This window comes from Acinetobacter baretiae, from assembly GCF_015627105.1.
Taxonomy (GTDB): domain Bacteria; phylum Pseudomonadota; class Gammaproteobacteria; order Pseudomonadales; family Moraxellaceae; genus Acinetobacter; species Acinetobacter baretiae.
Map to the genome: position 1 here is coordinate 1 of NZ_VTDM01000022.1, position 46942 is coordinate 46942.

40 protein-coding genes and 1 pseudogene are annotated in these 46942 nt (G+C 37.2%); 30 read left to right on the forward strand and 11 right to left on the reverse strand.

Features of this window, described 5'->3' with window-relative positions:
• The 4 genes from I2F17_RS09400 to I2F17_RS09415 form a co-directional block, all read left to right on the forward strand.
• A partial coding sequence (locus I2F17_RS09400; protein WP_211139747.1) for an autotransporter domain-containing protein occupies window positions 1-2590 on the forward strand: 2590 nt, incomplete at its 5' end.
• A gap of 350 nt (window positions 2591-2940) precedes the next feature.
• Entirely contained in the window at window positions 2941-4068 is a 1128-nt protein-coding gene (locus I2F17_RS09405; RefSeq protein WP_211139748.1) for an NAD(P) transhydrogenase subunit alpha, read from the forward strand.
• A gap of 10 nt (window positions 4069-4078) precedes the next feature.
• Window positions 4079-4396: a proton-translocating transhydrogenase family protein gene (locus tag I2F17_RS09410; RefSeq protein ID WP_196423502.1), complete on the forward strand. Its 318-nt coding sequence runs from the start codon at window positions 4079-4081 to the stop codon at window positions 4394-4396.
• Window positions 4397-4407: 11 nt separating this feature from the next.
• Window positions 4408-5859 carry an NAD(P)(+) transhydrogenase (Re/Si-specific) subunit beta gene (locus I2F17_RS09415; RefSeq protein ID WP_196423503.1) on the forward strand — a complete coding sequence of 484 codons (1452 nt, stop codon included), beginning with the start codon at window positions 4408-4410 and terminating at the stop codon, window positions 5857-5859.
• A 93-nt stretch (window positions 5860-5952) separates the two neighbouring features.
• Here the strand turns inward: I2F17_RS09415 and rsfS are convergent, their stop codons facing one another.
• The 3 genes from rsfS to I2F17_RS09430 form a co-directional block, all read right to left on the reverse strand.
• Window positions 5953-6348, reverse strand: coding sequence for a ribosome silencing factor (gene rsfS, locus I2F17_RS09420; protein ID WP_196423504.1), 396 nt, complete (start codon window positions 6346-6348; stop codon window positions 5953-5955).
• Between the two features lie 140 nt (window positions 6349-6488).
• The gene (locus I2F17_RS09425; protein ID WP_196423505.1) at window positions 6489-6626 is read right to left on the reverse strand and encodes a hypothetical protein; all 138 of its coding nucleotides are present in this window, start codon (window positions 6624-6626) and stop codon (window positions 6489-6491) included.
• Between the two features lie 135 nt (window positions 6627-6761).
• Entirely contained in the window at window positions 6762-9566 is a 2805-nt protein-coding gene (locus I2F17_RS09430; RefSeq protein ID WP_196423506.1) for an ATP-binding protein, read from the reverse strand.
• Between the two features lie 146 nt (window positions 9567-9712).
• Between I2F17_RS09430 and cysM the strand changes: the two genes are divergently transcribed.
• The 17 genes from cysM to I2F17_RS09515 all read left to right on the forward strand — a co-directional run bounded on the left by cysM (window position 9713) and on the right by I2F17_RS09515 (window position 27719).
• The gene (gene cysM / locus I2F17_RS09435) at window positions 9713-10645 is read left to right on the forward strand and encodes a cysteine synthase CysM (protein WP_211139749.1); all 933 of its coding nucleotides are present in this window, start codon (window positions 9713-9715) and stop codon (window positions 10643-10645) included.
• 6 nt (window positions 10646-10651) lie between these two features.
• A complete protein-coding gene (locus tag I2F17_RS09440; RefSeq protein WP_196423508.1) occupies window positions 10652-11422 on the forward strand; it encodes a ribonuclease H-like domain-containing protein in 771 nt (256 codons plus the stop codon).
• A gap of 16 nt (window positions 11423-11438) precedes the next feature.
• Window positions 11439-12836 (forward strand): 23S rRNA (uracil(1939)-C(5))-methyltransferase RlmD, encoded by a 1398-nt coding sequence (gene rlmD, locus I2F17_RS09445; RefSeq protein WP_211139750.1) that lies wholly within the window; start codon window positions 11439-11441, stop codon window positions 12834-12836.
• A 21-nt stretch (window positions 12837-12857) separates the two neighbouring features.
• A complete protein-coding gene (locus tag I2F17_RS09450) occupies window positions 12858-15152 on the forward strand; it encodes a RelA/SpoT family protein (protein ID WP_196423510.1) in 2295 nt (764 codons plus the stop codon).
• 69 nt (window positions 15153-15221) lie between these two features.
• Window positions 15222-15989 (forward strand): nucleoside triphosphate pyrophosphohydrolase, encoded by a 768-nt coding sequence (gene mazG, locus I2F17_RS09455; protein ID WP_211139759.1) that lies wholly within the window; start codon window positions 15222-15224, stop codon window positions 15987-15989.
• A gap of 7 nt (window positions 15990-15996) precedes the next feature.
• Window positions 15997-16350 (forward strand): ComEA family DNA-binding protein, encoded by a 354-nt coding sequence (locus tag I2F17_RS09460; RefSeq protein WP_211139751.1) that lies wholly within the window; start codon window positions 15997-15999, stop codon window positions 16348-16350.
• A gap of 122 nt (window positions 16351-16472) precedes the next feature.
• Window positions 16473-17930: a polynucleotide adenylyltransferase PcnB gene (pcnB, locus tag I2F17_RS09465; protein WP_196423512.1), complete on the forward strand. Its 1458-nt coding sequence runs from the start codon at window positions 16473-16475 to the stop codon at window positions 17928-17930.
• Window positions 17930-18424 carry a 2-amino-4-hydroxy-6-hydroxymethyldihydropteridine diphosphokinase gene (gene folK / locus I2F17_RS09470; protein WP_213014465.1) on the forward strand — a complete coding sequence of 165 codons (495 nt, stop codon included), beginning with the start codon at window positions 17930-17932 and terminating at the stop codon, window positions 18422-18424. Before pcnB ends, folK begins: the two co-directional genes overlap by 1 nt.
• Before the next feature lie 25 nt (window positions 18425-18449).
• A complete protein-coding gene (gene panB, locus I2F17_RS09475) occupies window positions 18450-19262 on the forward strand; it encodes a 3-methyl-2-oxobutanoate hydroxymethyltransferase (protein WP_211139752.1) in 813 nt (270 codons plus the stop codon).
• Window positions 19262-20110 carry a pantoate--beta-alanine ligase gene (gene panC / locus I2F17_RS09480; protein ID WP_196423514.1) on the forward strand — a complete coding sequence of 283 codons (849 nt, stop codon included), beginning with the start codon at window positions 19262-19264 and terminating at the stop codon, window positions 20108-20110. The genes panB and panC overlap by 1 nt, the downstream gene beginning before the upstream one ends.
• Window positions 20111-20135: 25 nt before the next feature.
• Complete coding sequence (rapZ, locus tag I2F17_RS09485) at window positions 20136-20987, forward strand: RNase adapter RapZ (RefSeq protein ID WP_196423515.1); 852 nt, start codon at window positions 20136-20138, stop codon at window positions 20985-20987.
• Window positions 20984-21253 carry an HPr family phosphocarrier protein gene (locus I2F17_RS09490; RefSeq protein WP_196423516.1) on the forward strand — a complete coding sequence of 90 codons (270 nt, stop codon included), beginning with the start codon at window positions 20984-20986 and terminating at the stop codon, window positions 21251-21253. Before rapZ ends, I2F17_RS09490 begins: the two co-directional genes overlap by 4 nt.
• Before the next feature lie 2 nt (window positions 21254-21255).
• A complete protein-coding gene (gene yjgA, locus I2F17_RS09495) occupies window positions 21256-21807 on the forward strand; it encodes a ribosome biogenesis factor YjgA (RefSeq protein ID WP_196423517.1) in 552 nt (183 codons plus the stop codon).
• Window positions 21808-21965: 158 nt separating this feature from the next.
• Entirely contained in the window at window positions 21966-23888 is a 1923-nt protein-coding gene (gene thrS / locus I2F17_RS09500) for a threonine--tRNA ligase (protein WP_211139753.1), read from the forward strand.
• 5 nt (window positions 23889-23893) lie between these two features.
• Window positions 23894-24445: a translation initiation factor IF-3 gene (gene infC, locus I2F17_RS09505; RefSeq protein WP_196423538.1), complete on the forward strand. Its 552-nt coding sequence runs from the start codon at window positions 23894-23896 to the stop codon at window positions 24443-24445.
• A gap of 874 nt (window positions 24446-25319) precedes the next feature.
• The gene (locus tag I2F17_RS09510; RefSeq protein WP_196423519.1) at window positions 25320-26036 is read left to right on the forward strand and encodes a response regulator; all 717 of its coding nucleotides are present in this window, start codon (window positions 25320-25322) and stop codon (window positions 26034-26036) included.
• A gap of 36 nt (window positions 26037-26072) precedes the next feature.
• Complete coding sequence (locus I2F17_RS09515; RefSeq protein ID WP_196423520.1) at window positions 26073-27719, forward strand: ATP-binding protein; 1647 nt, start codon at window positions 26073-26075, stop codon at window positions 27717-27719.
• Window positions 27720-27729: 10 nt separating this feature from the next.
• Here I2F17_RS09515 and I2F17_RS09520 read toward each other — a convergent pair whose 3' ends face one another.
• On the reverse strand, window positions 27730-28086 hold the full coding sequence (locus tag I2F17_RS09520) for a hypothetical protein (RefSeq protein WP_196423521.1): 357 nt from the start codon (window positions 28084-28086) through the stop codon (window positions 27730-27732).
• Window positions 28087-28888: 802 nt separating this feature from the next.
• Between I2F17_RS09520 and I2F17_RS09525 the strand changes: the two genes are divergently transcribed.
• Together I2F17_RS09525 and upp are read left to right on the forward strand one after the other, a co-directional pair.
• Entirely contained in the window at window positions 28889-29161 is a 273-nt protein-coding gene (locus tag I2F17_RS09525) for a transposase (protein WP_196423522.1), read from the forward strand.
• Window positions 29162-29370: 209 nt separating this feature from the next.
• A complete protein-coding gene (gene upp / locus I2F17_RS09530; protein ID WP_196423523.1) occupies window positions 29371-30009 on the forward strand; it encodes a uracil phosphoribosyltransferase in 639 nt (212 codons plus the stop codon).
• A 43-nt stretch (window positions 30010-30052) separates the two neighbouring features.
• Here upp and gigC read toward each other — a convergent pair whose 3' ends face one another.
• Window positions 30053-30958 carry a LysR family transcriptional regulator GigC gene (gene gigC, locus I2F17_RS09535; protein WP_196423524.1) on the reverse strand — a complete coding sequence of 302 codons (906 nt, stop codon included), beginning with the start codon at window positions 30956-30958 and terminating at the stop codon, window positions 30053-30055.
• Between the two features lie 81 nt (window positions 30959-31039).
• Here gigC and I2F17_RS09540 point away from each other — a divergent pair, with 81 nt between their 5' ends.
• A complete protein-coding gene (locus I2F17_RS09540; RefSeq protein ID WP_196423525.1) occupies window positions 31040-31801 on the forward strand; it encodes a ferredoxin--NADP reductase in 762 nt (253 codons plus the stop codon).
• Between the two features lie 3 nt (window positions 31802-31804).
• Here I2F17_RS09540 and I2F17_RS09545 read toward each other — a convergent pair whose 3' ends face one another.
• Window positions 31805-32230: a hypothetical protein gene (locus tag I2F17_RS09545; RefSeq protein WP_196423526.1), complete on the reverse strand. Its 426-nt coding sequence runs from the start codon at window positions 32228-32230 to the stop codon at window positions 31805-31807.
• 296 nt (window positions 32231-32526) lie between these two features.
• Between I2F17_RS09545 and I2F17_RS09550 the strand changes: the two are divergent.
• Window positions 32527-34011 (forward strand): annotated as a pseudogene (locus tag I2F17_RS09550) (mechanosensitive ion channel); the annotation flags it as partial.
• A 151-nt stretch (window positions 34012-34162) separates the two neighbouring features.
• On the forward strand, window positions 34163-34396 hold the full coding sequence (locus tag I2F17_RS09555) for a hypothetical protein (protein ID WP_211139754.1): 234 nt from the start codon (window positions 34163-34165) through the stop codon (window positions 34394-34396).
• A gap of 3 nt (window positions 34397-34399) precedes the next feature.
• Here the strand turns inward: I2F17_RS09555 and I2F17_RS09560 are convergent, their stop codons facing one another.
• The 4 genes from I2F17_RS09560 to I2F17_RS09575 form a co-directional block, all read right to left on the reverse strand.
• A complete protein-coding gene (locus I2F17_RS09560) occupies window positions 34400-35596 on the reverse strand; it encodes a BaiN/RdsA family NAD(P)/FAD-dependent oxidoreductase (RefSeq protein WP_211139755.1) in 1197 nt (398 codons plus the stop codon).
• Window positions 35597-35660: 64 nt separating this feature from the next.
• Entirely contained in the window at window positions 35661-36527 is an 867-nt protein-coding gene (locus tag I2F17_RS09565) for a 1-aminocyclopropane-1-carboxylate deaminase/D-cysteine desulfhydrase (RefSeq protein ID WP_196423530.1), read from the reverse strand.
• An 8-nt stretch (window positions 36528-36535) separates the two neighbouring features.
• Complete coding sequence (locus I2F17_RS09570; RefSeq protein WP_211139756.1) at window positions 36536-37630, reverse strand: HlyD family secretion protein; 1095 nt, start codon at window positions 37628-37630, stop codon at window positions 36536-36538.
• 18 nt (window positions 37631-37648) lie between these two features.
• On the reverse strand, window positions 37649-39271 hold the full coding sequence (locus I2F17_RS09575) for an MFS transporter (protein WP_211139757.1): 1623 nt from the start codon (window positions 39269-39271) through the stop codon (window positions 37649-37651).
• Window positions 39272-40387: 1116 nt separating this feature from the next.
• On the opposite strand from I2F17_RS09575, the gene I2F17_RS09580 reads away from it, so the two are divergent.
• The gene (locus I2F17_RS09580) at window positions 40388-40537 is read left to right on the forward strand and encodes a hypothetical protein (RefSeq protein WP_196423539.1); all 150 of its coding nucleotides are present in this window, start codon (window positions 40388-40390) and stop codon (window positions 40535-40537) included.
• Window positions 40538-40812: 275 nt separating this feature from the next.
• Here the strand turns inward: I2F17_RS09580 and I2F17_RS09585 are convergent, their stop codons facing one another.
• A complete protein-coding gene (locus I2F17_RS09585) occupies window positions 40813-42225 on the reverse strand; it encodes an aminotransferase-like domain-containing protein (RefSeq protein WP_211139758.1) in 1413 nt (470 codons plus the stop codon).
• Window positions 42226-43087: 862 nt separating this feature from the next.
• Between I2F17_RS09585 and I2F17_RS09590 the strand changes: the two genes are divergently transcribed.
• From I2F17_RS09590 to I2F17_RS09600, 3 genes are all read left to right on the forward strand, one after another.
• The gene (locus I2F17_RS09590) at window positions 43088-43855 is read left to right on the forward strand and encodes a class I SAM-dependent methyltransferase (protein ID WP_196423534.1); all 768 of its coding nucleotides are present in this window, start codon (window positions 43088-43090) and stop codon (window positions 43853-43855) included.
• A gap of 57 nt (window positions 43856-43912) precedes the next feature.
• A complete protein-coding gene (locus tag I2F17_RS09595) occupies window positions 43913-44743 on the forward strand; it encodes an undecaprenyl-diphosphate phosphatase (protein WP_196423535.1) in 831 nt (276 codons plus the stop codon).
• A 452-nt stretch (window positions 44744-45195) separates the two neighbouring features.
• Window positions 45196-46942, forward strand: a 1747-nt coding sequence (locus I2F17_RS09600; protein WP_268920049.1) for an ESPR-type extended signal peptide-containing protein, incomplete at its 3' end; no start/stop codon positions are given.

The window sequence follows — 46942 nt, forward strand, 5'->3', positions numbered from 1 at the left end:
GAATAAAGTAATGTTGAAAGATGCGGTTATTAATGTTTCTAGATATGAACGCGACAATATAGGAAACATTGCAATCACAGATTTGACCAATGCTAATATTTATGAGCAAGATATTAGTGATATTGGTCATGGTAGCGTAGTCTCACAAGTTATTGCTGGTGATGCTGCTGAAGGAACAATGAGTGGTTTAGCTAAAAATAAATCACTTATTTATGCTGCTCAAACAACAAACGCAAAAGGTGAAAGTTTTGGATATGTAAACTTCTATGCCATGTTGGATTTAAATAAAAAATATGGTGTGAAACTGTTTAATGCATCTTGGGGCGGGAAAAGTGGAGAGAGGTTGTCAAGACTTTCTATTGAAAGCAGACAAGCGGAAGAAGTTGTTAAAACAGGTTCTTTGATGGTATTTGCAACAGGTAATGAATATCAGAAACAACCTAGCAATATGTCACTTATGCCAATTAATAATTTTATGTTAGAAAAAGGTATTCTAGCTGTTACGGGAGTAGATGCATCTAAAAAGAAACTCTATCAAGAAAAAGATCAAGTAAACGGTGGTGCAAATGCTTGTGGAGATGCGGCTCGTTGGTGTTTGGCTGCAGATTATGTTACTCAACCATATCGTTTAGACTCAAGTTTAGAAACATTTAACGTATATCATGGCACTTCATTTGCTACACCACAAGTTACATCAACAGCTGCTTTAGTATGGTATGAGTATCCATGGATGACAGCTGATCAAGTGCGCCAAACTATACTTACTACAGCAGAATATATAGATGATGGTTCAACTTTTGATAAAAATAGGCCTTATAATAAAACAACAGGTTGGGGCTACTACAGTCTAGAAGATGCGGTTAATGGTCCCGCTGGATTCTATAGTGTATTTGGAACTACATTCGATGCGAATGTAACCGTTGATAGTAGTTTTTTAAATGATATTAAAGGTGACTCTGGCCTTACTAAGCGTGGCCAAGCGACATTGTATGCGCTTGGGAATTACACTTATAAAGGCGATACAGATATTAAAGAGGGTCAATTCAACTACTACGGCGCCATGACAGGTATGATTTATATTTATCAAAATGCGACTGTTGCAAGTATGAGGGATTATTTATCGTCTGAAATACTAAAAGATCTAGCAGACTATAGTGGTATATCTGATACATCATTTAATTCGATGTATAATCGTGGCACATTATCTACCCAAACTGGTAATATTTCTGTGAGGAATTATATTCAAACCTCAACAGGTACTTTGTTGTATGATTTAGCACATATATTGAAGGTTAATACTGCGACTTTGTCAGGTAATCTTGATGTAACAACCACGAAACAACAGTTCACCTTGGGGAACTATACAGTTATCGATGCAAAAACTTCAATATTAGGAAAATTTGATAAATTTAAAAGCATTTCTCCTTTCCTACAAATTAACAAATTAACATATAATCTGAATTCAGTGGTTGCTAATATAGGCTTTTCTGATGCGAGAACATCAGGAGTGATTCAATCTGCTGTAAGTGCTCCTGCAGGTCAACTGATTAACCAAATTACAGAGCAGGCTGTATCTGATTACACTTCTGGAGATGTACAAAGTAGTGCAGTTCAATATGCAGCAGGATTACAAACAGTGAGTAATAGTGTAAAAGCACAAACAATTCTCAATAGTAATTCAGGTTCTATTTTTGCAGAAACCCCTTCTGTTTTATTACAAAATCAAGCAATGCTGGTTGATTCGATTGCACGTCGCACCAGTAATTTAACGGATGCTCGGTCAGGGGTATGGGCAAACACGCAATATTTAAACAATAAAAATGGCGCGACAGGCTGGGATACTGTGAATTCTAGTATTACAGCGATAACAGCTGGTGTAGATCAATTAATAAACCCAGATTTTGTACTGGGCGGTTATATCTCACAATATAAAGAATCTTCTAGCTTTAGCCTTAATGGTGATAAAAATAAAGTAGATATGATCTTTGGTGGTTTATATGGCAAGTATACTTTAGGTCAAAAATATATTTCCATGACTGCTCAGTATGGTGATGGTAATAGTAAATTTGATCGACGCATAGAAACTGGAACTACTGAGTTAAAATCTTCATCTTTAGGAAATATTAAAACTTATGGTATGTATTCGGAGTTTGGTTATCAATTTGATTTAAATCAGAAATTAATGATAAATCCATTTGTTGGATTAAGTTATGCGGCAATAAAACAGGGGGAAATTTATGAAAGCAATAGATATGGCCTTGCTGTAAATAAAATTGACTCAAATGAAACCCGAGCAAAATTAGGGCTACATAGTTTATTTACACTCACAGATCAATTTAAATTAGGCGGATTTACAGAGTATAGCCATGTTGTTGATCGATCATTAGGTAATGTGACTATTAAATCTAATATTGTACAATCATCTGTGAGTTATCAGGCCCCTGAATTCAAAAAAGGCTATATGACTTTAGGTTTAAATGGGCAGTACGAAACAATGAATAAAAAATGGAAATTCTTTGGTGATATTGCTTATCTAAATAGTAGTAAATCAAATTATCAAGGGCAAGTCGGTGTGAAATATAGCCATTAATTTTTTATAGTAATATAAAAAAGCCTTATGTATAAAATATTTAGAAGTTTTTTGTTCAAAAAATTAATTTTTCTATGATATGGCCTGAATCATTTTGAGTTAGAGCAATAATTCTAAGACAAAAGGCTAATTGTATTTGATGATAAAATTTAGCTAACCTAGAGGGTAAACCTTGCTATTATACCTTTTTTATAGTGTGTAATAAAATTTGATCTCAAAATACTGCCCATTTATAAAATAAATAATGGGCTATATTTTTGTGTAAAATGCGTAGAGTAGATGAGTCGCGGGCAAGTCGTAAATATGACAACCGCCATGTTTAAACAATTGCATTAGCTTGGGGAATACTCATGCAGATTGGAATACCAACCGAAGTTGTAACAGATGAAAAGCGTGTGGCAGCAACACCAGAAACTGTGAAAAAGTTAATTGGTGCTGGTCATGGCGTGGTGATTGAGCGTGGTGCAGGCACCAACTCAGCATATCTTGATACTGCCTATGAACAAGTAGGTGCGGTCATTGTAGATAATGCTTACCAAGGCAGTGATATTATTTTAAAAGTAAGAGCGCCATTTGGTGACGAAATTAAAGCCATAACATCTGGTACCATTGTGGTTGCGATGTTTGATCCATTTCGTAACACCGAGTTAGATGAATTTGCAAAACAAGGCATTTCAGCATTTTCACTTGAACTGTTGCCACGTACGTTATCACGTGCACAAAATATGGATGTACTTTCATCTCAAGCTAACCTTTCGGGTTACAAATCTGTGCTACTTGCAGCCACTGAATATCAGGGCTTATTTCCAATGTTAATGACTGCTGCAGGTACTGTGAAACCTGCACGTGTGGTTGTTATGGGAGTAGGTGTTGCGGGTTTACAAGCCATTGCAACAGCAAAACGTTTAGGTGCTGTGGTTGAAGCCACAGATTTACGCCCAACTGCCAAAGAGCAAGTCGAATCTTTAGGTGGTAAATGGTTAGATGTACCGATGTCACCAGAAGAACAACAGCGCGCAGATGATGCTTTGAAAAATGGTTATGGTTGGACACCGGGTGAACAATACATTAAAGATCAATCTGTCATTGTAGATAAAGCCGTGAGCAATGCAGATATTGTCATCACTACAGCTTTACTACCAGGTCGCAATGCGCCACGCCTTATTCATGCGGCAACCATTGAAAAAATGAAAGCGGGTTCAGTTATTTTAGATATGGCTGTAGAAACCGGTGGTAATGTTGAAGGTTCTGTAGTTAATCAAACAGTAGTGACTCAAAATGGCGTGAAAATTTTAGGTGTGCCAAATATTCCATCTACAGTTGCAAAAGAAGCATCTGCACTATATTCACGTAATGTATTTAATTTTGTCAGTACTTTATTTGATGAAAATCAGAAAGTTAAAATTAATTTAGATGATGAAATTCAAAAAGCATTATTAGTGGCACATGACGGCCAACTATTGCTAAAACGAGGTTAAGGGGATAGGTATGATTGAAACAATTACTATTTTTGTTTTGGCAATTTTTGTCGGCTATTATGTAGTTTGGGGGGTTACACCTGCATTGCATACACCACTTATGGCAGTGACCAATGCGCTGTCTTCAATTGTGATTGTGGGTGCAATGATTCAAACCACAGGATTACCTGTATTGGGCATCGATGCCAACGTTGCGTTTCAAAGCGTAAATACAGTCAGTATTTTGGGTGCGGTAGCAGTATTTTTGGCAAGTATTAATATTTTTGGTGGTTTTGCGGTAACCGCACGCATGCTAGAAATGTTTAAGCCAAAGCAAAAGAAAAACTAAGGGGCTAAATCATGGAGTTTATTCGAGAAAGTGCAGGTTGGCTTTATTTAGTTGGCGCAATACTGTTTATTTTAACTTTACGTGGTTTATCTAGCCCTAAAACAGCAATTCGTGGTAATACCTACGGCATGGTAGCCATGGCAATTGCAGTTGTTACCACCTTTTTTGTGGTTGATCACGTAGTCGTTTGGTTGATTTTAGCACCAATGGCGTTGGGTGCTGTCGTGGGTATTGCTCGTGCTCGTACTGTACCTATGACTCAAATGCCAGAAACAGTTGCTTTAATGCACTCATTGGTTGGTCTATCTGCAGTACTGATTGCAGTCGCTGCTATTTTGCACAATAACCATTTAGTGGCATTGTTTAGCGAAAATGCCGCAGCTTTACAGCAAGCGGGTGTTGAGCAAACTCACATGAGCAAAGTTCACTTTTTTGAACTATTTGTAGGCTGTTTTGTAGGCGCAATTACGTTTACAGCATCTTTATTTGCTTATGGTAAGTTGGCTGCGAAAAAATGGGCAAAAACAATTGCTGGTGGGTGGGTTAAACCACTACAAGCGGTTTTATTTATTGTTATGTTGGGTTGTGGGGCTTACTTCTTTACAAGTGGTAACATGACTGCATTTTGGCTCATGACCATTTTTGCACTTGCATTTGGTTGGGTTTGGATTGCACCTGTTGGTGGTGGTGACATGCCAGTTGTGGTTTCACTATTAAACTCATTTTCTGGTTGGGCAGCAGCGGGAATTGGATTTACTTTAGAAAATAATATGTTGATTGTGGCTGGATCTCTTGTCGGTTCATCAGGCGCAATTTTGTCTTATATTATGTGTAAAGCAATGAACCGTAGCATTATTAACGTACTCTTTGGCGGAGCAATGGCAGGTGGAGCTGCTGTAGCAACATCAGGTGCTCAAGTTGAAAGAAATCATCGCTCGGGTTCTGCAGACGATGCTGGTTTCTTAATGTCAAATGCAGATAGTGTCGTAATTGTGCCAGGTTATGGTATGGCTCAGGGACGTGCGCAAAATGCGGTGAAAGAATTATCGACTGTATTGAAAGAGCAAGGGGTTAAGGTTCGCTTTGCAATCCACCCTGTTGCGGGTCGTATGCCCGGTCATATGAACGTACTATTGGCTGAAGCTGATGTGCCTTATGATGATATTTTGGAAATGGATGAAATTAACTCAGACTTTCCTGCAACAGATGTTGTGCTAGTGATTGGTGCAAATGATGTTGTAAACCCAGGTGCAAAAGATAATCCAGGTTCACCAATTTATGGTATGCCAATTTTAGAAGCATACAAAGCACGCACCATTATGGTCATTAAGCGCTCTATGGCGACAGGTTATGCTGGATTAGATAACGACTTATTCTATAATGAAAAAACCATGATGATTTTTGGTGATGCGAAGAAAGTTGTAGAAGATATGACTAAATCAATTAATGGTTCAGGTCACTAAACAGATGAACCAAACCTTGTGAAGTTACAAGGTTTGGTGGTCTTGAAAATAAAAAAGCCACAATCATTGTGGCTTTTTTAGGTCTTGTCGCTTTTATTGCGTATTAGTTGTACGCCATAAGCTTTCTAGATCATAGAATTGTCGTGCTGTAGGTAGCATAATGTGTACAACAATATGGCCTAAATCAACAAGCACCCATTCTGCATCACGTTCGCCTTCAATACCAATTGGACGAAAACCTGCTTTACGAGCTTCGTCAGCGACATTATCTGCTAATGCTTTCACGTGTCTTGTTGATGTGCCACTTGCGATCACAATCGCATCTGCAACATTACTGATCGTGCTGATATCTAGCTCAAGAATATCTTTTGCTTTTACATCTGTAAGTGCTTCATGTATAACTTTTAAACAGTCTTGTACATCTTGAGATTGTATTTGACCTAAATTGTCGTGAGAATTAGAAGCGCTGGGCGATGGTTCTAAATTCATAAAACTTCATTTTTCCAAATATATGGTTGACCGAGTAATATATCTTTTTTAGTTGAAAAATTCAATTATTGTACAGATAAAAACCAGATAAATTGTGATTCATCATTACAAAATAATAGAAGTCGGTCTGTAATCAATCACTAAACCGTGGTTTTTTTATCTGTCACTGTTGTTGCTTTAACATATTTGTCTAAAGGAATGGTGCTTGAGTGATTCGATGTATGAAAACTCAAAGGCGTTGCGAATAATAAAGCAAAAACAATAAGCATTTTTTTCATAGTGCTCTTTATAAAAATCTTTTAAGTGGTTATATCGAAAACAAGTTATTTTATGTAAATGATAATACGTCAACTTTTTCAATGTGACAATAGTCACACTTTAAATTATTTTTGGGTATTTTATATTTTGATGATTTATATTTTATGAATTTGATGCTGTGCCGCTTTTCTCGTTTGTTCGATGACTTGTTTGAGTTCATTAAATCGTTCTAATGTTTCTTCAATAAAGCGTTGGTCTGCTTTTCGTTGTTGTTTACGTAATGTGGAAATAAATTGCTCAAAGTCTCCAGTGACTTCTTGTAAACGTATTGTTCCGACATAACGAGTGGCACCATATAAACGATGTAAAACATGTTCAAGCTGAGGAAAGTCTTCTAATTCAATCAAAGAATGCATTTCATTAATTTCGGTATCAAAGCTATCAATGAGCATTTTAATTAAATCAATAGCAAGTTCTTCTTTATTGGCTGCCAATTTGACACTTTGAGCCCAGTCTAAAATATTTATATCTATGTTTTGATCACGTTGCATATTGGTATGAGGATGTTTTTGCTCGAATCGATGGTTATTTGTCCATGTAGTGAGGATGTGTATCAGTTGCTCAATTTGAATTGGTTTTGTGACATAGTCATTCATACCAACAGTGAGTAGTTTTTCTTTTTCATCAGATAAGGCGTGCGCTGTAAGTGCAATAATTGGCAATATTGTGGTGTTTTCTGTGGTTGATTCTAAAGAGCGAATCGCACGTGTGGTATCAATTCCTGACATCACAGGCATTTGAATATCCATAAACACCAAATCGAAGGGTGTATTTTGTTGCCAATGCTGTTTAATTAAGTTAAGTGCATCTTGACCGCTCAATGCCTTTGTTGTTTTGACTTTAAGTTCGCCAAGCAATGCTTCAAGAACAATTAAATTGGGTAAATGATCATCTACTGCAAGAATGTGTAGTCCTTGACCGTCAAATGTTTGTTGTTTGTGGTTTGGGGTATTAATTTTTTGATTCTTGAGCGTTTGTAATAAAGCATGTCTGCTGAGTGGTTGATACAATGGTGTTGCATCGTAGTCAGCAAGAACATTCGGCTCAAGTGACATTTGATAACCATAAATGGCCAAATTTCCTTGATATCGAGAGCGAATTTCTTTTAATAAGGTATGTGTGTCTCCGCCATGATCTACAATAACCCATGTGTTTTTATGCTTTGGTAATTGGTTTAGGCGACTAAACAAATCTAAAATTGAGCTACTGGCTTGGTGATGAATATGATCATTGTTGAGATATTGATTTAAAATATAAGCAGTTTTAAGGTGGGAAATAAAAGAAACCACATGAATATTTGATAAATCTTCGGTATGTTGTGTGGCTTGTTCTATTTCAAACTGTGCTGTAAACCAAAAGGTTGATCCTTTTTCTGGTGTTGTTTTGCCTTGATTGTCTTCAAAGCCAATTTCACCGTGCATCATTTGTACTAATTGTTTTGAAATAGCCAGCCCAAGTCCTGTGCCACCAAATTGACGAGTGATAGAGGTATCGACTTGTGAAAACGAATCAAAAAGTTTCTTTTGATCGGTTTCATGTACACCAATCCCACTGTCTTGTACGCTAAAGTAGATATGACATTGTCGATGATCTGCACTTTGTAACTGACTATGGACAATAATTTCACCGCTGGCCGTAAATTTAATGGCATTTGAAATAAGATTGGTGAGAATTTGTTTAAATCGAAGTGGATCACCAACAACACGTTGTGGTAATTCTGGTGCAAAGAAAAAAGCCATATAAATGTTTTTTTCAGCTGCAAGGGGTGACAGCATGTCCATGACATCAAACATGGTTTCTTCTAAATCAAAAGATGCCATTTCTAATTCTAATTTTCCTGCATCAATCTTTGAAAAATCAAGAACATCATTGATTAATGCCAACAGATGTGCTGAAGATTTTCTGATGGTTTGAAGGTATAAGTTTTGATCATTAGTCAGATTGCTTTGTCTAAGCATAAGGTGAATAAAACCGTCAATGCTATTGAGCGGTGTGCGTAATTCATGACTGATATTGGCTAAAAATACAGATTTCGATTGGTTTGCAGACACTGCTTGATCACGTGCTTGGCGATAAGTGATGTTTTGCATTTCAAGTGTATCTAAAGTGCGTCTTAAATCATCTTCTGTTTGTTCGGTATGATCTCTAAGTTCTAAAAAGCTATAATGTAAACGCTCAAAGGTATGCTCTAAGTCTTTTTCAAGTAACTGTAGTTCACTACTACTTTGTGAGGTAATGGGTTCATTGAGGTTGTCTGCATGTACTCGTTGTAGTTGCATACGTATTTCGTATAAGGGGGCAACCCAACGCCGTGAGTAAAAATTCAGACACATCATGAGTAAGAGTAATGTAATGAATGTGGTGATCAAAATTGCGATTAAAATGTGATAATGCGCTAATTCTAAAGGTTTATTATCTAAAGAAATAACCAGCCAACCTTGCTGGCCTGTATGGTTTGATGTGAATTGTTGTGCATAAATGCTGTTGCCATGGTTGGGTATAGGGCCAACAAAACGAGAGCTACTCGATAAAGTTGGCCATGATAAGTTATTTCGATTACCAATACTTAAAATGACGTGATTCGATTGATTGACTAATGCAACCCGTTGTAACTGTGGGTCACTGAGCATGCGCTGTAAAATGCTTTGAGCTTGACTGTTGAGTGTTGGTTTTTTCTCGATTGTTTCAAAAAGTAACTGTGCACTGTGTTGGTAACGCGTTAGAATTGTAATTGCAGCATAGTGTTGTTGTTGTTGAGCAGATTGGCGAGTTTCTTTTAATATAAAATAAGTACCTACCATGGCTAAAATGGTAATAGGTATAAAAATAAGTAATACCAATTGGCCGTATGCATGGTTGAACGGGAGTTGCTGTAAAATATTTTTTTTGTATTTCGCCATGACTCAGTGTAAGAGGCTTATTTCGTATTTATTTTAGCATGTTTGTGGTTGATATGATGTAGCATGTTGCGAATAAAGCCTGTGAAATGAGTGCAGCAGCCTGCTTTTTTTCATACAATCATCGCACCGAGAAAAATGTAACGACTATGAGCCACAATCAGCCTAATTTTTTTGCAGAAGAACAGTTTTTTTTAGATCACTATGTGGGTCACACGCCATTGGTGCGTTTACAGCGATTATCTGCAACGACTCAGGCCACTATTTTAGCAAAGCTAGAGGGCAATAACCCCGCAGGTTCAGTGAAAGATCGCGCAGCTTATAATATGATTATACAGGCAGAAAAACGAGGGGATATACGACCTGGTGATACTCTGATTGAAGCTACAAGTGGAAATACAGGCATTGCATTAGCATTGGTTGCAGCCATGCGTGGATATCGCATGATCTTGATCATGCCAAACAATATGAGCCAAGAACGTAAAGATGCGATGCTTGCATATGGTGCTGAATTAATTGAGGTTACTCCCAAGCAAGGCATGGAAGGCGCTAGAGATTTAGCCTTGACAATGCAAAACAATCAACAAGGAATTGTGCTCAATCAGTTTGGTAATCCAGATAATGTTAATGCTCATTACTTGACGACAGGCCCTGAAATTTGGCAACAAACACAAGGGAAAATCACCCATTTTGTAAGTGCTATGGGAACAACAGGCACGATTATGGGAGTATCTAAATACTTAAAAGAACAAAATCCCAATATTCAAATTGTAGGTTTGCAACCAGACGAAGGCGCAAGTATTGCTGGGATTCGTCGTTGGCCTAAAGCCTATTTACCCACCATTTTTGATGCACAGCGTGTCGATCGTATTATTGATATTCCGCAACATGATGCGGAAAAAACGATGCGCACCCTTGCAAAGCAAGAAGGTATTTTCTCTGGTGCATCATCAGGTGGTGCAGTATGGGCATCGTTAAAGATTGCTCAAGAAGAACCAAATGCTGTCATTGTTTGCATTATTTGCGATCGGGGAGATCGTTATCTATCGACAGGTTTGTTTTCTATCCAAGATGAGGACTGAGGTTATATGCGTTTACCCATTTTGGTATTTAACATTGAAACCACTTTAGATTTAACCATGGGTGCACATTTACATGGTTTAAGCCATTTACCCAAAGAAGATGTTCAACAAGCATTGAATAAATTGCGTCGTCAAGAAACAGGTTCTGATTTTCAACGGTTACATTTACATGAGATTTCTTGTATTTCTGGCTTATGGGTGAGTGAAAAAGGTTTAAGGTTATTTTCATTTAGTCAAAATGAATATACAGAGTTGGAAATATTAGAAAAATTTCTATCTATTTTTGAAAAAAGACTGCCGATATTGGTCAGTTGGAATGGTGCACAATTTGATCTGCCTGTAATCTTACTCAGAGCAATGTATTATGGTTTGTCTGCTCCTCGTTTGTTTGACCAAGGCGAGATTGATCAACAAAAGCGTTTTAATAATTATCAAAATAGATATCATCAACAACATATCGATTTAATGGATAGTATGTCGATGTTCAATCGCCAAAACTTTCAAAAACTAGATGATATTGCAGCATTCTTAGACTTACCATTTCGTGATAAAATGGCGGTGTCAGTAGAGGTTAACTCTGAGCAAGCAGTGATTAAAACATGGTTAATTTATATACGTTGGATGCTATTGAAGGGTCAATTGACCCAGTCAGACCATGCAAAAGCGATACAAAATATGATTGTTTGTTTAAAAGAACAACATCAGCACCATGAATTTTTAACCCACTGGCAAGCGGTTGCTAAACATACGGCATTGAGTCGTACCTTTTTTTCATGATTAATCTTTGAGTACTATGTTGAAATATTCTCGCCAAGCCAAGCCCGCAGTTGTGATGCATACGTTTGCCATTGAAACCTTATCACATGAAGGGCGAGGCGTGAGCCATTATCATGAAAGTTTAGATCATCCGATTGATAAGCACGGTAAAAAGGTATTTGTTCAATTTGCATTACCGAATGAACGCGTTTTAGCAAAAATTACCCGTCAGAGTAAACGTTTTGAAGAAGCAGAGGCTGTATCTTTAGTGTCATCGCCTTCTGTTTATAGAACAACGCCAATATGTGAACATTTTACAGTTTGTGGTGGCTGTAGCTTGCAACATATGCAAACGGATGAACAAATTCGAGTCAAACAAAATACTTTAGCATCACATTTACAGCATTTTTCAGGCTTGGCACCTGAAGAATGGTTGGCTCCTGTACGTTCAACACGCCAAGACTACAGACGCCGTGCTCGCATAGGGGTGCGTTATGTCGAGCGATCAAAAAAATTAGTCATGGGGTTTCGTGAACGACAAAGCAATCATTTGGTTTCTATACAACACTGTCCTATTTTAGATGTTGAACTGAATCAGGCACTGCCAGATCTTTATCAGATGCTCAGTCATTTAAAAGGGTGTAAAGATATTGGTCACATTGAATTATCTATGGGTAGTCATGAGATTGCATTATTAGTGAGGCATACTGCGGCTTTGCAAACCTCAGATGTTCAACAATTAAAACAGTTTGCTCAGCATAAAACATGGCAATTGTATTTACAGCCAAAAGATTCAAGCAGTGTACACCGCATTGATCAAAAGGCACCTATGCGTTTAAGTTATCATTTGACAGATTTTAACTTGGAGCTTGGTTTTTCACCCACCGATTTTACCCAAGTCAATGATGGTGTGAATCAGCAAATGATTAAATTGGCATGTAAATTGCTTAATCTTCAGGCTGGGGAGCGTGTGTTGGATTTGTTTTGTGGTTTGGGTAATTTTTCACTTCCTCTTGCACAGCATGTAGGTGAGCATGGCTGTGTTGTGGCAGTAGAGGGGAGTGAAAATATGGTTGCGCGTGGGCAAGAAAATGCAAAGCGTAATCATATTAAAAATATTGAGTTTTATGCACAAGATTTAACGCAAGATTTTTCTAAACAACCGTGGGCAAAACAAGCCTTTGATGCATTACTCATTGATCCACCTCGTGCTGGTGCAGAGCAAGTGATGCAATATATTGCACATTTTTCAGCACAGCGAATTGTTTATGTGTCTTGTGACCCTGCAACCTTGGCTCGAGATGCTGGCATACTTGCGCAAAAAGGGTATGCACTTAAAAAAGCAGGGGTGATGGATATGTTTACACATACGAGCCATGTAGAGTCGATTACTTTGTTTGAAAAAGTACAATCGTGTAATAACAAAAGTGAATGACGTAATTAATAGGAGATAGGTATGGTCACGGTACGTGAACAGTTACCTGAACGATTGACACAGCTCACAGAAGAAACAGCCGTAGGTCACGCCCTACAGCAGCAAGATCTTGCAGAGTGGTTAGATCGAGTACGTCTTCAAACAGGCAATGAGCTCAAACAGCTTAAAGCTGTTGCGAAACATACATTAAAAAAAGAACAACAAGCCCTTGTTCCTAGTCGAAATAATACCTTTGTGACAGGTATTGGTGTTGCTGATATTTTGGCACATTTACGTGTCGATGAAGCAACTCTTGCAGCGGCTGTATTGTATCGGAGTGTTCGAGAGGGGTTGACCTCTTTAGACGAAGTGGCAGACAGTTATGGTCAAGAGGTGCTTGATTTGGTTCGTGGTACGCTTGCCATGGGTCGGCTTTCTGAACTGATCGAGCAAAATAAACGTTTAGAAGATCACTTTAATAACAATCAACGTGAGCACCTGACAGGCATTTATAAAATGCTGATTTCTGTCACAGAAGACGTGCGAGTGGTGTTGATTAAATTGGCCGAACGAACGTTCGAATTGCGTGAATTGGCAAAGTCACCTAAAGATCGTCAAGAACGAGTATCTCGTGAAATTTTAACCATTTACTCTCCATTGGCGCATCGTTTAGGAATTGCTCAATTAAAGTGGGAACTAGAAGATCTTGCTTTTCGTTATTTAGCCCCTGATCGTTATAAAGAAATTGCTAAGTTACTGAACGAAAAACGTTTAGAGCGCGAACAATATATTGATGATGTTGTGAATCGCTTAAAAGGTGAACTAAAAAAAATAAATATTGAAGCGGATATTAGCGGACGAGTAAAACACATTTACTCTATTTACCGTAAAATGAAAAGCAAAAATCTCAGTTTTGGCCAGCTTTACGACATTCGTGCCTTACGTGTGTTGGTTCACTCTGTTTCTGAGTGTTACCACGTTTTAGGGATCGTACATCAGATTTGGCGCCATATTCCCAATCAATTTGACGACTATATTACCAACCCAAAAGCCAATGGCTATCGCTCATTGCATTCAGCAGTGATTGCAGATCATCGTTCATTAGAAATACAAATTCGTACGCATGAAATGCATAATGAAGCTGAGTTAGGGGTGTGTTCACATTTTAATTATAAAGAAGGTGAAAAATCGACCGACTTTTCATTTAATCATCGGTTACATTCGTTACGTGCTGTACTTGAAAACTATCAAGAACGAAATGAAGCAAATGCACATGCCAAAGATGAAGAAGATTATGAGGCCATACAAGAATTTGAAGATTTTGAAAAAATTTATGTCTTTAGCCGAGATGGTGATATTAAAGAACTGCCACGAGGTTCTACCGTATTAGACTTTGCTTACCATGTTCATACAGAAGTCGGGAATCATTGTTATGCTGCACGAGTTAATCAACGTTATGTACCATTGACCTATGGGTTAAAAACAGGTGAGCAGGTCGAAATTTTGACCAAAAAAGACCGAGAGCCTAATCGAGATTGGCTGGTCAGTTCTTTGGGATATATTAAAACAGCACGTGCACGTGATAAATTACGCCATTGGTTTAGACAGCAAGATCGCAGTAAAAACCTTGAAGTTGGTCGTGATTTATTGACCAAAGAATTACAGCGTTTAGCAATACACCCTAAAAGTATTGATCTTAATGAATATTGTAATCACTTTAATGTAAAAACAGGTGATGATATTTTGGTGGCGCTGGTCAATGGTGATATTGGTTTACATGCACTGATGAACCAAGTCAATCGTCATATGAATATTGACCAAGACGAGCCAGAGCTGATTCTCAAGCCCACATTAAATCCAAGAGCAAGCCATACCTTGTCAGCTCATGGAATTTTAATTGATGGATTGGACAATGTTGAATTAAATATTGCGCAATGCTGTCAGCCTGTACATGGTGAAATTATTGGTGGTTATATTACGCTAAATCGTGGTGTCAGCATTCATAAAAAAGGCTGTCAGGATTATATTCGTATGATTACAAATGAACCTGAACGTGCAGTTGATGCCGATTGGGAATTGCAACCCACACGTGGTCAAAGCATACAAATTGTGGTGGAAGCATATGATCGCCGAGGTTTACTGAAAGACCTGACACAAGTGATTTTTTCTGACAATATCAACATTAGACAAGTCAATACGATTTCTGAGAATGATGGTATTGCAAATATGAAACTTATGATTGAAGTCAAAGGGCTGGCACAATTGTCACGGCTACTTGCACGCTTAGAGCAACAGCCTGGTATTATTAGTGCAAGACGTTTAATTCAAGGCAATTAACCAATGAAGGCCAATGCGTAATGCGATTTGGCCATTTAGGTATATAACATGCATGATGAGCAATCCCCAATCGAAAAACTTAAAGGCATTATGCAACTGTTGCGTAAGGAGTGTCCGTGGGATCAAAAACAAACACCACAAAGTTTGACAAAATATGCCATTGAAGAAGCGTATGAAGTTGAAGATGCGGTGCGTTCAGGTCAGGTGCATGCCATTAAAGATGAGTTGGGTGACTTGTTACTGCAAGTGGTCTTTCAATCAGAAATGTATGCTGAGCAAGGGCAATTCGATTTTAATGACGTGGTCAATGCAATTATTGAAAAATTAATTCGTCGTCATCCACATGTTTTTGATCAAGAAAACTATGACACGCTCACGGCTGAGCAGGTGAAACAATTGTGGGATCAAATTAAACAACAAGAAAAACAACAAAGAGGAGAGACAACCTCCCGTCTAGATCAAATCAAACATGGCCCTGCACTGACTCAAGCACAAGACATTCAAGAAAATGTGTCAAACATTGGCTTTGATTTTGCCACTGTAAATGATGCCATGAAAAAAGTACATGAAGAATGGGCAGAACTTGATGAAGCAATCATGACCAAAGAGCCATCTAAAATTGAAGATGAATTTGGAGATTGTTTATTTGCGATGATTAATGTGGGTCGAAAACTGAATGTGTCTAGCGAAATGGCATTACTTTCTACCATTCAAAAATTCAGACAACGGTTTGCATTTATTGAGCAAACGGCTTTTGCACAGAGTAAATCAATAGAAGATATGACACTTGCAGAGATGGATGTTTTATGGGAACAGGCAAAATTACAACAAAAATAGATTGGGTATGAAAAAAATAGTTTTATGGGTGTTTTGTGCCTTGGTTCAAGTGGTACATGCAAACGCCACAAATTATGATCAACAGTATCTGCAATGGAAGTCAAATCAGCTTCCTGTTGCAGGTACATTACAATCAAAAAATGATACAAAACCTGTGGTGCACCAAACAGGAAAAATTTCAATTAATCAGGCAGATATGCATGTATTGCAACAATTGCATGGTGTAGGTGAGAAAAAGGCGCAAGCGATTATTCAACACCGCCAAGAGAATGGCCCATTTCAGCAGATTGAAGAACTCAAAAAAGTCGTTGGTATTGGTGAAAAAACTTTTGAAAAAAACAAAGATATTTTAGTTCTTTAAAACTTGTGGGTGAAACTCGGGCATGCTTAGTATAAGATACCAAGAAATTGCCATACTTTATGCAATTTTGAAAAAATTGGACACAATGAATTATTCATTACAGACGTAGGAGAGAGCGTCTTTTGCACACTTTACGCGCGTCAAAATATGGCTTAGCCATTAAGAAATTACCACCATCAATTATTGAAGTGATTGATGTTTTAACCAAAGCTGGCTATGAAGCATACATCGTTGGAGGGGGAGTTCGAGATCTCATTTTGGGCTTGAACCCAAAAGATTTCGATGCAGTCACCAATGCTACACCTGCACAAATTAAAGCAGCTTTTGGCCGCCGTTGTCGTATTATCGGCCGCCGTTTTGAATTGGCTCATGTTTATATTGGTCGAGATCTCATAGAAGTTGCTACTTTTCGAGCACCACCTAAAAAAGAAGTGACCAGTGCACAAGGCATGATTTTACGAGACAATAATTGGGGGACGATTGAACAGGATTTTGTTCGACGTGATTTTTCGATTAACGCAATGTATTATCAGCCAAGAAAAGACATTATCTTAGATTTTTGTCATGCAATTGATGATATTAAAAGCAAAACGTTACGATTTCTTGGTCAACCTGCAAAGCGATTTGAAGAAGACCCTGTGCGCATGCTACGGACTTTACGTTTTGCTGCCAAATTGAAATTTAATATTGCTCAAGATATTGTAGATGTTTTTACGCCAAATATGGCGAAACTCTTAAGAGATATTTCACCTCATCGTTTGTATGATGAGTCACAAAAATTATTTACTATGGGGCAATTGAATCAAGTATTACCTCTATTGATTCAATTTGATGTATGGAAGCAAATTTTTGCAGATATACCACCAACCATTAACCCGTTTATCGAACGTGTCGCTCGTAATACAGATCAGCGTATACAGGTGGGTAAAAGTATTAATCCTGCATTTTTTTATGCTGTTTTATTGTGGGAAAATTTTTTAGAAAGAACACAGTTTTATCTTAATAAAGCATTGCCACCTGCCGAAGCAAGAGCACAAGCTGGATTAGATGTGATTAAACGTCAGTGTACACGTACAGTGATTCCTCGCTTTACCGAAACGTTTATTCGAGAAGTTTGGGAAATGCAAGTTCGTTTAATGAGTCCAAAGCCACAGCAAATTGAATCGCTTGCAGGGCACCCTCGTTTTAGAGCAGGGTTTGATTTTTTATATTTGCGTGAAAAATCAGGTGATACAACAACAGACGGTATGGGGCAGTGGTGGGAAGAGTATCAACACTTATCTCGTGATGAAAAAGAGATAGTGATTGCCAAATACAATAGACAGCGTAGTAAGAAACGTCACAAAAGCACGGAAACTATTGATACACAAGAGCCGTTGGTTAAAGATGAACGACCAAGATCGAAGTTTTCAAGACGAGTGAAAACTACGAATGTTACAACAGATGGAATCACAACTGCTGATCGACATGTTGCGACTCAATCGACGTCTTCTGAAAATATAGATTTTAAACATCCAATTTTAAAACGTAAACGTGTACAGCGTGATTTGGCACATGTGACGTTTGGGCCAACACAATAATGCATACAACATATATTGGTTTGGGAAGTAATTTAGGAGACTCAAAACAGATTTTATGCCAAACCGTAGCGAAACTGGCTACGCTAGGTACTGTGAGAGTCTCGCAATTGTATTCAACTGCGCCTATGGGGCCACAAGATCAGCCTGACTATCTCAATGCAGTGGTTGAATTGAAAACCACGCTCATGCCGTTGGCTTTACTTGATGCATTACAAGCGTTTGAACAAGAATCTGGACGTATTCGATTACGTCGTTGGGGTGAGCGTACTTTAGACCTTGACCTATTATGGTATAACAATCAAACCATTCAGCATGAACGTTTAATCGTACCGCATTTGGGTTTGTTGGAAAGAGATTTTGTGTTGCTACCACTGTTAGATTTAAATCCAAACATGGTTGTCAAAGGTCAGGTGTTAAAAGAATTAAATGTTGTACAACACACGATGCTACAGCCCATTGCGAACAATGATTGGGTAAAGCAGACAACACAGTGAAAAAACCGTTGAAGGATATTGCGCCATGATTAATTTAAGTGATTTACGCCGCTTTAAAAAAGAAGGCAGAAAATTTTCATGCTTAACGTGTTATGACGCAAGCATGGCGAAAGCCATGGAAACTGCTCAAATTGACAGTGTTTTAATTGGGGATTCACTGGGCATGACCATACAGGGGCATGATTCGACGCTACCTGTGACTGTAAGAGATATTGTGTACCATACTGCATGTGTGCGCCGTGCGAATCAACATGCATTTCTTATGGCAGATTTGCCTTTTATGGCATATGCAACGACCAAAGATGCCTTGAAAAATGCTAAAAAGGTGATGCAAGCGGGTGCACAAATGGTCAAAATAGAAGGGGGTGCTTGGTTAAGTGATACTGTAGCGTCATTAACACGTAATGGTATTCCTGTATGTATGCATTTAGGCCTGACACCACAATCTGTACATGTATTGGGTGGATATAAAGTTCAAGCAAGAACTCGCCAAAGTGCAGATGCTTTATTACAAGAATGCAAGATGTTGGTGGATGCTGGTGCGGCCATTTTGTTATTAGAATGTGTGCCTGCACAAGTTGGAAAAGAAGTCGCTCAAGCATTTCCTGAAATTCCTGTGATTGGTATCGGCGCAGGGGCAGATACAGACGGGCAGGTATTGGTGGTACAAGATATGTTGGGTCTCACTGATGGTCATGTTGCAAAATTTGTTTATAATTTTATGAGCAAACAATCGGGCCCTTATGCTATTTTAGATGCGATAACAACATATCATCAGGCAGTGATAAAAAATACATTTCCTGCATTAGAACAGACCTTTCAAATTGAGCTAAAATAATGAAAACTGAAACCTCTGTACATGGCCTTGCTGCTTCATTACACACTGCACGTAGTGCAAAAAAAGTCATTGGTTTTGTACCAACCATGGGTAATTTACATGAAGGGCATTTAAGCCTAGTCCGTGAAGCGAAGAAAATTTGCGATGTCGTTGTCGTCAGTATTTTTGTTAATCCTACACAGTTTGGTCCAAATGAAGATTTTGAAAATTACCCACGCACTTTAGAACAAGATAGTCAGCTTTTGGTCGATGTAGGGTGCGATATTATATTTGCGCCATCAGTTGATCAAATGTATGTCAAAAAACCAGTCATTACGCGTATACAAGTCACTGAACTTACAGAGATTTTATGTGGTGCATCGAGACCGAATCATTTTGATGGTGTGGCATTAATTGTGACCAAGTTGTTTAATATTGTACAACCACATTATGCCTTCTTCGGTCAAAAAGATTTTCAACAAGTGGCTGTGGTTAAACAGCTTGTACAAGACTTGAACTTAAATGTTGAAGTTATTGCTTTACCGACCGTACGTGCAGAAGATGGCTTAGCACTTAGTTCAAGAAATGTGTACTTAAGCGTTGAACAACGAGCAATAGCTCCTTTGATTTATCAAAGTCTATTAGATGCCGAACGAACTTTACATGAAGGCGAAACACTTGCTGATGTATTGGCTCAAACAAAAGAGCGCTTACAAGCGGCAGGATTTACTATAGATTATGTTGAAGCATTCACACCACATTTGCATTTTGTACAAAGCACAGATAAAGAATTTGTTTTATTTGTTGCTGTAAAACTTGGCACAACACGCTTGATTGATAACTTATATGTGAAGTTAATTAAAGATTAATACGTTTGTATGAAAGGATAAAGCGATGAAGCGTATCTTGATCGTTACAGGACAGTCCGGTTCGGGAAAAACATCTGCACTTCAAGTTTTAGAAGACCTTGGTTATTATTGTATTGATAACTTGCCTTTGGCACTATTGCCAGAAATTGTGGCAAAACTAGACCACGAAAATAACCTAGAGCAGTTGGCTTTAGGTGTAGATGTGCGAAGTACGCAGGCTGATTTACAAGACTTTGAAAGTGTATTTGAGCAGTTACAACAGCACGGCTCGGTAGACATTATTTATTTAAGTACAAAAGATGAGCAAATTATTGCAAGATTTAGTGCTTCTAGACGCCCGCATCCACTGACTGGGCGTTGCCAAAGCCTAAATGAATGCATTCAGGCGGAAAAAAGTTTATTATTACCCATACAGCTCAGATCGACTGTAAATATAGATACCACAGATAAAAGTGTGCATGATTTAAAACATACACTTTTAACAAAACTGGGGCAGTCTGATAAACTGATTGTTATTTTACAGTCATTTGGTTATAAGCATGGTATTCCTTTGGATGCTGATTACGTGTTTGATGTAAGGCACTTACCAAATCCGCATTGGGATTTGCAACTGCGAAAATTGTCAGGTCTTGATCAACCAGTACAGCAGTTTCTTGCAAAACATGACCAAGTGACAGACATGTATAATGATATTTATCTGTTTTTACAAAAGTGGTTGCCTACATACTCAAAAGGCCATAGACACTACTTAACAGTGTCCATTGGTTGTACAGGGGGCCAACATCGATCTGTTTACATCATAGATAGACTACAAAAAGCACTTTCAGCGGATTGGTCTATTCAAATTTTACATAGAGAAATGAAGCACTGGTCATGATTGACACCACAGTAGATGTAATTAATAAACTCGGTTTACATGCTCGAGCCTCTGGAAAGCTCATTGAAGTAACCACAAAGTTCCAATCCTCAATCCAACTTGGAAAGGGTGAGAAGCTCATTGATGCTAAAAATATCATGGCATTGCTCATGCTAGGTGCTGGAAAAGGAACAACGTTACGTTTAGTGGTCACAGGGCCAGATGAGACACAAGCTGTAGCAGATGTTCAAGCGCTGTTTTCAGCAAAATTTTACGAGGCAGATTAATCGTGGCACGTCGACCGCAAAATAGTTATAGTAATGAAGACTTTGAATCATTAGAAGGTCGTGCAAGTAAAAGTGAACAAAAGCGTGCTGTACAGCGTATGGCAGCTTTAGGTGAACAACTTGCAACACTTTCCACCAAGCAAATCCAACAGCTTCCTGTAGATGAACGCCTTATAGATGCATTGCTTGATGTACAACTGATTACATCATTTGAAGCACGCCGTCGCCAATTTCAACGCATTGGAAAGTTATTGCGTAATGAAGATGAGGAAGTTGTACTATCTTATCTCACACCAAAACAAGGTTTGAAAAAACAGGCACAACTTGTGCGCTGGGTTGATCGTATGGTTGAGCAAGGTGATAGTGCAATACATGACTTCACAAAACATTTTAATGCAACCGATAGACATACGTTACGTCAGCATGTTTTGCGTTACCACCGAGATAAAAGCTTACAAGCAACCAAAGAAGAGCTCGAACAAGCCAAACAAAAACTATTTAACTACGTGCAACAGGTTGCATTACTGTCTGATCAAGGCAAAGCGCGTGGTTAATGCTCAATGCTAAAGCTTTGATTGAATCATCGCACTGTGTAGAATGAAAGCCAATATTTTTTCACCACCGCTATTTTTATATTTTGAGGTCTAACCTTCATCATGATCTTGCGGTGATATGCTCCTTGGTATGGGGCATCACTCCTTAAGGATTTTTTATGCCAATCATCACTTTGCCAAATGGCGACAAAAAACAATACGACCATGCTGTATCTGTCATGGACGTTGCACAAAGTATTGGACCTGGGCTAGCTAAAAATACAGTAGCTGGGAAAGTTAATGGTCAATTGGTTGACGCATGCGATCTGATTACTCAAGATGCCACTTTGCAAATTATTACTCCAAAAGATGATGAAGGTTTAGAAATCATACGTCATTCATGTGCTCACTTGGTGGGTCATGCAGTTAAGCAATTGTTTCCTGAAGCAAAAATGGTGATTGGGCCAGTCATTGAAGAAGGATTTTATTACGATATTCAAATGCCACGTCCATTCACGCTTGATGACATGGCCGCCATTGAAGAACGTATGAAGTCTTTAATTGCACAAGACTATGATGTTGTTAAAAAAGTGACACCACGTAATGACGTAATCAGTGTATTTGAAGCACGTGGTGAAGAATATAAGTTACGTCTAGTTCAAGATATGCCAAATGAACAACAGATGGGGCTATACTATCATCAAGAATATGTTGATATGTGTCGTGGACCACATGTACCAAATACGAAATTTTTAAAATCATTTAAACTCACGAAGATTTCTGGTGCTTATTGGCGTGGTGATGCAAAGAATGAACAATTACAGCGTGTATATGGCACAGCATGGGCAGACAAAAAGCAACTTGCTGCATATGTAAAACGTATCGAAGAAGCTGAAAAACGTGATCACCGTAAAATTGGCAAGGCATTAGATTTATTTCATATGCAAGAAGAAGCGCCAGGTATGGTATTTTGGCATCCAAATGGTTGGACCATTTACCAAACACTTGAGCAATATATGCGTCAAGTACAAGCTCAATATGGTTATCAAGAAGTTCGTACACCACAAATTGTGGACTTTGTATTGTGGGAAAAATCAGGTCATGCTGCAAACTATGCAGAGAACATGTTTACCACACATTCAGAAAGTAGAAATTATGCCATTAAGCCAATGAACTGCCCATGTCATGTGCAGATCTTTAATCAAGGCTTAAAATCGTATCGTGAGTTACCTATTCGTTTGGCTGAGTTTGGTTCTTGCCATCGTAATGAGCCATCGGGTTCGTTGCATGGTATTATGCGTGTACGTGGCTTTACTCAAGATGATGGCCATATTTTCTGTACCAAAGAGCAAATTGGGCAAGAGGTTGCAAACTTTATTCAACAAACGCTAGATGTCTATAAAGACTTTGGTTTTGAAGATGTACAAATGAAACTTTCTACACGACCAGAAAAACGTGTAGGAGAGGACGCACTTTGGGACATGGCTGAAAAGTCTCTAGCCGATGCATTAGATGCAGCAGGCCTAGAGTGGGAGCTACTTCCTGGTGAGGGTGCATTTTATGGACCAAAAATTGAATTTTCTCTTAAGGACTGCTTAGGCCGAGTTTGGCAATGTGGTACAATTCAGTGCGATTTTAACTTACCTGAGCGTTTAGATGCGTCATTTGTCACAGAAGACAATGAGCGCGATCAGCCAGTTATGTTACATCGTGCAATTCTTGGCAGTTTTGAGCGTTTTATTGGTATACTTATTGAACACTACGCAGGTTTTATGCCACCATGGTTAGCACCAGTGCAAGTTTGCGTAATGAATATTACAGATACACAATCTGTGGCATGTAATAATGTGGTAGATGCACTTAAAGCGCAAAGTATTCGTGCAATTTCAGATTTGAGAAACGAAAAAATTGGCTTTAAGATCCGTGAACGTACATTAGAACGTATTCCATACTTATTGGTTCTAGGTGACCGAGAAGTAGAAGAAGGAACGGTAAATGTGCGTACACGTTCAGGAAAAAATTTGGGTACTATGTCAACTGAAGCTTTCGTTGATCTAGTAAAAACAGCCGTTGCCGAACGTGGCCGGCATATTGTGGAGTAAGAAAGATTAAACCGACTGATCGTAACCAACAAGCAAGTAAAAGTAATCGCCCTGCTATCAATGACGAAATTCGAGCAAAAGAAGTTCGTCTTGTTGGGGCAGATGGGGAACAAAAAGGAATTGTTTCTTTAGCAGAAGCAATTCGTGTTGCCGAGCAAGATGACCTTGATTTGGTGGAAATTGTGGCGAATGCTGAACCACCTGTTTGTAAGGTCATGGATTACAACAAACACTTGTTTGATTTAAAGCAAAAGCAAAAAGATGCGAAGAAAAAACAGCATCAAGTGCAAGTGAAAGAGATTAAGCTTCGTCCTGGCACAGATGTGGGTGATTACAACGTGAAATTACGTGCGATCACTCGTTTCTTAGAAGATGGAAATAAAGTGAAAATCACATTGCGCTTTCGTGGTCGTGAAATGGCACACCAAGAGCTTGGTCTTTTACAGTTGCAAAAGATCGAAACAGATGTGGTTGACCTTGGTGTTGTTGAACAAGCACCAAAAATGGAAGGTCGCCAAATGGGCATGCTCCTTGGGCCTAAAAAGAAAAAATCATAGATCACCGCATGATAATTGTATGATCTAAAAAGGGCTAACCCAACAGGGCTAGCCCTTTTGAATGATAACGTACACCGTATGTTTTGTAGTAAAATATAAAAAAATCAAATGATTCGGTATCATTTAATTTTTGATTGAAATTTTATTTTAGATCATAAATTGTCTTTTAATGTAGTGCATCAAGCCAAGATCTAGGCTAAACGGTATGTATGTGTTTATTTTATGTAGAGCTTTTTAGTGTCTTCAAAAGAGTCTCACTTTTAATAAAAAGCTGAGAAAAGTATGTTTAATTCATATGAGAGTGATGAATTTAACGTATACATATGAAAGATAACCGAATCTTTTTAAGACATATCTGTCAGTTTATTTTTATACGTTGATATAAAATGAAAAAATAAGTCAGTGTTTTAATTTAATGTATTTGTATAGTGAAACAGTCTAATATTTGATACAACCAATAATAACAAAGGTTTGTTTACGCTTATTTTTTTGATTTTTTCACACATGTGATTTTTAGTGATTTGACAACATTCAAATTGGTTTTTGACAATGAATCAGGTTTAATTTCGCCAGAGGGTGATGATTTTTGTTGGCTTTGTAGTTTGCTGTCGTTACAGTGGAAAAGACTAAAGACATCAGGTCTTTTTTTGAAAGATTAAAATGAGCTTTCTTTAAGTTTTATGTAGATGTCTTGTGAAATAAAAGTTCATGATTTTTATAAATTAATCTATTTATTACAAATTACGTTACTCCTGTATCAGTTTGGTGAAAATGACCTTGTTTACAATGTAAACATGTGTATATTGCTCTTAATGAAAAAGTATTTGTTGAATCCAAATTACAAATATAGTTCAAAATTGACAGGGGACTTGACATGACTCAAGAAGAAAAGCTACCAAAAATTTTAATTGTTGAAGATGATGAGCGTTTAGCTCGTTTAACCCAAGAGTATTTAATTAGAAATGGTTTAGAAGTTGCTGTAGAACCAGATGGTAATCGTGCAATTCGTCGTATTATTGCTGAACAACCAGATATGGTTGTACTCGACGTAATGTTACCTGGTGCAGATGGGTTAACAGTTTGTCGAGAAGTGCGCGCACACTATCATCAACCTATTTTAATGTTGACCGCACGTACAGAAGATATGGATCAAGTGCTTGGTTTAGAAATGGGTGCGGACGATTACGTGGCAAAACCTGTACAGCCACGCGTGTTGCTGGCTCGTATTCGTGCTTTGTTGCGCCGTACAGAAAATACGGTGGAAGAAGAAGGCTCTCAACGCATTGAGTTTGATGATCTTGTGATTGATAACGGTGGCCGTTCGGTAACGCTACATGGCGAATTGGTTGATTTTACAAGTGCTGAGTATGATTTACTTTGGTTGCTTGCATCAAATGCTGGGCGTATTTTATCGCGAGAAGATATTTTTGAGCGTCTGCGCGGTATTGAGTATGATGGCCAAGACCGTTCGATTGATGTGCGTATTTCAAGAATTCGTCCTAAAATTGGCGATGACCCTGAAAATCCAAAACGTATTAAAACAGTACGTAGTAAAGGTTACTTATTTGTTAAAGAAACCAATGGTCTTTAACTGTGTCTGACTGCTTTACCCTAAGGACAAACCTTCGTGCTTAAACACAGTATCTTCCTTCGTATTTATGCCACTTTGGTGGGTATGGTGATTTTAGTGACTGTACTTGCGTATTTTTCTACGCAGGTCATCAACTATCATCGTGCTCAACAATATAGAGAGTCATTAACCGACGGAATTTCATATGTGATGACGCAAGGGGTAGAGCGTCAATCTACGTTGCAACAAAAGAAAGATTGGATTTCAGATGCCTCTGATCTGTTAGATTTACCATTACACCTTGTCGATGCAAATCAAATTGAATTATCTAGTGCAGAACAAAAGCGCATAGATAACCAACAAGCGGTCGTGCGTTACGATGCACAAAGCATGGTTGCAAATATGTACATGGGGTTAAAATCAGATAAAACACATTATTTATTGTTGAGTGTGAATAAAATTGGTGAACGTCAAATGAAGGCGTTACCTATTTTTATTTTAGACTATTTGATTTACTATCCCGGACAAGAACAACAACATTTAAAAACCATACAACAGCATTTTTCTTATCCGATAGAAATGCGTTCAGTACTCGATTTAGGTTTAGACTCTGAACAAATTGGCCGTTTAAGACAAGATCAAAGTATTTTATTGTATAGAGACAGTGCAACCATGCGTGGCACAACCATCTCTATCGTCTCTCCTTTACTGAATAATCCATCTGAAGTTTTGATTATAGGCCCTGTGCCTATGTTTAATTGGATGCCATTTGAACTTGCAGCAGGTATTACGCTTTTAAGTTTATTTTTACTCAGTATAGGGGTGTATTTTGCAATTTTTCCTTTACAGCGAAAAGTAAAACAAACCATTGTTGCCCTAGATCAAATTAAAAGTGGTGATTTATCGGCACGGCTACAGGTCGATGGTTATGATGAAATGGCCAGTTTATCTTCAAGTTATAACGATATGGCAAATCATATTGAACGTTTAATTGAAGCACAACGCGAGTTGATGCGTGCGGTGTCTCATGAATTGCGTACGCCTGTGGCTCGAATTCGTTTTGCCATGGAAATGCTTGCAGATGAAGATGACTATGAGTTTAGACAAAGTCAAGTAGGCATGATTGATAAGGACATAGAGGCCTTAAATACTTTAATTGATGAAATTATGACTTATGCCAAGCTAGAACAAGGTGCTCCATCATTAGATATTGAACACATTGAAATTGCTTCGGTATTAAGTCAGGTTGTTACAGAAACTGAAGCTTTAAAAACTGGTAAAACGGTTACTTTAGATATGCCTGCTTCAGATGTTGTTGCTGAAGCAGAACGCCGTTATTTACATCGAGTGGTACAAAATTTTGTAGGTAATGCAATACGACATTGCCACGGAAAAGTGCATGTGAGTGGTGGTGTAGAAAAAGGTTTGGCTTTTGTTTGTGTCGAGGATGATGGTGAGGGTATTGCTGAAGAAGATCGTGAGCGTATATTTGAAGCTTTTGCTCGCTTAGATGATAGTCGAACTCGTGCTTCAGGTGGCTACGGTTTAGGATTATCTATTGTGAGTCGTATTGCATTTTGGTTTGGTGGGAAAGTAAATGTAGATCAAAGCCCAACCCTAAAAGGAGCTCGGTTTACGATGACGTGGCCTGCGGTACGAGCTAAAGTACATTCAAAAAAAGATAAAGTAAAAAATGGGGCATAAACCCCATTTTTTATTCGTATGTAGCAGCATCTGGTGGGATGAGTGGATGAGCATCATCAATGAGCGCATTAACTGCACTTTCATTTAAAAATATCGTTGTCGTATGTTCATTGGCATGAATATCATAATGGTGAATGAGAGCAGTATCCCCTGAAAGTGTTTCAACCACATATTTACTGGCAAGATGTAAAATGCCATCTAAGTTGACCGAAGCAGATGCCATGTCATTTTGAAACAAATGCTTCCATTCTTGTAAAGAAAAACTAACATGATCTGTTTTTTCTTTAAAAAGTCGATCTTGGATATGGCGAATCACCAATTGTGCAGCTAAAAAATAATTAGATTTATGATTGAATTGTAAATCCATAGATATTTCCTTTTTTATATGTATCTACCTTGATATTAGCGGAAAACATTCATTTTGATCTGTATAAGAACTGCTACATTTTAATGATCTGATGGTGTTTTATGTGTTGCAACGTCATGAAACGTATTTTATATGTGTTAAAACATCCTGCTTATATATTGAATGAATGAAAACCTCATAGGGTGTTTAACTTCACGGGCGGAACTCTCCCTCTATAAGATTTTTTGCGAAGCAGTGCTTTTTAGATGAATAGCCCAACTGACGATGAGTCAGGTCTATTTTGATTTTCAATATACTATCGCATCGTAGCTATTGTTGCCCCTCTAGTTGTCAATAAAAAATAGGCTTTAAATACCAATATATAACACTTGAATGTTCGAAAAATCAAAGAGATTAAAGCCAAGATTATCCAAGATGTTTAGGCTGAAATTAGAACAGTAACCATCAGTCAGTCTGCAATTAGACAATATTACGCATCTGTACTTGTAGAGCGTCAAAGCATATAGCTAAACCCACAATGATTGATGCAAATCAAACGATTAGCATTGATTTAAAGCTAGAGTACTTCCTCATTCATTCAATCTAATGGGGTGAAAATAGAGAATTCTAGCTATTGTCAGCGTCGTCAAATAGGTTGAGCAATCAGTCAAAAGACCTTTACTCGAAAGAAAAAAAGTTCAAAAAATTACCAACGTCAAAACGATGGGTCGCATCAAATTATGAGAAAGTCAGACATCAACGCCTCAATCAGCACCATCAATGAGTCCATAGACTCATTCGTGAAAACCAAGCAATGAGTTGTGTGATTGAAGATTTAGGCATTAAAAACATAGTTAAGAATACTAAACTTGCCAAAGCTATGTTGGATGTTGGTTGGGGACAGTTCTTAACTGTATTGAATTATAAAGCGAAGTGGAATGGTCAAAATATTTTAGACATTGGTCGTTTCGTGCCAAGCTCTAAAGTCTATTTTCATTGTGGTTATGCCTACGATCAGATGTTATTACACATTCTTTATGGACGTGCCAAGATAGCGATAGTGTACATGATCATCAATCAATTTTGCATGAGCTGATGCACTAGGCGCAGTGCTGTATAAAGAGTTTCGACCTTGCGATATTTGTCGGTGCAAGTGCAATGTGGAAAGGTGCAGATATAAATCCTTGTGAAATATCTCTTTCAGGTCGCAAAGATTCCCCCACTATAGCGTTAGGTTAGTGGTGTGACTATGTCAATGAAAAGGTTATACTAACTATCATTTGATTTGTTTTTAGGTGTATTACTGTGCCCATTCAAGAAATTCGTCATCCGCTTATTCGCCATAAAATTGGCTTGTTACGTCGTGCAAATATTAGTACAAAAAACTTTCGTGAGTTGTCTCAAGAAGTTACGATGTTACTCACGTATGAAGCAACACAGGATTTGCTCGTAGTTGATCAAGAAATTGAAGGGTGGGCAGGGCCAGTGATGGCACAGCGTATTGCAGGGAAAAAAATCACAGTTGTACCTATTTTACGTGCAGGTATTGGAATGCTAGATGGGTTTTTAAATCTGATTCCTAGTGCAAAAGTGAGTGTTTTAGGCTTAGAGCGTGATGAAGAAACACTTGAAGTGCGTACATACTATAAAAAATTAGTACCAGATGTTGCAAATCGTATAGCAATGATTATTGACCCAATGTTAGCCACAGGTAATTCACTCATTGCTGCCATTGATGTATTAAAAGCCAGTGGCTGTAAGGATATTCGAGTAATGGTGTTGGTGGCGGCACCTGAAGGCATTCAAAAGGTTGAGAGTAAACATCCTGATGTGCGAATTTTTACAGCATCTGTAGATCAAGGATTAAATGAGCAAGGGTATATTGTGCCCGGCTTGGGTGATGCTGGAGATAAAATTTTTGGTAGTGTACAAAAAGGTGAATAACTGAAAATGTATGGCCTGCATCGTGTTTGATGCAGGCTTTTTTTTATAGACTCTCTAAAGACCTAGAAAATTTTGCTTCGCAAAATTTCATAAAAAGTTTAAGTCCAGGGCCTTTATATTTTTGTTGATGTATAAGCATGTATAGTGGTCTTTTAAGTGACCAAAAAGGTGTTTTTAAGGTCACTAATTGACCTGTTTCGAGCATGGGTTTTAATGCTAATTTAGAAATACACGATAGACCTAAACCACCAGCAATAATTTTTAATATGGCTTCATTGTGACCTAAAGTCAGACGAATGTTGGCGTTGTTAAGATCTTTTAAGATGACATTGTTAAAAACATCTCGTGTACCTGAGCCTTCTTCTCTTAATATCCATTCAATATCATTAAAATCTTTAAGTGTCAGCGCTCTTTTGAGCTGTGCAAGCGGGTGGCTTGGAGAACAACACACTGCAAGTTCGTCATCATGCCAAGGTATGGTGTGTAATTGCGGTAAATGACATTCACCTTCAATTAATGCCAAATCTAATTGAAATTGGCTGACTGCTTCAATCATTTGTCGAGTATTACCGACTTGTAATTGTAAGTGGGCTTGGGGTTGGTATTTTAAAAAATCTGCCATGAGGTCTGGCATGAGATAATCACTGATTGTGAGCGTTGCCCCTAAACGTAAATCAATATTTTGTAATTCACCTTTGGCAATCAATTCAAATGATTCACATCTACCTAAAATTTCTAATGCTTGCGGTAATAAAAAGCGACCAAGCTCATTAAGTTGTAGTCTTTTACCGAGACGATCAAATAATGGTACACCTAAACCATCTTCAAGATCTGCAAGTGCCATACTTGCTGCACTTTGAGTCAACTTAACCGCATCACTTGCTTTGGTAACTGTACCTTCTTGTGCAACAGCAACAAAAACAGCAAGTTGGCGTAACGTCATACGCATAGTAGGGGCCTTAAATGGAAAAATATCAATATTTATGAGGTCATGCTAACATGAGGTTAACATTTGTCATACATTGAAATTATGAGTCTTGAAAAATTTACCATTGAAACAGTGTTGTCGGTGAAACGTTGGTCAGACCATTTGTTTAGTTTTACCATGACGCGCCCTCAAGCCTTTAAATTTACTGCAGGACAGTTTGCTCGGATTGGATTGTGTGTAGAAGGTGAATTAGTGGTGCGAGCCTATTCAGTTGTTTCTTCACCCTATGATGAAACATTAGAGTTCTTTTCGATTGTTGTGCCAAATGGTGCTTTTACGTCGCATTTAAATGAATTAACCGTAGGTACAGATATTTATTTAGAAAAAGTGGCTTACGGTTTTTTGACATTGGCGCGTTATCAGTCACCTGAACCACACGATCTATGGTTACTTGCTACAGGAACAGGTGTTGCACCATTTTTATCTATGTTACAAGATTTTGAGGTATGGAAAAACTATCAATCGATTTATTTGGCGTATAGTGTACGTACACGTGAAGAATTGGCATACGTAGATCAGATACAGCATATTGTAGATGTTTTTTCAGAAGGGCATCAGGGGTTTAAATTTATACCCATTATTACTCGTGACTCATCTGCTGTACTCAATCAACGATTGCCGACATTGATTGAAACAGGTGATTTAGAAAATATTGCCGCACGTCAATTGAGTGCTGAAACTAGCCATGTCATGTTGTGTGGTAATCCACAAATGGTCGAAGATACTAAAAATGCTTTAAAAGGCAAAGGCCTGACAATGAATAGAAGAGGTGTCGGAAATATTGCAGTAGAAAACTACTGGTAATATTTAGTGCATGAAATTATCTAGACTCGTGCGTATTTCAGCCAATGCTGTGTTTAAGTCAGAGGTAATCCATGTAGGTTCAAAAAATCCTGCATAAAATTCGACACGATCTGAAGGAATAAGCAGACGAATTGGACATTCTTCATCGACTAAACGCCAAGGAATGATTGGAGTTTCTTGGTCTATAAATGGTGTGACATTACGAATATCGATAACAATTGCTGCAATGCATTCTTCAGGTGCGGGAATGAGGGAGAATTCGTCTGTCTTACGGCGCATATATTCAAGATCTTCCCACTGAAATGCATAACCTGCTTTATGAAATTCAATAATACCGATGATATGCCGATCACGTGATAAATGTACGTGGCATGTATGAGTCATATCAGTATTAAGGTCAAGTGAAATGGGGGTAAGCGTGTATGCCATACAATGAGAGTATTTTAAAAATTGGTGCCCATTATATCTTATTTATACATGCTCAGAAAATACCACATCTGTTTTAGCCTGTGTATTGGCTTAACTATTTTTAGTATTGTATTCATGCAGTTATTTTTATGTTTATTGTTACTTAAAATCAGAAAATTTCGTTTACATTGTATACTCAATCAGTCTAAAAAAGTATCTGTTTGCCAATTTTAAGATAAATAGAGCACATTTTTGTTCATAGTTATTATAATGGAACAAAAATATTTAAATTTGCAATAAAAACAAGAGGTATAAAAATGAATGAGTACTTTTCAAGTATGAGAGGCGGCGTCAATTTTAGTTACTATTGGAGCCAACTACAGCCAATTTTAGGTGCAATCGCTGTATTTATTATTTGTTGGATTTTAGCATTAGCAGTTGCCGCTGGTGTTAAAAAGGCACTTGGTGCTGCCAATATGAACAAACATTTGTCTTCTGCAACAGGACATACACCAGATTATGAAAGTTTAACGTCTAAATTTGCATTTTGGTTTATTTTAATCTTGGGTATTGTTGCTGCACTTAATATTTTAAATATTAATAGCGTAAGTGCACCATTTAGCCAAATGATTACACAAGTTCTTGTATTTATTCCAAATGTGATTTCTGCATTAGTCGTTGGTGGCATTGGCTGGATCATTGCACGTCTTGCAAAAGCAGGGTTAACCAAATTATTAGCTAAAACAGAACTTGATGAAAAGTTAAGTAATCAAGTCGGTGTACAACCGATTAGCGATAATATTTCTAATATTGTGTATTGGTTAATCTTACTTTTATTCTTACCATTGGTACTGTCGATTTTACATTTAGACGGTTTACTATCGCCAATTCAAAACATGGTGAATGATGTTGTTGGCTTTATTCCAAACATCTTCATTGCAGGTGTAATCGCATTCGTTGGTTATATTATTGCTAAAATTGTACGTGGTATTATTGAGGGTGTGGTCAGTGGTTTTGGCTTGCAAGCACAAGTTGAAAAAATTGGTTTATTCAAAAATACCAGTGTCGGCAAAGTCCTTGGTTCATTTGTATTTGCTTTAATTATTGTAACGAGTTTGATTATTTCGTTTGAAGCACTAGGTATTGAAGCGATTTCACAACCTGCAACAGCGATGTTAAATCAAATCATGTATGCAATACCAAATCTTATTGCTGCAGGTCTGATTTTAATTATTGCTTATATTGTTTCTCGTTTTGTTGCAGGTTTAGTACAAGATGTACTTTCAGGCACAGGTGTAGACGATGTTCCTGCAAAATTAGATGTACAACGTTTCATGGGTGAAACTAAAGTGTCTTCAGTGGTTGGTACACTGATTGTATTTTTCACCATGTTGTTTGCAGTATCAGAGGCATCAAACCGTTTAGGATTTGAACAAATTAGCAATTTAATTGCAATGTTTATTCAATTTGGTGCAAGCATTTTACTTGGCGCGGTGATTTTAGTCATCGGTTTTTGGTTAGCCAATGTGGTTGCCAATATTGTACAACGTGGCGAGTACAGTAGTTCTCGTTGGTTAGGTAATGTTGTCCGTATTCTTATTATGGGCCTTGTGCTTGCAATGGGATTACGTGCGATGGGTATTGCAGACTCTATTGTTAATCTTGCATTCGGTTTGACGTTAGGTGCGGTTGCTGTTGCGTTTGCTTTGGCTTTTGGTTTAGGCGGTCGCCAACCTGCAGAACGTATTCTTACGTGTTTACTTGATAAATCTAAAGTAGACAACAAAGAAGATAAAAAACCTGAAGTTGATGCAAAAAATACCAAAGAAAATACAGATGAAGTAAATCCGTATGATCCCAAAAATGAAAACCCAAATGCTTAATGATGATTAATTCATGCTGTTCTATTCGACTGTCTTTTGACAGTCGAATGGTTTTTTAAAGGAGTAAGATATGTTTGGCAGTAATAAAAAAAAGCCGGGTTATTTAGCCCCAATCGTAATTACAGGTATTACCGCTGGGGTGCTTTATAAAGCATATAAAGCGATTTTTGTTGAGAGTAATGAGATCAGTGGTTTAGAGCGAGAGCCAGAAAAGCCTTTACCTCGCACAGTTAGTCACGAACCTAAAGATGTTGATGACTTAGCCAATGATAAAGATACAGACGAACCCCTCACGTCTAAATAAGTTTTAGATGTATTCTGCGGCAGCTGCCGCAGATGACCAAGCCCATTGAAAGTTATACCCTCCCAAATGACCTGTTACATCTAATATCTCCCCAATAAAAAACAGACCATTGATATAATTACTCTGCATTGTTTTTGAAGAGACTTCTGTTGTATCTACTCCCCCGAGCGTTACTTCCGCTGTTCGATAACCTTCAGTACCTGAGGGTTTTACTTCAAACTCGTGAAGTTTTTGTGCAATAGCTTGTAAGCGTTGGTCATTGATTTGGCCTATTGCAAGTTCACTGTCTTGAGGCCAAACTAATTTTTGTAATTCTAAAACAATATTTTTTGTGGTAAGTGAGAGTAAGAGTGTTCGTAAAAGTGATTTGGCCTGTTGTTGTTTTTTTTCTTTGAAAAATTGGACTAAATCCTGACGTGGAAAGAAGTTAATATAAAAAGATTCGCCCGCATGCCAATAATTAGACAATTGCAGTGCGCTTGGGCCACTTAAACCACGGTGAGTAAAGAGCATTGCTTCGGTAAATGTGGCTTTAGAATTAGAAAGGGTAACGTCTAAAGCATTACCACTGAGTTTGGTTGCACTTTCTTTGATATAATCTGAAAATGTGAAGGGTACAAGCCCTGCACGTGTATCAAACACTTGATGTCCAAATTGCTTGGCAATGTGGTAGCCAATTCCTGACCCACCTAACGTAGGAATAGATAACCCACCTGTTGCAACAACTACAGATTCACAGCTAAAAGTACCTTGCGATGTATGGACTGTAAACTGGCCATTCGGCTGTTTTTTCACCGCGCTAATATCATGTTGGGTTCGAATAGATACCGATTGGCTTTTCTCACACTCATCTAATAACATGTTTAAAATGAGTTTGGAGCCCTTTGTTGTAAATAGTTGCCCATGTTTTCGTTCTTCATATTCAATGCCATGCTCACAGACTAGACCAATAAAGTCCCACTGTGTGTAGCGAGAGAGTGCAGATTTAACAAAGTGTGGGTTATGGCATAAATAGTGATGAGGTTCGATATCTAAATTGGTGAAATTGCATTTACCACCACCAGACATTAAGATTTTTTTACCCACTTTGTTGGCTTTTTCTAAAACCAAGACGTTACGTTTTTTTTGACCAGCCAGTGCCGCTAGCATCAGTCCAGCTGCACCTGCACCTAATACAATAACATCAAAGTGGTTGTCCATCGTCATTACGCCGTACTAAAAAAAGCAGGGCATTATACCTGATTTATACAAAGATACAGTGTTTTTAGGGCATTAAGCTGGCTTTACCTTGTAAACCACCGCTATGAATGAGCAGTATTTTGCTGTGTTTTGGAAAATAGTTTTGAGAGATCAAATCAAATACAGCATATACCATTTTTCCTGTATAAATGGGTTCTAATGGAATGTGATATGTTTGCTCAAATTTTTTGATAAAATGAATCAGTTCATCAGATATTTTAGCATAACCACCAAAATGATAATGATGATGCAAGGTCCAGTGCGATTGTGTGGTGAGCGTTTGAATGTGCTGTTGTAGAAAATTTTCTTTTAATATTGAAATACCCAAAATATGGTTTTTTGATGTTGTTGATTCAATCAAGCCTGCAATAGTTCCTCCTGTTCCAACCGCAACACAAATGAAATCATAATATTGTTTTTCAGCTGTTGTTAAAATATCTTGACACCCTTGTATGGCAAGATGGTTTGTTCCGCCTTCAGGAATAATATAACTGTTGGGGTAATGTTGCTGAAGTTGTAATAAAAATGCATCATCATGCCTTTGTTTGTAAGTGGCACGATCTATAAACTCTAATTGCATACCAAAGTGATGCGCTTGTGTGAGCGTAGTATTTAAGGGCTTATCTCTTAGTTCATCACCACGAATGATGCCTATACTCTGTAGTTGATGTTGTTGAGCACTATATGCGGTCGCTAAAATATGATTAGAATATGCTCCACCAAAGGTAATGAGTGTATCTTTTTTGAGTCGAATGGCCTCTTGTATATTGTACTTCAGTTTGAAAAACTTATTACCTGATACAAAAGGATGGATTTGATCCAAACGTTTAATGTCGAGTACACAGTGCGAATGATGCAAAATGTGCTCGATCGGTGTAGGGTTTGTCAACATAACATGGCTTATTGATGTGTATCTACGGAGGTTAACACAGACATTCCTGGGCGTAACAATGCAATATCTTTTTGATGCTGATCAATCTCAATGCGTACAGGTATACGCTGTACCACTTTGGTAAAGTTTCCTGTGGCGTTATCTGCTTTAATAACACTAAATTCTGAACCTGCAGCAGGAGAAATTTGTTCAACAACACCTGTAAATTTTTTATGACCCAAAGCATCCACGGTAAATGATGCTTTTTGACCAATTTTCATATGTTCAATTTGTGTTTCTTTAAAATTTGCAATGACCCATCTTTTCGGTGGAATTAAAAAAAGTAATTGCGTTCCTGCTGCAACATATTGCCCTAAACGAGGCGTGACTTCACCTAGTTGACCATCCATAGGTGCGGTAATAATGGCATAATTTTTCGTGATTTTCGCTTGATCAAGATTTGCTTGAGCATTTCTAATTTGTGCATCTAAGCCAATTTGAGCAACCTGTGCTGTTTTTAATGCCTCTTTTGCTACGTCAAGATTTGCTTCTGCTTGTTTTAGTAATGCAAGGTTATTTTGATTGTTCGCAGAGATAGTATCTTGTTCTGTTTTTGAAGACGCTCCACTATTCGATAATTGTTGATAACGCTTGAGTTGTTGATCAGACAAATGATATTGAGCTTTCGCTTGTTCAACTTTGGCTTGTGCTGAAACAATATCTGCATGACGTTGTTCGATGACTTGTTTTTGATTGGTAAAGTTGTTTTGACTTTGTTCTACGCTGGCTTGTGCTTGTATGACTTGTTGATCATAGCGATCAGGATTAATTTTAATGAGGGGCTGACCTTGTTTCACATGATCAAAATCACTCACCAATACATCTTGAATATAGCCGTTAATCTGTGATGAAAGCACAGTTGTTGTGCCTTTTACATAGCTATTATCTGTGTCTTGCAAAGGTGTGTTAAATGGCCCAATGCGCCATGCCCATAAAATCGCCGTGATGCCTATAACAAGCACAATGGCCATAACAATAAGCGTTGGTAGACTTGTGGAAATGGTTTTACTGGTTTCGTCTTCACTCGATGAATTTTTTTGCTCATTGTCATTTTTTTCTGTCATGGCTGAATCTCAAATGTTTTATCTATATTGTTTACTATATTTTTGCAAAATAATATGTATGAGTGTCCACAAAAATAGTAAAACTGCAATGATGCTATTGATGTTGACAACGTCATTGTATGCTCTGACCTGTGACTCACGAGCCATAACCTGAGAAAGCAATTGGCTTGCTTTGGCTTGATCTAATGTGCTGTCGGTTAAGTAAGGTTGATATAAGGCTGAATATTGATGAATTCTTTGGTAAATATTGGGGTCTGTACGATTGAGTGTTTGCTCAATATCAAGTTGATACACCTGTGCTTGGTGTTTTTGATATGTGTTGTAAAAAGATGAACCCACTAAACTGCCAAAGTTTTGTGTGGCTGAAAATAAAATAATAAAAGTGATCACATAATTGGTGCCTTGTTTGAGTGTACGCATCATACCTGTGAGCAATAATGGGCCAATAAATAATCCATTGGCAAACGCAATTAAAAATTGACTGTAAAAGAAGTTATGTGGTCTTACATCACTTGTTAAATGTGCATCAAGTCGACAGGCGACTAAAATGAGGAATGTAGCCAAAAGAAGTGGCCAAAACAAATGATCTTTTGAAAATGTGGCAGCACTAAATAAAGTGCCAAGTAAGATGCCAATAAAAATGACGCTATATAGGCCAACAAACTGATCAGGCCCAATACCCATCGTTTTTAAAAAATTAACCGCCGTAAAACTTTGTTCAGATAATAAAAAGCGTAAGAAAAAAGCACCAATCACAAAACGCAGAATAGATGCTGTGCCTAACCAATGAATTAAAATGAGTGGGTTAGAGCGATGGTATTCAAAAAAGAATCCGAGTACGATTAAACTAAAACCTGCGATTAAAACGTAAGCAAGCCATACGGAATCAAACCACCAAAGTATAGGCCCTTGCGATAAAACTGCACATAAACAAGCAAACCCCGGTGCTAAGAGTAAAAAAGTCATAAAGTCTTTTTTTTCAATAACATCTATTTTTAAACCACGCGGTAATTTAAGAGACACAACCATTGCAAAGCAACAAATGGCTAAGCCAAGTTCAAAGGTATAAAGGTTTACCCAATGGTTTGCATTGACCAAAAAAGGTGAAATGACCCATGCAAGAGGAATGCCTAATTGATTAAAACCAAAACCGACATAAAGCCCTTTTAATCGATTGGCCTTGCCAAAAGATTGCATAATATAATACATACCAAGTGAACTTAATGGTGCAGCAACAAAGCCACTAATACAGCGTATGATCAAGGCCATACGGCCATCTTGTACAAGTAAGTGCAGCAACATAACGACAATAAAACCGAGTAAGGAAACTTCGGTAAATAGTCGTAAGCCATACTGTTGTCTTGTTTTAAACAAAATTAAATTGGCGCTTACATTTGCCATGACATAGACCGCAGGAAGCCAAGCACTTTCACTCGGTGTTAGGCCATATTCACCCTGAAGCTGTGGTAAATTGGCGGTAATAAAACCATTACTCAAACTTGCTGTAAGGGCAATAAAAGTACCAATAATAAAATAGGCATAGCGTTTAAACCGTGCATGATCAAGTGCAGGCGGTGAGCCCGGAATAACAGGGCGTTCATCATCTGCCCAATTTGGTGGTTTTTCTAAGTATTTTGGCATATGTTAGCTAAGAGCAATGTTGTTGTATTACTTGTGGCTCTATTAATTGCTTAAACGAAGCCAATGTAAAGCATAAAAATATTTGAATGTGTTAATTTTTATCAAAAAATAGTACATGTTTTCATTCGTTTGAAATCTTCAAATACATGATGATTAGGTGGAAACAAATGAAAGCTAGATGTTGAGTGACAAGATGACTGCAAGTTTTACATCTTATGGCTTATATTACCGCTTTGTTTCGCATCATGGCTGATTTTTTTTAAAAAAATTAAACAAACAACTTTGAAGACTTTAAAATAAAGTGAATATTTCATCAATAGCCTTTAATACACAGCCTTTACGGCATTTACTTGTAAAATTTTTGAATTTAATGACTGTTAAGACCTTTATTAAAAATGATGTTATGCATCTTTAGGATTTGATTTTTAGGGGCTTCAACAACTTGAATTTGATATGAAATTTATTTGAAATGATGTGAGTGATTCATGTTGTAAGCATTTCAAAAAACAGATCAGCTCTTCTTTGCCTAAGATATTGCGATATATACTACATATGCATTAAGGGGGTATCTTGTGTTGCAAGCATTGCCACTTTTTTGTATTTAAGACTATGGGTTTTAATGCCAATACAAGTCTAATGATTGGAAAACACTCATCATATTTTTTCTTTAAAAATCTAAACTCAACGCAATAGCTAAATCATTCACGTGATGAAAGAAGAACTCACCATATAGTCTCAACAGTTTAAAAACCAAGCTCAATTAGTGTGTAAATAACAAAACATCTGCAAAACGTTCACTCTGTTGAATTGTATTTAAAAAGTGGTTGTGAAGTATGCTGATGGTGGTATGAAGTATGGTAAATATGAATTTACACCATGGAACTATTACGAACTAACAAAATACCAAATCAAAACAAATGAATGTGTTGAAGCATAATTGTGTGCGTTATGATTTTACAAGATATTTTTTTATGGTCGAAGTCGAGTAAATTATAAAATATAACAAAAATAATTTTTTTAGTGAATCTGTTATATTTTTTTTTACAACTTCTGTTGCTAGTTTTTCCATAAAAAAAGGTAGACAATCGCTTTAAGTCTTTAATGAGTGACTAGTCTATGAGCGAACAACATCCCTCTAAACGAAATAGTGGTAAACATGGAATCATTGATTTTTTAAAGCGTGAAAATGATACATGGTTTGTATTTTTTATCATGATCGTTTATTCGATCATTGGTATCATTATTGGCTATATTTTTATTAATTAACTCAATGCTGATTTAATAATAGCCTCTCGGTTTCATTCAGTGTAAAAGGGTTTGAAAGTAAGAGTAAACGTCGCTTGATACGATTGATGAAATACATCAATCGTATTTTGAGTAAAGAATCATTTTAAATTTCTAATTTTTAAGAATAGTGGCGATCTGTAATACTACTAAGCGAAGTACACACGAGAAAATATAAATATATTCATAGCTGTATTAAAATTTTAGTATCAATTTCAATAATAAGTATTAGCTTGCGATGAAATAACATCTTTGTGTTAAAGACTGTGTGTGTACACATCTGAAATTTTTTCGGTTAGTATCACGATTGCTTGAATAATTTCCTCGTTTATTTCAAAAGAACAATTCAGACGAATATGATGCTGTTCTTTATTCTTGTGATAAAAAAGAAAACTTGGAGCAATTCCAATATTATTTTGAATCAGTTGTTCATAAATATAACGACTACTGACTGCTTTGGGTAATGTGATCCACAGAAAATATCCTGAAGGGTAGTAATGTATGGTACAGCTCGAAGGTAGTTTATGGCTTAAGTAAGCATAATATTCATTTTTAAGAGACTTTAATGTTTTACGCAGATTTTTCAAATGTTTATCATAATCACGATGTGATAAATAATTGACCAATGCATTTTGGATCAGTGGATTGACAGAAATTGTACTCATGAGTTGTAAATGTTGAATATGTTCTGAGAATCTTCCTGCATGAACCCAACCAATACGAAAGCTTGGGCCTAATATTTTGGAAAAAGAAGAGCAATGAAGAATCATATTTTGTTGATCATAAGATTTTATGGGCAACGGTTTTTTTGTATCGTAATATAGTTCTTCATAGACATCATCTTCGATCAAATAAATTTTATGGTGATGTAAAAGCTGTGCAAGTTTCAATTTTAGTTCAGGATTTACTGTGAATCCAATTGGGTTATGGCTATTTAGCATGAGTAAACAGACTTTAATGGGATGAATATGGATTGCTTTTTCTAATGCCTCTAAATCTAACCCATGTTCAGGATGTTCAGGAATGGTAATGACTTTTAATCCTAAATTTTCAGCCGCTTGCCATGCTCCATAAAATATAGTTTCTTGTAATAGAATATAGTCACCTGTTTGAGTTACAGCTCTAAGAGACAAATTTAACGCATCTAAACCACCTGACGTTATGACAATATCAGAAGGGTCTGTTGGAATACCTTGCAAGCAGTACCGCTGGGCAATCAATGTTCGTAGTTCGTAATGACCCGGTGGTAAACTTTGCATTTGTTCGTAACCAACACGAGATTTAGCCTGTTGAGCTAAAGTGTGCATTAATTTGGGAGAGTGGAGCAATTTACTATTCGGAAAAGCACTACCTAACGGTACAATATTTTCGGATTGAATTGATTTTAAATATTTAAATACCAATGAATTAACTTCTATTTTTTCATTTAAAGTCACTTTTTTTGCAAGAGCAGTTTGCGCAGGATTTTCAGCAACAAAATAACCTCGTTTTTCTTTTGAATAAATCAATCCTTGTGCTTCTAATTCTTGATAAGCATTCATTACTGTAATTAAGCTGAACCCTGATATTTCAACTTGTTGTCTTAATGAGGGAAGTTTTTCATGTGCTTTCCACGTATTCATTTCGATCAGATGTTTTAGATTTAAGGCGAGTTTTTCTGATTTATACATGAATGATTATGCTCATATGTAAAAGGATCGTTGTTTTATATGATGGTTAAAATTTTATCAAATACACCTTCAATAAGTCATCTTTAAATTAAAATGTACAAATAATCTAGCCAGTTAAATGACTTAAATCTTATGTGAATAATGTTCATAATAGATGGTTTAATATATTTTTATCTAAATATCATCATTTTTTTCTTTACTATCTGACATAACAAACAAGGTGAATGGATTTAAAAAACAAACTTCACTGATCGTGAGGAAAGGCAATCATACGTATTCAACATCGATAAAATATAAATAATTGATTTTTAATTTAAAATTTTATGTATGGTTCAGATTGTGACATGGTACAAATATAAATAGTTGAAGTTAAAATAAAGTTTTAAGTTACCTAAATTCTGTTTAATAAATTTGATTAAGCTATTGTTTTATAATTTTTTATATAAAATAAATGCTTTCCTTTACAGTCTAGTCTAATGAATAGATCGATTTTCCTTAAAAAAACAGCGCTGATTGACTAAAAGGCTATGCGACATAATTTCAATATTTAATCAAAATACCATAAGTAAGTGATTTTAAAATAAAGGCTTAAGCAGGATTCGGGTTAAGTGAGATTTAGGTTAAATAGTCAATCGACTACAATCTGAATCATAAAACTTTATGTATTTAATTCAATGATTGTGCAAGTAATTTTGTATTTGAACTGAATTTTGATCTTTAATTGGTATTTATTTTAGCTTATTTTTGATTTGTCTTTAATTGATTCATAACTTTAAGTTATATGAAAGTTAAAAATATATCAATTTTTATATTTTAATTTAAGCGTATGCTCATCAGTATTCCATCGCTCAGACAGATCCAAATGAAAACTCAACAACACATTAATCAACAACAATACAAAAATAAAGAAATTAATTATTTAAATAGCCAAAATCATGCACAAGGTATTGAATTTGATAAAATAAAAAAGGTAATAAAAAATCATGATGTTGCTCCAACAGTACTAGATTTAGGCTGTGGAGCAGGTCATGTCAGCTACCATGTTGCTGAACTGTGCCAACATATTGTGGCCTATGACTTATCTGAAAATATGTTAGATATTGTTGAAACGACAGCGGTTGAGCGAAAAATAAAAAATATTCAAACACAGCAAGGGAGTGCAGAGCAATTACCATTTGAAGATCACAGTTTTGATATCGTGATCACGCGTTTTTCTGCACATCATTGGCAAGATGTACAACAGGCTATTCAGCAAGTGTATCGAGTACTTAAGCCTCAAGGGGTATTTATTGTTGTGGATAGTATTGGATCAAATCAACCTATTTTAGATACATTCATTCAGAGTATAGAGTTATTGCGCGATCCAAGCCATGTACGCAATTATAGTATGGCGCAATGGTTAAACTTGACAGAGTGTCATGGCTTGATGCCACTAAAAGTAGAAAAACAAGCATTAAAAATTCGCTTAGACGATTGGGTTAAGCGTATGCATACGCCTGACATGGCTATACAAGCAATACGTTATTTACAATCTATGGCTTGTCATTTGGTCGTATCGCATTTTGATATACAAGACAGCGGTGATTTTCAATTAGATGTGGGTTATATGGTATTTAAAAAACAATTTTAATTTTGACTTAATGGCATGTCTATATAAAGGGGCATAATTTTATAATAGAGTAGAATAATGACATTATTCCATGTGTTTATTTTGGCGGTAATACAGGGTTTTGCAGAACTACTTCCAGTTTCAAGTTCTGCCCATGTGATTATGGCTGAAAAATTATTGGGATTAGATCCTTCAGCACCTGACATGACTTTTTTATTGGTAATGTTACATACAGGTACGATGTTTGCCGTGATTTTATATTTTTGGAAGTCTTGGCATAACAGTTACTTTTCTTCTGTAAGTAACTTTAAAGAACATGCTAAATATATTTTAGTTGCAACAATGGTGACAGGCGTTTTAGGTTTATTACTACAAACAGTGATCAAGCATACTTTTTTTGCACATGATAATGGCTTTGAAATTGAGCAATTATTTAGCAATAGTAAACTGATTGCATGTGCATTATTTGCAGCGGGTGTAGTGATTGGGCTTTCATCTTATTTAGATCGTGGAGAAAATCAACCCATGACATTAAAGCGTGCATCGATCATTGGTGCAGTGCAGGCATTATGTCTTCCTTTTAGAGGGTTTTCTCGTTCAGGTGCAACAATTTCAACCGGTTTATTTCTAGGTATTTCTCGTGAAAAAGTAGAGCAATTTAGTTTTGCACTTGCAGTAGTACTCACACCTGTGATTATTTTAAAAGAGCTTTTTCGTTTAATGCATAGTCATGTCAGCACTCAAGGACTACATCAAATTATTTTGCCCAGTTTGCTTGGGATGGTACTGAGTTTTATTGCAGGAATGTTGGCATTAAAATGGTTGTCTTCTTGGTTAGAGCATGGGAAGTGGCATATTTTTGGCCTGTACTGTATTGGTTTTTCAGTGGTCGTATTTACTGTAGGTTAGTTTTTTTGGGTTGTTGAATTGTTTCTTGTAGATGTCTTCATTGTTTAAGGCATCTACAAAATATAAATAAATCTTAATAACTTATAAATAATTTATATTTTATGTTGTGATTCAGTAAGTCATTTTAATCTGTATGATTTTTATAAATATTTGAAATACATTGTTATATTTTAAGGCGATAATATGCCTCTGTTTAGATATTTATTAATTATATATTTTATAAGTGTATTAAGCTTATGAATTTTATTATTTTTTATTATTTTACATAAGTTAACGTTATTTTTTGTTAATGAGACTTGATACTCATTTTTATTGTTATTTTTCGCAAAGTTATGCTATTAATATGGAGAATATATGTTGTTTGAATATATTTTCAGTTTCTATAAATTATAAAGATATTCAAACAATACAAATTAAAGAGTAAAACCACGAGTTAAAAAAAAGGTGTACTTATGAATAAAGTTTATAAAGTTATTTGGAATGCGGCATTGGGCACTTGGTGTGCAGTATCTGAGCTTGGAAAGTCTAAAAAGAAATCAACACGTACGGTCGTTAGTGCAGCAGGGTCTTTGGTACTAATTACCTTATCACAAGCATCTTTTGCAGGGTTCACAGCAGGTGGCGGAACATATTGTACTGGTGCAGGGAATAATCCATACGGTGCTGTGGCTATCGGCGGTAATAGTGATGCACCTTGTGCTGTAGGTGCAGCGACAGCCATAGGTAATGCGGCAAGAGCAACTGCTGATAGTTCTACTGCAATTGGTTCAGGTGCTATAGCAACAGCAAGAGGAGCAACATCTATAGGTAATGACGCCCAAGCTTCAGCTGCGGGTGCACTTGCTGTAACAACGGGAGATGGATCGGGAAGTAGTAAAGGGAATGCGTCTGGTGTTAACTCGATTATTATTGGTACATCTGTAAATGCATCACAGCAAGAAGCAATTGCTATAGGGGCTTACTCTAGTGCAGGAGTTGCAGGAGGCGTTGCATTAGGTTCATATTCAACCACTACTACGCCAGCTGGAACAGTAGGCTATGATCCACTAACGGGAACAACATCCACCCAAACATCAACAACGTGGAGATCTAATAAAGGAGCTGTTTCTGTCGGTAATGGCACAACAACAACGCGTCAAATTACAGGTGTTGCTGCTGGTTCTGCAGATACAGATGTCACCAACGTTGCTCAACTTAAACAAGCACAAACCTATAGTACAAATACTGCCAACAGCTTGAGAAATTTAGTCGGTGGTAATGCGACAGTTGCTTCAAATGGTACGGTCAGCACCTCTGATATTGGTGGAACAGGCAAAGCCAATGTGAGTGATGCAGTGGCTTCTGTAAAAGCATCTACAGCAACTGCACAAAGTGCTGCAGATACAGCACAAGCCACTGCAAATAAGGGCTTAAATTTTAGAGCCAATACAGGGGCTGCAGACAAAGTTTCATTGGGTGAAACCGTCACACTAGCTGATGGAACTAATACCACAGCAACTTATGATGCAAGTAATAACATCTACAAATACAGTGTGGTTGATGCACCAATCTTTGCAGGTCAAGTAACAGCAAAAGGTTTAAATGCGAGCAATGCTAAAGTAACGGGCGTTGCTGCAGGCACTATTGATGGATCATCGACAGATGCAGTAAATGGTTCACAGATCAAATCGATTTCAGACAGTACTGCAAGCTTACTCGGTGGTAATGCGACAGTTGCTTCAGATGGAACAGTCATGACATCTAATATTGGTGGAACAGGCAAAGCCAATGTGAGTGATGCAGTGGCTTCTGTAAAAGCATCTACAGCAACTGCTCAAGCAACAGCAGACAAAGGCTTGAACTTTAGAGCCAATTCAGAGGCTGCAGACAAAGTTTCGTTGGGTGAAACCGTTACTTTTGCAAATGGCACTAATACCACAGCAACTTATGATGCAAGTAGTAATACTTACAAATACAGTGTAGTTGATGCACCAATCTTTGCAGGTCAAGTAACAGCAAAAGGTTTAAATGCAAGTAATGAAAAAGTCACCGGTGTGGCTTCAGGGACGATTAATTCATCATCGACAGATGCAGTGAATGGTTCACAAATCAAATCGATTTCAGACAGTACTGCAAGTTTACTCGGTGGTAATGCAACAGTTGCAGAAAATGGTACAGTCAGCACTTCTGATATTGGTGGAACAGGCAAAGCCAATGTGA

What these genes read in the sequence shown, in the direction of transcription:
- I2F17_RS09590 (WP_196423534.1), top strand. Translation starts at nt 43,088, where the DNA reads ATGAAAACTCAACAACACATTAATCAACAACAATACAAAAATAAAGAA.
- cysM (WP_211139749.1), top strand. Translation starts at nt 9,713, where the DNA reads ATGAGCCACAATCAGCCTAATTTTTTTGCAGAAGAACAGTTTTTTTTA.
- I2F17_RS09405 (WP_211139748.1), top strand. Translation starts at nt 2,941, where the DNA reads ATGCAGATTGGAATACCAACCGAAGTTGTAACAGATGAAAAGCGTGTG.
- panB (WP_211139752.1), top strand. Translation starts at nt 18,450, where the DNA reads ATGATTAATTTAAGTGATTTACGCCGCTTTAAAAAAGAAGGCAGAAAA.
- I2F17_RS09490 (WP_196423516.1), top strand. Translation starts at nt 20,984, where the DNA reads ATGATTGACACCACAGTAGATGTAATTAATAAACTCGGTTTACATGCT.
- I2F17_RS09580 (WP_196423539.1), top strand. Translation starts at nt 40,388, where the DNA reads ATGAGCGAACAACATCCCTCTAAACGAAATAGTGGTAAACATGGAATC.
- I2F17_RS09440 (WP_196423508.1), top strand. Translation starts at nt 10,652, where the DNA reads ATGCGTTTACCCATTTTGGTATTTAACATTGAAACCACTTTAGATTTA.
- I2F17_RS09545 (WP_196423526.1), bottom strand. Translation starts at nt 32,230, where the DNA reads ATGGCATACACGCTTACCCCCATTTCACTTGACCTTAATACTGATATG.
- I2F17_RS09575 (WP_211139757.1), bottom strand. Translation starts at nt 39,271, where the DNA reads ATGCCAAAATACTTAGAAAAACCACCAAATTGGGCAGATGATGAACGC.
- I2F17_RS09410 (WP_196423502.1), top strand. Translation starts at nt 4,079, where the DNA reads ATGATTGAAACAATTACTATTTTTGTTTTGGCAATTTTTGTCGGCTAT.
- I2F17_RS09540 (WP_196423525.1), top strand. Translation starts at nt 31,040, where the DNA reads ATGAGTCTTGAAAAATTTACCATTGAAACAGTGTTGTCGGTGAAACGT.
- I2F17_RS09460 (WP_211139751.1), top strand. Translation starts at nt 15,997, where the DNA reads ATGAAAAAAATAGTTTTATGGGTGTTTTGTGCCTTGGTTCAAGTGGTA.
- I2F17_RS09555 (WP_211139754.1), top strand. Translation starts at nt 34,163, where the DNA reads ATGTTTGGCAGTAATAAAAAAAAGCCGGGTTATTTAGCCCCAATCGTA.
- I2F17_RS09565 (WP_196423530.1), bottom strand. Translation starts at nt 36,527, where the DNA reads ATGTTGACAAACCCTACACCGATCGAGCACATTTTGCATCATTCGCAC.
- rlmD (WP_211139750.1), top strand. Translation starts at nt 11,439, where the DNA reads ATGTTGAAATATTCTCGCCAAGCCAAGCCCGCAGTTGTGATGCATACG.
- I2F17_RS09430 (WP_196423506.1), bottom strand. Translation starts at nt 9,566, where the DNA reads ATGGCGAAATACAAAAAAAATATTTTACAGCAACTCCCGTTCAACCAT.
- rsfS (WP_196423504.1), bottom strand. Translation starts at nt 6,348, where the DNA reads ATGAATTTAGAACCATCGCCCAGCGCTTCTAATTCTCACGACAATTTA.
- I2F17_RS09570 (WP_211139756.1), bottom strand. Translation starts at nt 37,630, where the DNA reads ATGACAGAAAAAAATGACAATGAGCAAAAAAATTCATCGAGTGAAGAC.
- I2F17_RS09520 (WP_196423521.1), bottom strand. Translation starts at nt 28,086, where the DNA reads ATGGATTTACAATTCAATCATAAATCTAATTATTTTTTAGCTGCACAA.
- I2F17_RS09415 (WP_196423503.1), top strand. Translation starts at nt 4,408, where the DNA reads ATGGAGTTTATTCGAGAAAGTGCAGGTTGGCTTTATTTAGTTGGCGCA.
- rapZ (WP_196423515.1), top strand. Translation starts at nt 20,136, where the DNA reads ATGAAGCGTATCTTGATCGTTACAGGACAGTCCGGTTCGGGAAAAACA.
- I2F17_RS09595 (WP_196423535.1), top strand. Translation starts at nt 43,913, where the DNA reads ATGACATTATTCCATGTGTTTATTTTGGCGGTAATACAGGGTTTTGCA.
- I2F17_RS09560 (WP_211139755.1), bottom strand. Translation starts at nt 35,596, where the DNA reads ATGGACAACCACTTTGATGTTATTGTATTAGGTGCAGGTGCAGCTGGA.
- folK (WP_213014465.1), top strand. Translation starts at nt 17,930, where the DNA reads ATGCATACAACATATATTGGTTTGGGAAGTAATTTAGGAGACTCAAAA.
- I2F17_RS09510 (WP_196423519.1), top strand. Translation starts at nt 25,320, where the DNA reads ATGACTCAAGAAGAAAAGCTACCAAAAATTTTAATTGTTGAAGATGAT.
- I2F17_RS09425 (WP_196423505.1), bottom strand. Translation starts at nt 6,626, where the DNA reads ATGAAAAAAATGCTTATTGTTTTTGCTTTATTATTCGCAACGCCTTTG.
- gigC (WP_196423524.1), bottom strand. Translation starts at nt 30,958, where the DNA reads ATGCGTATGACGTTACGCCAACTTGCTGTTTTTGTTGCTGTTGCACAA.
- thrS (WP_211139753.1), top strand. Translation starts at nt 21,966, where the DNA reads ATGCCAATCATCACTTTGCCAAATGGCGACAAAAAACAATACGACCAT.
- I2F17_RS09585 (WP_211139758.1), bottom strand. Translation starts at nt 42,225, where the DNA reads ATGTATAAATCAGAAAAACTCGCCTTAAATCTAAAACATCTGATCGAA.
- panC (WP_196423514.1), top strand. Translation starts at nt 19,262, where the DNA reads ATGAAAACTGAAACCTCTGTACATGGCCTTGCTGCTTCATTACACACT.
- I2F17_RS09450 (WP_196423510.1), top strand. Translation starts at nt 12,858, where the DNA reads ATGGTCACGGTACGTGAACAGTTACCTGAACGATTGACACAGCTCACA.